This is a genomic window from Streptomyces sp. NRRL F-4489 (genome assembly GCF_001509485.1).
GTDB lineage: Bacteria > Actinomycetota > Actinomycetes > Streptomycetales > Streptomycetaceae > Streptomyces.
In genome coordinates this window covers 1-56559 of the sequence record NZ_LLZI01000001.1, presented here as the reverse complement: position 1 = coordinate 56559, position 56559 = coordinate 1, and the positions used below count along the sequence as shown (strand labels likewise).

The 56559-nt window shown below is 71.3% G+C and carries 51 protein-coding genes and 3 pseudogenes (1 of these 54 only partly in view); 36 read left to right on the top strand and 18 right to left on the bottom strand.

Annotated elements, in window-relative coordinates; all coding sequences use genetic code 11:
* The 4 genes from ADL22_RS00245 to ADL22_RS00230 all read left to right on the top strand — a co-directional run.
* Positions 1-196 carry the 3' portion of an aspartate ammonia-lyase gene (locus ADL22_RS00245; RefSeq protein WP_066972324.1) on the top strand. The gene continues 1253 nt to the left of window position 1, outside the view, so only the last 196 of its 1449 coding nucleotides appear in the window; its start codon lies beyond the left edge, outside the window; it ends in the stop codon at positions 194-196.
* Between the two features lie 140 nt (positions 197-336).
* On the top strand, positions 337-912 hold the full coding sequence (locus ADL22_RS00240) for a DUF3995 domain-containing protein (protein WP_234430486.1): 576 nt from the start codon (positions 337-339) through the stop codon (positions 910-912).
* 302 nt (positions 913-1214) lie between these two features.
* Complete coding sequence (locus ADL22_RS00235) at positions 1215-2339, top strand: DUF5954 family protein (protein WP_066972321.1); 1125 nt, start codon at positions 1215-1217, stop codon at positions 2337-2339.
* A 133-nt stretch (positions 2340-2472) separates the two neighbouring features.
* Positions 2473-4002 carry an RICIN domain-containing protein gene (locus ADL22_RS00230; RefSeq protein WP_066972318.1) on the top strand — a complete coding sequence of 510 codons (1530 nt, stop codon included), beginning with the start codon at positions 2473-2475 and terminating at the stop codon, positions 4000-4002.
* Between the two features lie 62 nt (positions 4003-4064).
* Here the strand turns inward: ADL22_RS00230 and ADL22_RS00225 are convergent, their stop codons facing one another.
* Both ADL22_RS00225 and ADL22_RS00220 read right to left on the bottom strand, forming a co-directional pair.
* Complete coding sequence (locus ADL22_RS00225) at positions 4065-4565, bottom strand: hypothetical protein (protein ID WP_066972807.1); 501 nt, start codon at positions 4563-4565, stop codon at positions 4065-4067.
* A 46-nt stretch (positions 4566-4611) separates the two neighbouring features.
* Complete coding sequence (locus ADL22_RS00220; protein WP_066972315.1) at positions 4612-5706, bottom strand: hypothetical protein; 1095 nt, start codon at positions 5704-5706, stop codon at positions 4612-4614.
* 422 nt (positions 5707-6128) lie between these two features.
* On the opposite strand from ADL22_RS00220, the gene ADL22_RS00215 reads away from it, so the two are divergent.
* The 3 genes from ADL22_RS00215 to ADL22_RS00205 all read left to right on the top strand — a co-directional run bounded on the left by ADL22_RS00215 (position 6129) and on the right by ADL22_RS00205 (position 10488).
* On the top strand, positions 6129-6848 hold the full coding sequence (locus ADL22_RS00215) for a hypothetical protein (protein WP_066972312.1): 720 nt from the start codon (positions 6129-6131) through the stop codon (positions 6846-6848).
* Positions 6849-6924: 76 nt separating this feature from the next.
* The gene (locus ADL22_RS00210) at positions 6925-8763 is read left to right on the top strand and encodes an FG-GAP-like repeat-containing protein (protein WP_066972309.1); all 1839 of its coding nucleotides are present in this window, start codon (positions 6925-6927) and stop codon (positions 8761-8763) included.
* A gap of 555 nt (positions 8764-9318) precedes the next feature.
* A complete protein-coding gene (locus tag ADL22_RS00205) occupies positions 9319-10488 on the top strand; it encodes a hemopexin repeat-containing protein (protein ID WP_066972306.1) in 1170 nt (389 codons plus the stop codon).
* Positions 10489-10617: 129 nt separating this feature from the next.
* On the opposite strand, the gene ADL22_RS00200 is transcribed toward ADL22_RS00205, so the two are convergent.
* Positions 10618-11511, bottom strand: coding sequence for a LysR family transcriptional regulator (locus ADL22_RS00200; protein ID WP_066972303.1), 894 nt, complete (start codon positions 11509-11511; stop codon positions 10618-10620).
* A 111-nt stretch (positions 11512-11622) separates the two neighbouring features.
* Here ADL22_RS00200 and ADL22_RS00195 point away from each other — a divergent pair, with 111 nt between their 5' ends.
* Entirely contained in the window at positions 11623-12711 is a 1089-nt protein-coding gene (locus ADL22_RS00195; protein ID WP_199836179.1) for an alcohol dehydrogenase catalytic domain-containing protein, read from the top strand.
* Positions 12712-12764: 53 nt separating this feature from the next.
* Here the strand turns inward: ADL22_RS00195 and ADL22_RS00190 are convergent, their stop codons facing one another.
* Complete coding sequence (locus tag ADL22_RS00190) at positions 12765-13505, bottom strand: hypothetical protein (protein ID WP_066972300.1); 741 nt, start codon at positions 13503-13505, stop codon at positions 12765-12767.
* A gap of 367 nt (positions 13506-13872) precedes the next feature.
* On the opposite strand from ADL22_RS00190, the gene ADL22_RS00185 reads away from it, so the two are divergent.
* Positions 13873-14685, top strand: a complete 813-nt coding sequence (locus ADL22_RS00185) for a class I SAM-dependent methyltransferase (RefSeq protein WP_066972297.1) — start codon at positions 13873-13875, stop codon at positions 14683-14685.
* Between the two features lie 175 nt (positions 14686-14860).
* On the opposite strand, the gene ADL22_RS00180 is transcribed toward ADL22_RS00185, so the two are convergent.
* Positions 14861-15262, bottom strand: coding sequence for a winged helix-turn-helix transcriptional regulator (locus ADL22_RS00180; RefSeq protein ID WP_066972294.1), 402 nt, complete (start codon positions 15260-15262; stop codon positions 14861-14863).
* A 109-nt stretch (positions 15263-15371) separates the two neighbouring features.
* Here ADL22_RS00180 and ADL22_RS00175 point away from each other — a divergent pair, with 109 nt between their 5' ends.
* Entirely contained in the window at positions 15372-16217 is an 846-nt protein-coding gene (locus tag ADL22_RS00175; protein WP_066972291.1) for an NAD(P)H-binding protein, read from the top strand.
* Between the two features lie 124 nt (positions 16218-16341).
* Here the strand turns inward: ADL22_RS00175 and ADL22_RS00170 are convergent, their stop codons facing one another.
* Complete coding sequence (locus tag ADL22_RS00170; protein ID WP_066972288.1) at positions 16342-16827, bottom strand: DedA family protein; 486 nt, start codon at positions 16825-16827, stop codon at positions 16342-16344.
* Positions 16828-17292: 465 nt separating this feature from the next.
* Positions 17293-17409: pseudogene (locus ADL22_RS33385) on the bottom strand (LuxR C-terminal-related transcriptional regulator); the annotation flags it as partial.
* Here ADL22_RS33385 and ADL22_RS36915 point away from each other — a divergent pair.
* The 6 genes from ADL22_RS36915 (at position 17409) to dctA (ending at position 23812) form a co-directional block, all read left to right on the top strand.
* Complete coding sequence (locus tag ADL22_RS36915) at positions 17409-17732, top strand: MbtH family NRPS accessory protein (RefSeq protein WP_107116180.1); 324 nt, start codon at positions 17409-17411, stop codon at positions 17730-17732. The pseudogene ADL22_RS33385 and the gene ADL22_RS36915 overlap by 1 nt on opposite strands.
* Before the next feature lie 445 nt (positions 17733-18177).
* Entirely contained in the window at positions 18178-19275 is a 1098-nt protein-coding gene (locus ADL22_RS00165) for an NAD(P)/FAD-dependent oxidoreductase (protein WP_066972285.1), read from the top strand.
* Positions 19272-20162, top strand: a complete 891-nt coding sequence (locus ADL22_RS00160) for an RNA polymerase sigma-70 factor (RefSeq protein WP_066972282.1) — start codon at positions 19272-19274, stop codon at positions 20160-20162. The genes ADL22_RS00165 and ADL22_RS00160 overlap by 4 nt, the downstream gene beginning before the upstream one ends.
* Before the next feature lie 81 nt (positions 20163-20243).
* Positions 20244-21131, top strand: coding sequence for a LysR family transcriptional regulator (locus ADL22_RS00155; RefSeq protein WP_066972279.1), 888 nt, complete (start codon positions 20244-20246; stop codon positions 21129-21131).
* 70 nt (positions 21132-21201) lie between these two features.
* Entirely contained in the window at positions 21202-22260 is a 1059-nt protein-coding gene (locus ADL22_RS00150; protein ID WP_066972276.1) for a tartrate dehydrogenase, read from the top strand.
* A gap of 166 nt (positions 22261-22426) precedes the next feature.
* On the top strand, positions 22427-23812 hold the full coding sequence (gene dctA, locus ADL22_RS00145) for a C4-dicarboxylate transporter DctA (protein ID WP_066972273.1): 1386 nt from the start codon (positions 22427-22429) through the stop codon (positions 23810-23812).
* 13 nt (positions 23813-23825) lie between these two features.
* On the opposite strand, the gene ADL22_RS00140 is transcribed toward dctA, so the two are convergent.
* The gene (locus ADL22_RS00140) at positions 23826-24407 is read right to left on the bottom strand and encodes a CGNR zinc finger domain-containing protein (protein ID WP_066972270.1); all 582 of its coding nucleotides are present in this window, start codon (positions 24405-24407) and stop codon (positions 23826-23828) included.
* 101 nt (positions 24408-24508) lie between these two features.
* On the opposite strand from ADL22_RS00140, the gene ADL22_RS00135 reads away from it, so the two are divergent.
* Both ADL22_RS00135 and ADL22_RS00130 read left to right on the top strand, forming a co-directional pair.
* Positions 24509-24925 (top strand): carboxymuconolactone decarboxylase family protein, encoded by a 417-nt coding sequence (locus ADL22_RS00135; RefSeq protein ID WP_066972267.1) that lies wholly within the window; start codon positions 24509-24511, stop codon positions 24923-24925.
* A complete protein-coding gene (locus tag ADL22_RS00130; protein WP_066972264.1) occupies positions 24922-25821 on the top strand; it encodes a phosphotriesterase family protein in 900 nt (299 codons plus the stop codon). The genes ADL22_RS00135 and ADL22_RS00130 overlap by 4 nt, the downstream gene beginning before the upstream one ends.
* A gap of 199 nt (positions 25822-26020) precedes the next feature.
* On the opposite strand, the gene ADL22_RS00125 is transcribed toward ADL22_RS00130, so the two are convergent.
* Together ADL22_RS00125 and ADL22_RS35890 are read right to left on the bottom strand one after the other, a co-directional pair.
* Positions 26021-26764, bottom strand: coding sequence for an SDR family NAD(P)-dependent oxidoreductase (locus ADL22_RS00125; RefSeq protein ID WP_066972261.1), 744 nt, complete (start codon positions 26762-26764; stop codon positions 26021-26023).
* Between the two features lie 508 nt (positions 26765-27272).
* Positions 27273-27521: pseudogene (locus ADL22_RS35890) on the bottom strand (LuxR C-terminal-related transcriptional regulator); the annotation flags it as partial.
* A gap of 181 nt (positions 27522-27702) precedes the next feature.
* Here ADL22_RS35890 and ADL22_RS00120 point away from each other — a divergent pair.
* From ADL22_RS00120 to ADL22_RS00090, 7 genes are all read left to right on the top strand, one after another.
* On the top strand, positions 27703-28437 hold the full coding sequence (locus ADL22_RS00120; RefSeq protein ID WP_066972258.1) for a hypothetical protein: 735 nt from the start codon (positions 27703-27705) through the stop codon (positions 28435-28437).
* Between the two features lie 1156 nt (positions 28438-29593).
* The gene (locus ADL22_RS00115; protein WP_066972255.1) at positions 29594-30208 is read left to right on the top strand and encodes a hypothetical protein; all 615 of its coding nucleotides are present in this window, start codon (positions 29594-29596) and stop codon (positions 30206-30208) included.
* 541 nt (positions 30209-30749) lie between these two features.
* On the top strand, positions 30750-31892 hold the full coding sequence (locus ADL22_RS00110) for a DUF4185 domain-containing protein (protein ID WP_066972252.1): 1143 nt from the start codon (positions 30750-30752) through the stop codon (positions 31890-31892).
* A 203-nt stretch (positions 31893-32095) separates the two neighbouring features.
* Positions 32096-33481 carry an SMI1/KNR4 family protein gene (locus ADL22_RS00105; protein ID WP_066972802.1) on the top strand — a complete coding sequence of 462 codons (1386 nt, stop codon included), beginning with the start codon at positions 32096-32098 and terminating at the stop codon, positions 33479-33481.
* A gap of 426 nt (positions 33482-33907) precedes the next feature.
* Positions 33908-34255 carry a FeoA family protein gene (locus ADL22_RS00100; protein ID WP_199836178.1) on the top strand — a complete coding sequence of 116 codons (348 nt, stop codon included), beginning with the start codon at positions 33908-33910 and terminating at the stop codon, positions 34253-34255.
* Complete coding sequence (gene feoB, locus ADL22_RS00095; protein ID WP_066972249.1) at positions 34252-36201, top strand: ferrous iron transporter B; 1950 nt, start codon at positions 34252-34254, stop codon at positions 36199-36201. Before ADL22_RS00100 ends, feoB begins: the two co-directional genes overlap by 4 nt.
* A 9-nt stretch (positions 36202-36210) precedes the next feature.
* Positions 36211-36873 (top strand): NifU family protein, encoded by a 663-nt coding sequence (locus tag ADL22_RS00090; RefSeq protein WP_066972246.1) that lies wholly within the window; start codon positions 36211-36213, stop codon positions 36871-36873.
* 1212 nt (positions 36874-38085) lie between these two features.
* Here the strand turns inward: ADL22_RS00090 and mtnK are convergent.
* A complete protein-coding gene (gene mtnK, locus ADL22_RS00085; RefSeq protein ID WP_066972243.1) occupies positions 38086-39360 on the bottom strand; it encodes an S-methyl-5-thioribose kinase in 1275 nt (424 codons plus the stop codon).
* A gap of 58 nt (positions 39361-39418) precedes the next feature.
* On the bottom strand, positions 39419-40957 hold the full coding sequence (locus tag ADL22_RS00080) for a flavin monoamine oxidase family protein (protein ID WP_079063726.1): 1539 nt from the start codon (positions 40955-40957) through the stop codon (positions 39419-39421).
* Between the two features lie 111 nt (positions 40958-41068).
* Here ADL22_RS00080 and ADL22_RS00075 point away from each other — a divergent pair, with 111 nt between their 5' ends.
* Together ADL22_RS00075 and ADL22_RS00070 are read left to right on the top strand one after the other, a co-directional pair.
* On the top strand, positions 41069-41737 hold the full coding sequence (locus tag ADL22_RS00075; protein ID WP_066972237.1) for a hypothetical protein: 669 nt from the start codon (positions 41069-41071) through the stop codon (positions 41735-41737).
* A 38-nt stretch (positions 41738-41775) separates the two neighbouring features.
* Complete coding sequence (locus ADL22_RS00070; RefSeq protein ID WP_066972235.1) at positions 41776-42798, top strand: acyl-CoA dehydrogenase family protein; 1023 nt, start codon at positions 41776-41778, stop codon at positions 42796-42798.
* On the opposite strand, the gene ADL22_RS00065 is transcribed toward ADL22_RS00070, so the two are convergent.
* Together ADL22_RS00065 and ADL22_RS00060 are read right to left on the bottom strand one after the other, a co-directional pair.
* Positions 42770-43396 carry an FAD-dependent oxidoreductase gene (locus tag ADL22_RS00065; protein WP_066972232.1) on the bottom strand — a complete coding sequence of 209 codons (627 nt, stop codon included), beginning with the start codon at positions 43394-43396 and terminating at the stop codon, positions 42770-42772. The genes ADL22_RS00070 and ADL22_RS00065 overlap by 29 nt on opposite strands.
* A gap of 22 nt (positions 43397-43418) precedes the next feature.
* Positions 43419-44270, bottom strand: a complete 852-nt coding sequence (locus tag ADL22_RS00060; protein WP_066972229.1) for an NmrA family NAD(P)-binding protein — start codon at positions 44268-44270, stop codon at positions 43419-43421.
* A gap of 80 nt (positions 44271-44350) precedes the next feature.
* Here ADL22_RS00060 and ADL22_RS00055 point away from each other — a divergent pair, with 80 nt between their 5' ends.
* Positions 44351-45307, top strand: a complete 957-nt coding sequence (locus ADL22_RS00055; RefSeq protein ID WP_066972226.1) for an AraC family transcriptional regulator — start codon at positions 44351-44353, stop codon at positions 45305-45307.
* 740 nt (positions 45308-46047) lie between these two features.
* Positions 46048-46140, top strand: coding sequence for a CGNR zinc finger domain-containing protein (locus ADL22_RS36910; protein WP_107116187.1), 93 nt, complete (start codon positions 46048-46050; stop codon positions 46138-46140).
* Positions 46141-46259: 119 nt separating this feature from the next.
* Here the strand turns inward: ADL22_RS36910 and ADL22_RS00050 are convergent, their stop codons facing one another.
* A complete protein-coding gene (locus ADL22_RS00050) occupies positions 46260-47381 on the bottom strand; it encodes a homogentisate 1,2-dioxygenase (protein WP_066972224.1) in 1122 nt (373 codons plus the stop codon).
* A 120-nt stretch (positions 47382-47501) separates the two neighbouring features.
* A complete protein-coding gene (locus tag ADL22_RS00045) occupies positions 47502-48416 on the bottom strand; it encodes an NADP-dependent oxidoreductase (protein ID WP_066972217.1) in 915 nt (304 codons plus the stop codon).
* A 163-nt stretch (positions 48417-48579) separates the two neighbouring features.
* Here ADL22_RS00045 and ADL22_RS00040 point away from each other — a divergent pair, with 163 nt between their 5' ends.
* Positions 48580-49536 (top strand): LysR family transcriptional regulator, encoded by a 957-nt coding sequence (locus ADL22_RS00040; RefSeq protein WP_066972214.1) that lies wholly within the window; start codon positions 48580-48582, stop codon positions 49534-49536.
* A 91-nt stretch (positions 49537-49627) separates the two neighbouring features.
* On the opposite strand, the gene ADL22_RS00035 is transcribed toward ADL22_RS00040, so the two are convergent.
* Entirely contained in the window at positions 49628-50602 is a 975-nt protein-coding gene (locus ADL22_RS00035; RefSeq protein WP_066972211.1) for an Lrp/AsnC family transcriptional regulator, read from the bottom strand.
* A gap of 133 nt (positions 50603-50735) precedes the next feature.
* Here ADL22_RS00035 and ADL22_RS00030 point away from each other — a divergent pair, with 133 nt between their 5' ends.
* Positions 50736-52220 (top strand): MFS transporter, encoded by a 1485-nt coding sequence (locus ADL22_RS00030; RefSeq protein ID WP_066972208.1) that lies wholly within the window; start codon positions 50736-50738, stop codon positions 52218-52220.
* 27 nt (positions 52221-52247) lie between these two features.
* Positions 52248-52736 (top strand): glutathione peroxidase, encoded by a 489-nt coding sequence (locus tag ADL22_RS00025; RefSeq protein WP_066972205.1) that lies wholly within the window; start codon positions 52248-52250, stop codon positions 52734-52736.
* Between the two features lie 543 nt (positions 52737-53279).
* Here the strand turns inward: ADL22_RS00025 and ADL22_RS35110 are convergent.
* The gene (locus tag ADL22_RS35110; protein ID WP_159048558.1) at positions 53280-53450 is read right to left on the bottom strand and encodes a hypothetical protein; all 171 of its coding nucleotides are present in this window, start codon (positions 53448-53450) and stop codon (positions 53280-53282) included.
* 472 nt (positions 53451-53922) lie between these two features.
* Here ADL22_RS35110 and ADL22_RS00015 point away from each other — a divergent pair, with 472 nt between their 5' ends.
* The 4 genes and pseudogenes from ADL22_RS00015 to ADL22_RS36770 all read left to right on the top strand — a co-directional run.
* The gene (locus ADL22_RS00015) at positions 53923-55386 is read left to right on the top strand and encodes an NF041680 family putative transposase (protein WP_066972798.1); all 1464 of its coding nucleotides are present in this window, start codon (positions 53923-53925) and stop codon (positions 55384-55386) included.
* 119 nt (positions 55387-55505) lie between these two features.
* Positions 55506-55931 (top strand): MarR family winged helix-turn-helix transcriptional regulator, encoded by a 426-nt coding sequence (locus ADL22_RS00010; RefSeq protein ID WP_066972199.1) that lies wholly within the window; start codon positions 55506-55508, stop codon positions 55929-55931.
* A 2-nt stretch (positions 55932-55933) separates the two neighbouring features.
* Positions 55934-56440, top strand: a complete 507-nt coding sequence (locus tag ADL22_RS00005; RefSeq protein WP_066972197.1) for a hypothetical protein — start codon at positions 55934-55936, stop codon at positions 56438-56440.
* A gap of 22 nt (positions 56441-56462) precedes the next feature.
* A pseudogene (locus tag ADL22_RS36770) lies at positions 56463-56559 on the top strand (glycoside hydrolase family 15 protein); the annotation flags it as partial.

Below are 56559 nucleotides of genomic sequence, written 5' to 3'. Positions count from 1 at the left end.
GGAATCCGTCGGCGTCATCACCGCCCTGACCACCGTCATTGGCTACGAAGCGGCCAGCGCCCTGGCCAAGCAGGCGGTGACCACCCGGCGCAGCATCCGGGACCTGCTCCGGGAATCCGGCACACTGGACGACGCCCAGCTGGACGAACTCCTCTCCCCGGCCCGCCTCACCGGCCCGGCGGCGGCCCAGCCGTAGCGGCGGGCTCGCCATGGGCTTCCCCCGCGCGGGGGAGGCGGACCGTCCCTGCGGCGGATGCCCAGGCCGCGGGCCCGGACCAGGCTGCAGTCATGTCAACGACATGGACTACGGACGACGGCATCGACACCATGGGCGACATGGGCGGGATCGACAACCCGGCACGCCTGGGCACATGGCCCGCATACACAGCCGCGATGTGGGGCCTCTTGTTCGCCCTTCCCAGTTTCGTGTGGGCAACAGGCAACACCTTCGGCGCGCGGTCCACGGTCGCGCCGTCACTGGTGCGGCTCGCCGAGGACGGCGTGCCGTGGTTTGTGGCCGTCCTGTGGGCGACGGGTTGCCTCAAGCTCGTCGGGTCGGTGATCGGGATCGGTCTGACGCGGCCGCGCGGGCGGCGGACCAGTCGGCTCCTGGTCGGGTGCGGCAGCGGCGCGGCGGTGCTGCTTGCCTGGCACGGTGGCCTCTTCGTCGTCCAGGGGGCCTTGGCCGAGACCGGGGTGGTGTCGGTCGGGCAGGAGACGGCCGGGCTGACGCGTTGGTATCTGTGCCTGTGGGGCCCGTGGTTCCTCATCGGCGGACTGGCGTTCGCCTGGGCCGTCGTACGGTACGTCCGCCGGCATCGTGACCGGCGTGAACTACGGCTTTACGGCGCGGCGGGGGCGTTCGGCGCCTTGGTGCTGTCCCTGGCGGCGACGGCCGCCGGGATCGGCTGACGGGGTCAGCCAGCGGGCGAGGGCGACGATCCGGGTGACGGTGTCCCGGCCGAGCTGCGGGCCGGCGATCCGGACCGTGAGCGGGGCGCCGCGCATCCGGAAGACCGCGTTCACGGCGATGTGCAGGAGACCGGTGCTTCGCCCTCCTCCTCTGGACGGCCGGACGACGCGGCCCCCTGCTGGTCCCCGGGGCTGGGTGACTCGGGCGCAGTGACCAGGGCCAGCCACCGCCGCGCCGCCGCGGAGGCGCCAATTCCCCGATTCCCCGGCGGAGTCCGTCACGGATCCGTCACACTGCGTATGTGAATGGTTACGAGGACCGGGTGCCCGCCTATCTCACCTTCCGGATCGCCCCGCAGGAGGGGCCCATCGCGGCCTTCGCCGACCAGGAGGCGTGGCAGGCGCGGGAGCACTACCCCGACCTGCTGGGCGTGGGCATGCCGGAGTTCTTCTACGCGACCGAGCGCGACACCGGCGGCTGGGAGTTGTGCGAGTACGGCGCCGCCGAACCGCAGCCCGCCAGGGACTCCCTGGGGTCGCACTTCCGCAGGCGCGCCAAAGAAGCCGAGGACGCCGGTGACGCGCAGGCGGCGCGGACGTGGATGGCGGCGGCGCTGCGGATGGATCACGAGGTCATCGACGAACTCCGGGTCCGCGGCGAGCGGTTCCGCATCGTGCGCGCCTCGAAGTTCATCCGCATGGGCCGCAGCGGTCCCGAACCGCCCCGCCCCTCGGACCCCGACCCGGCGGAGGTCGGCGAGGCGTATCGGATGCCGTCCCGCACCAAGGGATTCATCGTTGACCCCTACATCAGCGCGGGGATGTCCGAAAGCCTGCTGAAGCTGGACCTCGTGCAGTTCGTCGGAGTGGCCCCCGGCGCCCCGCCCGAGGTGTGCGAGGACGCGGTGCGGGCCGTCGAGAATTACCCGGGCGGTGTACTGCTGCCGGCGGTGTTCATGGTGTCGGAACGGGTCGACGGGCGCTGGAAGGCGCAGACCCCCGCCGCCTCGGACAGCACCCCGCAGCAGGCCCGGGACGGTCTGGCCGCGTGGCTGCGGGTGATGGCGCCGTTCCGCTTCAAACTCTCCGACGAGAAGCGGGCCGCATACGCGCGCGCCGCCGACGTCTTGGACGCGAAGCGGAGCAACACCCTGTGCGTGGACGGACGGCGGTTCCGCATCACCCGCGTCGAGCGCCTGATCCGCATCGGCCCCGACGGCCCGGAGGGACCGCGCCCCAGTGACTTCGACTCGCAGCCCCCGGTGGAGGTCCACGCCCAGCAGCTCAAGGAAAAGGGCCTCTGGAAGGACGAGAACGAGCCACTCGAACTCAGCGAGGAAGCCCTTGAATTGAAGGCCCTGTGGGACCAGGAAGAGGCCCGCCGTGCGGCGGCCAAGGAGCGCAGGGAGAAAAAGAAGCCCCGCTGACGGTTTGACGGCTCATCAAGGCACGCCATGAAACCACTCGTGAGTGGACTTGCCGCCCCAACGCGCTTCTGACTTTCTGGAGTCACGTGACGACCGCTTGTAGTCGGCGGCCGGCGAGCGATAAAGGATGACGATGAGCACTGCGCCAGAGGCGGCCGAAGGTGACGAGAACTCCACCCCTCAGATCAGCACGGTCCTGGGCACCGGGCAGGCGGGGTTCACAGGCGACAACGGGCCTGCCGTTGCGGCTCAGTCGAAGTCCCCGTACGGGATCGCGGTGGACAGCACCGGGACCGTCTACTTCTCGGACTACGGCAACCACCGGGTCCGAAAAATCACGACCGACGGGAAGGTCAGTACGGTCGCGGGGAACGGGAGTGCGGGACCGAGGGGGGACAACGGCCCTGCCGCCTCAGCGCAGTTGAACTATCCGCGTGAAGTGGCGGTGGACAGTGAAGGCGCCGTCTACATCGCCGACGACCAGAACCACCGGGTCCGGAAGGTTACGCCCGATGGGAAGATCAGCACGGTCGCCGGCACGGGCACCGCGGGCTTCAGCGGTGATGGCGGTCCCGCCACCGCCGCCCGGTTGAACCGCCCCTTCGGTGTGGCGGTGGACAGCACCGGCGCCCTCTACATCGCCGAGTACGGCAACCACCGGGTCCGGAAGGTCACGGCGGACGGGAACATCAGCACGGTTGCGGGGACCACCTCCGCGGGATCCAACGGAGACGGCGGCCCCGCCGTTTCGGCCCAGCTGAACCGCCCGTACGGAGTGGCGGTGGATGGCGCGGGCGTCCTCTACATCACCGAGGACGGAAGCCACCGGGTCCGGAAGGTGACGGCGGACGGCACGATCTGTACGGTCGCCGGCACGGGCACCGCGGGCTTCAGCGGTGACGGCGGTCCGGCGGCCTCGGCCCAGCTGAACCGCGCGCTCGCGGTGGTGGTGGACAGCACCGGCGTCCTCTACATCGCCGAATACAACAATCACCGGGTCCGGAAGGTGACGGCGGACGGCACGATCAGTACGGTCGCCGGCACGGGCACCGCGGGCTCCGGCGGTGACGGCGGTCCGGCGGCCTCGGCCCAGCTGAACGGCCCGCTCGGGCTCGCTGTGGACTGCGTCGACACCCTCTACATCATCGAGTACGGCGGCCACCGCATCCGGAAGATCGCCTCCGCGAAGATGGCCGGCCTGCCCGAGTCCGGCACGGTGGTCTCCTGGGGCAACGTCCGGAGCAAGCTGCGGATGGGGGTCGTGGGGGAGTCCCTCAAGGACGGGGCCGAGATCCAGCAGAGCCTGGCCGCCCGCCGGGATACCCAGCGGTGGCGGCTGTTCGTCGTGGGCCAGGACGGCGACGGCGAGGTCCTCTACCGCATCGAGAACGTCCGCAGCGGCAAGGTCCTGGAAGTCGTCGGAGGGGGGACGGCGGTCGGCGCGGCGGTCGCGCAGCGCGACTACGAGGGCGCCGACGCGCGCCACCAGCAGTGGCGGCTGATCCCGGTGGGCTCCGCGACCGACTCCGAGCGGGTCTACGAGATCGCCAACGGGAACAGCGGTCTGCTCCTGCACGTCGACACCAACGCCCGTACGGTGATCAAACAGCACGCGGCGGACGGCGACCACCGGGGCCGGCAGTGGCAGTTGCTCCCCGTGTAACGCACGGAACGCCCGAGGGGGCCAGGGACGACGGTGCCCCTGACCCCCTCGGAGGCCGGTCGCTACTCGGAACGGTCCGGCTTCTCGGCGGTCGCCTTCGGGGGGTTGGCGGGCTTCTCCGCCTTGGGGGATTCCGGGGGCTCGGGTGCCGTGAAATCGCTCCTCTTCGGCGCCTTCAGGTCCTCGTCCTTCTGCAGGTCGCCGTGCTCCTTGATCGTCGTACTCGATGTCTGCATACCGCCGGCTGCCGCGTTCGCCACCGAGCCGGGATCCTGGGCGTACTGCGCCTGCGCACCGGCCGACGCCTGGGCGGTCTGGACGAAGGAGCCGAGGAAGCCCAGGACGGCCCGCGCCTCGGGCGACTCCTCCCGCACGACCTTCGCGCGGTGGTTGGCCCCGTGGATCCCGCTGGTGAACAGGCTCGTGGTCGTGTCGTCGTAGGTGCCGTCCTCGGCGTCCTCGAAGTCGACGCCGGCACCCGGCCGCGGTTTGGTGCCGTCGGTGTTCACGGAGAACAGCCCAGCGCCCCTGTTCGCGAAGTTGAAGATGTTGTCGAACACCATGGTCGTCACCCTTGTTCGTGTCGTCGCGGCGGAGCCTCCCGCCGGGTCAAGGCTGCTTGTAGAGCGTTTGGTCGATGCCGGTCAGGCTCTCGCTGTCGAACATCGTGTGGTGAACGTCCAGGGCGGAGACGACCTCGGCCAGTCCCTGCATGCGGAAGCCGCCGCCGGCCAGGTCGAGGTCGCTGATGTCACGGGCGACCAACTGGTCGAGGCCGGGGTAGTTTCCGGACTGCGGCGGAGCCAGAACCCTCACCGGTACGTCGTACTTCACCGCGATCAGCCCCGAGAAGGTCACCGGGATCTCGTAGGTGTACTGCTTGTGGGCACGGCGCTGTGTGGCGATCGTCTCCACGCGGGAGTTCGGCGGGACATCGCCGGAGATCTGCGATTTCGAGGCCCAGCTGGTGGTCAGGGAGCCGCCGACGGAGGCCGCGATGCCCTGCGCAAGAGAGGCGTTGAGCGACGCGGACCCGGTGGCGGTGCCCGAGGTCGTGAACGAGGCCGAGCCGGTCAACGAGGCCGACGCGGAGTTCGACATCGCATTCCGCACGCTCGTCTCGCAGGCATTCGCGTTGTCCACCCCCACGCTGTCCTTGCTGTTCTTGTTGGTCACCGTGTTGCCGTTCTTGTTCGCCATCTCGTTCTGGAGCTGCGTTTGAAGCTGGCCCTGAAGGCTCAGACCGAGCTGGCTCTGCAACTGCAGCGCGAGCTGCGCGGTGAGGGTGCCGCCGAAGGTGAGCTTGACGTCTCCCGAGAGCGACCACGTAACACCGTTCGACACGGTGAAATCGACCGAGTCGGTGAACTTCATCGGGGTCTGGCTGCGGTTGACGTAGGTGCGCGAGGAGAACGTGTCGGGCGGGGGCTGGGCGATGTTGCGCCGCTCCTCGATCAGCGGCTCCCCGAGGTTCATATAGGCGAGCCAGCCCAGCTTGGCCGCGGTCCCGGGGAAGGCGCCGAAACTCGACTTGTTCACGGAGAACCCGACCGGCTTGTGCTGCGCCCCGTAGTCATCGACATAGACCAGATTGGGGTGGTCCAGGATGGACTGCCAGGTCTGCTCGATACCGAGCTCCCGCAGGTTCTTCTTCGTCAGTGGCTGGCGCTTGGCCCGTTCCAGGTTGTACGCGTTGGAAGGCATTCCCCGTCCTCGACTGATCCGGCAGAACCGCGCTCGGAAAAATGGAAAAACAGACATCTGCGCACGTTCCAGCAATCGAAGTTAGCACGGCTTCCATTGCTCGGAACGGTGCGTCTGCATATGCACTCAATCGAGTGATAAAAGTTCGGCGGGGGCTCTCAACTAGCTGGCGGTAGCGGTAAGTTCCAGCACAGTCGGTCAATCGGTCGATGGCTTTCCGATAACCCCCGCCCACACGTTTTATGACCCTTGCTGCGCCGTGGGCCGGGGGTATGTGATTCGTCCTCCACGCGTTTTCGGAGTCGTTTCGATCGACAGCTATCGGGGCAGCGGTAATGCCGCGTCATACATCCCACGTCACACCACTCAACTGAGCGCCCGACGCGTCGTTCTCCACATTCACAACAGGTGAGGTTTCCGCGATGTACACCCAAGAACGCACGGCGATGGCGAATTTGGTGGTCGGCGGCCCGGTAGCGGTGAACAGCTATGACAACGCCATCGTGGCGGCGCTGGTCGAGAACCGCCCGGTCATGCTCGTCCACGCCTTCAACGGCGGCTACCTGCGGCCCGTCGACCTGAAGGAGTCGGTCCACGACAAGGGCGTCCAGCTGGCCACCACGCTCGACCCGGACACCAAGGAGGCGCAGGGCCACCTCTGGCACATCACCCCCGCCGGCTTCTTCGGGCAGCGGCCGCTGTACTTCCTCGAGAGCGCCGCGGGCCAGGTGAAGCCCAAGCCGGCGGCCGCGGGCGACGCCGCCGCCGGGCGCGGCGACGACGGTGTGCCGAAGCCGCAGCGCCGGCGCGTCACCGTTCACCAGGACGCCCCCAAGAGCACGGCCGACACCGTCCAGGTCGGCCTGCCCGACAAGGTCGGCGACAAGTGGCGCGGGAAGAACGGCGCGCCCGAGGACACCCAGCTGTGGGTCGTCACGGTGACTCCCTGGGGCGGGATCACCTTCGTGCCGATCACCCACCCCGACGCCATCCTCGGCTTCAAGGACCACGCGGTGACGGCCAGCAGCGAGGTGCGCCTGACCTACAACTGGGGCGGAGACTTCACCGGGACGGTCATCAACACGTTCTATCCGCGGCTGCCCAACGAGTGGAACGTCCCCTACCACCACGTCTTCACGTGATCCGCGGCCACCGCCGCCACCGCCGCGCCGCACCCGTCCCGAGCCCACGCCCGTACCGCCTGGAAGAGGCACCACGATGCCCGTGCCCACGGAAGAACTGAAACTGGAGATCGTCAACGCCGCCACGGGGAAGACCCTCGGCGCCAAGGCGGCGGCGGCCGCGGACGCGGCGCTCGTCGTCCGCGACTTCCCCGACGGCGGCCCGAGCCCGGATCAGTGGCAACTCACCCCCGTGCAGACCGCGCAAGCCGCACAAGCACCGGACGACCAGGCATATGTGATCCGCAACGCGGTCAGCGGCAAGGTCATCGAGAACCCCACCGCCGCGGACCGCGGCATCCGCCAGTGGAACGCCGCCGCCGGCAAGAAGGGCCAGCAGTGGCGCCTCGTCCCCGTGGACGGTGAAGCGGGCCTCTTCGTCATCGAGGGCGTGACCGATGGCGCCGTGCTCGACCTCGCCGAGCCCGGCGCGGACGACACCCGGATCGTCCTGCGCGAGTACGACGAGAGCGCGGAGAGCCAGCGGTGGCGGTTCGTCCCGGCCGACCCGGAGCGCACCAGCGACCCCGTGCTGCGCTGGTCGTCACTCAGCCACTGGAACGGCCGCCAGTCCTGGCGGCTGGCCCCTTCCGCCGCGCTGCGCCCGGCACCCGGCGCGACACCGGCCTTCAGCGACCTGCTGCTCGTCCTCGAAGGCTACGGGAGCGACCAGAGCGCCGGCGCCTGGCAGGGCGGCGACGGAGCCAACGGCTCTCCAGGCGGCTGGTGGGCCGCGACCGGCGCCCGCTTCCTCGCCGACACCACGGGAGCCGGACGCGCGGACATCATCGCCCTCAAACCCGCGAAGCCCGCCATGACATCGTCCAGCAGGGGCGACGGCACATTCGACGACGAGCGCGCCCTCCACCAAGGCGCGCCCTCCCCGAACGCCGCCGACCTGTGGACCCTCGCGGACACCACAGGCAGCGGCAAGCCCGCCATCGTCGTACTCGCCGCCGATGGCGTCCGGATCTCCTCCCAGGACGACAACGGAAAGTTCGCCCCATCGGGCGGCGAACTCGCCCTCAAGGCGTTCGGCCACGGCAACCAGGCCGGCGGCTGGGTGCCCGGCAAGCACCCCCGCTTCCTCGCCGACACCACCGGCGACGGCCGGCTCGACCTCGTCGGCTGCCACGACGACGGTGTCTGGATCTCCCGCCAGGACGAGGAAGGAAAGTTCGCCCCGCTCCCCGACGAACCGGCCCTTAGCGCGTTCGGCCACGGCGAGGCGGCGGGCGGCTGGGTGCCCGGCAAGCACCCCCGCTTCCTCGCCGACACCACTGGTGACGGCCGGCTCGACCTCGTCGGCTGCCACGACGACGGTGTCTGGATCTCCCTCCAGGACGAGGACGGCACCTTCGCCGACCCGCTCTACGTCCTCGACGACTTCGGAACCGCCCAGGGCTGGACCTCCACCGAGGACCACCCCAGGTACCTGCTGAAGACCGGCGAGAGCGGAGCACCGGCCCTCATCGGCTTCGGTCCGCAAGGCGTCGTCGTCTCCCACGGACGCGGCGACGGCACCTTCGAGCCCGCGAAGCTCGTCCTGAACGACTTCGGCCTCGCCCAGGGGTGGACGGGCGCGAAGCACCTCCGCCTCCTCGCCGACGTCACCGGCGACGGCAACCCGGACATCGTCGGCTTCGGCGACGAGGGCGTGTGGGTGGCACACAGCCTCGGCAACGGCCAATTCGAACAGGCCCAACTGGTATGCCGCGGCTTCGGCTACAACGACGACGCCGGCGCCTGGCGCGTCGGCCGCCACCCCCGCTTCCTCGCCGACATCACCGGCGAAGGCCGCCCCGACATCATCGGCTTCGGCGGACCAGGCGTCTACGTGGCCCGCAACCTCTTCCGCCGCTTCAGGACCCGGTAACAGCTGACCCTGGCGGGTCGAAGGGGGCGAGGGGGGAGTGGGGAGGCGCCTGGTGGGCGGGTAGAGCCCGGGTCAGGCGCCTCCGCCGTGCGTCTATGAAGAAGCCGAGTACAACCCACGCAACACGCAACACGCAACACGCAACACCTTGAACGCGGCACTTTTGAAGTCGGTAAGTTTCGCTGCCTGAACGCACGGATCCGAAATTCCTCGCAATAGCGGCTGCGGCCACCCGTCACGTAAGTGGTCACCGCTGGCCGAACCGGACCGCAAGGGCTGCCGCTTGCGGAAGGGGAAACGCAGGGAGATCCTGAGGACGAACTCGGCGTGGCGCTCTGCACAGAGATTGACCATCGCTCTCAACGGGTCCCGCAGCGCGAAACCGCTGTGCGGAAACTCTGGCTGCTTCGTGCCCGCCAGCTGTGACCAAAGACGCGCCGTAGCGTGCGGAGCCGGCTGAAAGGTCGGACGACGCCGGAACCAGAAGCGCTCTCGGGGGAGACGAGAACACTTCAGAGGACGAGCAGACAGCGGAGCGGCGCAATGGGTACAGGAGTGTACTTCTTCCACGCCGGCCAATATGTGCGGTACGACCGCGGCGACGACGCATCCGGAGATCCGAACCCGGTAGCCGGGAACTGGCACGGGCTGGCCGAGGCGGGCTTCTCGCAGCCGGACGCCGCGGTCAACCTGGAGGCCGGCAAACTCTACTTCTTCCAGGGTGCACAGTACGCGCGCTACGACGTCGCGGCCGATGCCGTCGACTCCGGCTACCCGCTCGCCAGCGCGGGCAATTGGCCCGGCCTCAATGAAGCCGGCTTCGCGTCAGGCGTGGACGCGGCCGTGAACTGGGGCAACGGAAAGCTCTTCTTCTTCAAGGGGCCGAACTACCTGCGCTACGACATCGCCACCGACGCCTCCGACTCCGGCTATCCACTCGCTGTCGCGGGCAATTGGCCCGGCCTCAGCGAAGCGGGCTTCGCGTCGGGCGTGGATGCGGCCGTCAACTGGGGTAACGGGAAGGCGTTCTTCTTCAACGGTTCGAACTACTTGCGTTACGACATCGCCGCCGACGGCACCGAATCCGGCTACCCCCTTGCTATCGCGGGCAACTGGCCCGGTCTCAATGAAGCCGGTTTCGGCGCATCGGTACGCGCAGTCGTTGACCTGTTCGACGGACGCGACGTGTGGCTGCCGAATGCCGAGCGCATGCCGGCCACGAAGGCAGGTCCGGAGTACTTGCCGCTTCCCTGGCGCGGTGTTCTGCACACAACCGAGGGGCCCACGATCGATGGCGCCTTGCAGCAGTTCCGCGCCACCAACTTCTGGCCCACTCTCACGATCGAGCCGAATACGTTTCGCGTGGTCCAGCACTATTCTTTGAGCGCCGGCGCTCGGGCACTGTCGGACGCGGCGACCCCTGAGAACGCGGCGCGGTGTGTGCAGATCGAGATCGTGGGTTCCGCCGCAGAGACCCCGAACTGGGCTCCGGAGAAGCTGGCATTCATCCGGGAGGTCGTTCGTGACATCGATTCGCTCGTACCGATTCCCCGGGCATCGGGCCTGACGTTCCTGGACGCGGCCGGGGTGAGTTCGCACCCCGGCAACCGCATGTCCGTAGCGGACTGGAATCGGTTCTCCGGGTGGTGCGGGCACCAGCACGTCCCGGGTGAGCTGAGTCGCTGGGACCCCGGAGCCATCGATATCGCCACCATTCTCGGCTGAGCCGTTCCTGTCCTCCAGGAACCCCATCCCGCACACAGTTCTTGCCAGGGCGGCATCGACGGTTCCGAGCGGAAGTCCGGGTCGTACTGGGGGACGCGCGATCGTGCGCGCTCTTGGCGCGGTTGCGGTTCAGGCGGTTGAAGTGATCGCTTGTGTGACGGCCGTGATCGCCGGGGTGGAGCGGCCGGAGAGGCGTGCCACGAGCACCCGGCGGATCTCGGGGGGTGCGCCGTCGACGCGCAGCAGGCGCACCCCGGGCGGCAGTGCGGGGGAGAGCCGGGACGGCACCGTCGTCACACCGAAGCCGCCGGCGACCAGCTGGAGTTTCGTCAGCCAGTCACGTGCGGAGTGGATGATGCGCGGGCGTCCGGGCAGGCCGGGCCAGACGCCGAGCAGCGGCTCGGAGTTCGATGACGGGGTGGCGATCCACGGGGCGGCGGCCAGCTCGTCGACGTGCACGGTCGTGCGTCCGGCGAACTCTCCGGTCGACGGCACCGCCACGACCAGTTCGGTGTCCGCGACGGTCTCGATGTGCAGGCGCGGCGAGTCGCCGTCGAAGGGCCGGTGGGGCGGGCGGGATGTCAGCACGGCGAGGTCGAGCGAGCCGGCGCGCAGCGCCCGGACCAGGGTGGGCGTGGTGCCCTCGCGGGTGGTGACCGTGATCTGCGGGTCGGCCGCCGCGAGGTGTGCGAGTGCGGCGGGCAGGATCGCCGCGCCCGCGCTCATGACCACCCCGAGCCGTACCAGTTCGGTGCGCGGGACGGTGCCGGTGAGCTCACGCTCGGCCGCGGCGAGCGAGGCCAGGACCGAGTGGGCGTGCCGCAGCAGGGTCAGGCCGGCGGGGGTGAGCCGTACCCCGTCCGGGCGGCGTTCGAAGAGGGTGGTGCCCGTGCTGCGTTCGAGGGCGGCGGCCTGGCGTGAGACGGCCGACTGCGTGTAGCCGAGCCGGACTGCTGCCCCGGTGAAGCTGCCGGACTCGGCGATCTGCCGCAGGACCCGCAGTCCCGCGCTGGAGATGTCCATGCGGTATACGCATACCACGGATACCGGATCGTCGCTTCCCGCATGTCCACCCAGCTCCTAGTGTCGAGCCGACGAGCCCACGAGCCCACGGACGAACACGGAGGCCATCACGTGCGAGCAGCAGTTCTGACGCGGTTCGGCGCCCCGCTTGCGGTGCGGGAGGTGCCCGACCCCGAGGCCGGGGGCGGTGAGGTGCTGGTCGAGGTCCTCGCCGCCTGCGTGGCGCCCTACGCGGCCGAGGTCTTCGGCGGCACGCGGAACTACTCCCTCGTTCCTCCTGTCGTGCCCGGTGTCGGCGGTGTGGGACGGATCGTCCACGTCGGCCCGGACGCCACCCGGCTGCGCGTCGGCGACCTGGTGTGGTGCGACTCGACGGTGCGCTCGCGGGACGACGCCCTGACGCCCGACATCGCGCTCCAGGGCTGGAGTTCGCGCGGCGAGGGCGGCGCGCGGCTCGCCCGCTACCTGCACGACGGTTCGTTCGCCGAGCTCATGCGGGTCCCGACGGAGAACGTCTTCCCGCTGCCCGCCGCGGCAGGGGACGACCCGGCCCGCTGGGCCGCGCTCACCGTGCACGCCATCTCCTACGGCGGGCTGCTCGCAGGCAAGTTGGAAGCCGGCGAGACGCTGCTCGTCAGCGGGGCCACCGGCAACCTCGGCAGCAGCGCGGTCGCGGTCGCGCTCGCGATGGGCGCGGGCCGCGTCATCGCCCCGGGCCGCAACCAGGCCGCGCTCGGCCTCCTCGCCGACCGGTTCGGTCCGCGGCTGCGCCCGGTCCCGCTAACCGGAGACGAGGCCACCGACCGCGCGGCGATGTCCGCGGCGGCCGGCGGCCCGATCGACATGGTCATCGACCTGCTGCCGCCGAGCGCACCCAGCTCGGCGTCGCGCGCGGCGGCCATGACCGTGCGCGAGTACGGCCGCGTCGTCCTCATGGGCGGCGTCGGCATGCTCGGCGGCGACGACCTCGCACTCCCTTACCCATGGATCATGCGCAACTCGGTCACCGTGCGCGGCCAGTGGATGTACCCGCGCACAGCCAATGCCGGCATCATCCGGCTCCTCGCCTCGGGCACGTTGGATCTCGCCCCCGAACGGGTCCGGTCGTTCGGCATCGATGCCGTCAACGACGCCATCGCGTACGCCGCCGCGCACGCCGGCCCGTTCGACCGCACCAGCCTTATCCCATCGGCGGGCTGACACGGCCCACTGCGACATCAGCTACCGTCTGCCGCCGGTCTGGCGGCCCGGCCTCACCTCAGATGCCGGGTGAAGAACTGGACCGCGGAATCACCAGCGAACCGCGGGACGCCGGTGTGCCCGCCCATGGTGGCGTGCAGGGTCTTCTCCTTGGAGCCGAAGGCGTCGAACAGGTCGAGCGCCGCCTGCCGGTCGTTCCCTTCGTCGTCCCACTGCAGCAGGACGTGCAGGGGAATCGTGACGTGCCGGGCCTCCGCGAACATGGCGCGAGGCACGAGACTCCCGGCGAAGAATCCAGCGGCCGCGATGCGTGGCTCAACCACCGCCAGCCGGATGCCGATGGAGATCAGTCCCCCCGAGTACCCGACCGGGCCGCCGATCTCGGGCAGCGAAAGGAGCGCGTCCAGGGCGGCCTGCCATTCCGGGACCGCCTTGTCGACCAGCGGGAGGACGAGGGCGCCGACGATCTCGTCGCTGACCGGCTCGCCGGCCTTCATCGCCCGGCGCAGGTCGGCGCGGGCCTGGTCGACGGCGGGCCAACGGGGCCGGTCGCCGCTTCCGGGGAGTTCGATGGTGGCCGTGGCGAAGCCCTCCGCCGCGGAGCGCCGGGCCCGGGCCACCAGTCGGGGGTACATCGTGCGCAGCCCGAGGGGAGGGTGGCCGAGCAGGATCAGCGGCGCCGGTGCGGACGCGGACGCCGACGCGGGTGTCCACAGGATGCCGGGGATCTCGCCGAGGGTGAACTCGCGCTCGAGGACGCCGTCGTCGAGGCGCTGCTCTGAAATGACATACATGGTCGTGCCTTTCGGGAGTGCACTGGAACGGCGCTCCCGGACGACCTGCCTATCGCCCGACCGTGACCCCGGAGGGGAGCACCCACGTCGATACTGCGTTCACGGGTACCACCTCCTCGATCTCTCGCACGGTCCCCGGAAATGTAGCGGTGGCCGCCCTCGTTCGCCAACGGGTTTTCGCGGAGTCTCCGTGAGAGCGCGTACGACGCACCGTCGAGCCTCCCGGACTCGTGGGCTGGTGCTGCCGGTTCGCGAGCCCTGGTCCCTTGCACCGGCTCCCCGCATCAGGCCCCTCGGAACCGACGTGGAATCGACCGTCTACGCTGGCGCGGTGACTGATGAGCGGGAGCGGGTGCGGCCGTCGGGAGTGTGGGCCACGGCGGTGGGGGTGGCCAGGGTGCGGGCGCTGGAGACCGAGCGGGCGGACGCGCTGTTCCGGGACCCGCTGGCACGGGCCTTCGCCACCGCCGGCGGCCTGTGGCCCTCGTCCCCGCCGCCCGAGGGCGAGGCCGGGCGACGCCGCCGGCTGGCCGTGTCGTTCTCCATCGTCATCAGGACGAAGTTCCTGGACGACCTGTTGCAGCGGGCTTCCGCGTCCGGTGTCCGGCAGGTCGTCCTGCTCGGCGCGGGCATGGACAGCCGGGCCTTCCGGATGGACTGGCCCGAGGGCACCCGGCTGTTCGAGGTCGACACCGCCGCGCCACTGGATTTCAAGGCTTCGGTACTGCGCCAGGAGCGGGCCGTCGCACGCTGCGAGCGGATCACCGTCGCGGTGGATCTGCGGGAGGACTGGCCGGCCGCGCTGGCCGCCGCGGGGCACGACCCGGGGGCGCCGACCGTGTGGATCGCCGAAGGACTGCTGATCTATCTGCCCGGGGACGCGGTGGAGCTGCTGCTGGCCCGGATCAGCGCGCGGTCGGCGGCAGGCAGCCGGATGGGGCTGACGCTGGGCTCGCGCGGTGTGATCGAGCGCTTCGGCGCGGACGCCGTGCCGGGATCGGCGGCGTCCCTGTGGGTTTCGGAGATGCCCGACGACCCGGTGGGCTGGCTGGCCGGGCACGGCTGGGAGGCCGGCTGCCACACCCTGCGCGAACGCGCTGCCGCCTACGGCCGCCCGATCAGCACCCCGCCGCAGCGCGAGGAGCGGCCCGGCGGACTGATCTCCGCGGTCCGCCGGTAGAGCACGAGCGCCTCCCGGTTCGCTTGATGGTCGGCGCCCCTGGCCACGCCCGCAGTGGCGCGGCTTCGGCCCGCTGGCCGGAGTGGCGGCGTCGGCACCATGCTCGAGCCCGAGCGACCCGTTGCCACCGGCAGGGCCGCGAAACAGGCGTAAGGGTCAGGATCCGCCGCTGGAGTCAGCCGCGGGGCGAACCGGCTTCGTCGTAGTGGCGTCGCGCCCGCTCGACGTGCTCGAGGTTGGTGGTGGCCCACTCGGCGAGGTGGGCGAAGAGGGGGGCGAGGCTGCGGCCGAGGTCGCTGATCTCGTATTCGACACGAGGCGGCACCTCGGGGTGGTACGTGCGCACGACGAGGCCGTCGCGCTCCAGCTGGCGCAGGCGCTGGGTGAGGACCTTGGGGGTGATGCCCTTGATGCGTCGCTCCAGTTCGACGAAGCGCTGGCGGCCGAAGGTGTGGAGCGACCAGAGGATCGGTGTGGTCCACCGGCTGAACACGATGTCCACGACCGGCGAGACCGGGCAGGCCAGCTCGGGGTCGGCCGTGGTGTCAGCCGTTGACCGGCCCGCCTCCGCAGCCATGAGCTACATCCCTCTGAGGTAGTCACTTTCCTGTAGGTACCTACTATACCGGCGCTGCTAGCGTCGCTGTCATCGCGGTGAACCACAGCGGATGACACAGGAGTTGAGCATGTTCGTGGTGACGGGTGCGACCGGGAACGTCGGGCGGTCGCTGGTGCAGGCCATGGCGGAGACCGGGGAGCGGGTGACGGCGGTGTCGAGAGGGATGGCCCCGGTGGACCTGCCGCCGGGGACCGCGCATGTAAGGGCCGACCTGATCGAGCCGGGGACCCTGCGGCCGGCTCTCGACGGTGCCGAGGTCCTGTTCCTGCACGACGGCGGCGCCGGCGGCCACGGGTTCGACCCGCGAGCCGTGCTGGACGTGGCCGGGGCCGCCGGGGTCCGCCGGGTGGTGCTGCTCTCCTCGCAGGGCGTGGCGACCAGACCGGAGTCCCCCTCGCACGGGGGCGTCGGGCGGGCGATGGAGGACGCGGTACGCGGATCGGGCCTGGCCTGGACGATCCTGCGGCCCGGCGGTTTCGCGTCCAACGCCTTCGCCTGGGCGGAGTCCGTACGCGGCGAGCGGACCGTCGCCGCGCCGTTCGGTGACGTCGGGCTCCCGGTGATCGATCCGGCGGACATCGCGGAGGTCGCGGCCGCCGCCCTGCGCAAGGACGAACACGCCGGTCAGGTCTACGAGTTGACCGGGCCGGCGGTCATCACGCCCCGGCAGCAGGCCGCGGCGATCGGCGCGGCCCTCGGCGAGCCGGTGCGGTTCGCGGAGCTGAGCCGGGCCGAGGCACACGCACGGATGGCCGCGTTCATGCCGGAGCCCGTCGTGGAGACCACGCTGGCCATCCTCGGCGAGCCCAACGCCGCCGAGCTGCGGCTCAGCCCGGACGTCGAGCGGGTGCTCGGCCGCGCACCCCGCCCCTTCGCGGAGTGGGCCCGCCGCAACGCCGAAGCCTTCCGGTAGGAAGCGACGGTGCCGCCTCTCCTGGCGGCCGGTCTCGGGGCGCCATCGCCGGAGACCCCACCCCGTATCACGCCCCAACCCGCCGTACGACATGCGGGAACCACGGGGGAGCCGGGCCGTCGTTTTAGGATTCCTCGGCCGCGGTGTCGCCAGGGGCAGCCGGAGCGGCGTTCCTCCGCCGGTACACCACCACGCCGGTCGCCGTGAGGAGCAGGACGGCGACCGCGACCACGCCCAGCATGGGCCGCTCGGCGAACAGCCTCGCCAGCAATTCGAGTGCGCCGATCCCGGCGGTCGCATAGACCAGCGCCCAGCCCGCTCCTCCCACGAACAGTGCGGGGAGGTAGCGCGGCAGGGGCATGCGCATGCTCCCGGCGAGGAAGTTGGCGGCGGTCTGGAAACCGACGGTCAGGAAGGAGACGGCCACCACCGGCGCGCCCCACCGCTGGATCGCTCGTTCGGCGCGCTGGAACGTGGCCGAGGAGACCCGTCGAGCGAACCTGCCGCGCCTGGCGCCGGCACCGGCGAGCCATCCGACGGCGAACGTCCCGCCGGCGCGCAGCAGAATGATGACGTAGAGACCGGCGGCCGTGAGCGCGACCTTATCCACGGCGCCTCACCCTCGGCGCCGGGCCGCGGCCCGCTTCCCCCGCCGCCCGGTTCCGCGGTTCCCGCCGTAGCGGACCCGCGACGGGTACGAGCCTGGTCGTCATATCTCACCTGCGCCGCTTCTGCCGGTTCCGTCCGTCCCGATGTCCCTGCCGAGGCGGCAGCGGCACCCGAGCCGACGCGGAGCACCGTTGCACCTGGGGCCTTCCGGCCGCGATCTCTCGCCAGGCTCGCCCAGCACAGCCAGGTTAACCGAACGCGCGTGCCCGGATGCGCGGCGCCGGGTACCGGAGCGGGAAGACCTGCCGCTGCGGCGTCAGGCGTCATCGCCGGCCGGAGAGCCCGCCGCCGGGTCGCCGCTCCGGCCGGGGCCACAGCAGGTGAATCCCGTAGGGAGCCGACGATCATGGAACGGTCCCGCATATCCGCCCCGCCCGCCGCGCAGGGATCCGGTCAGGCCGAAGCGTTACAGCAGCCATTCGGAATCGCGGGCGATCTTGATGGCATCCACTCGGTTCCTGGCGTTCAGCTTGGTCACCACGGTGGTGAGGTAGTTCCGGACAGTGCCGAGCGAGAAGTGGAGTGTCTGGCTACCCGGCCGGCTGGACCCTCGTGTTCGGGGAGGACAGCCGCCAGGGGTGCCTCGACTACGTGGAGGAGAACCGGACCGATATGCGGCCCGCCAGCCTCATACGGGCGAGGGAAGAAGCGGAGCAGACCGCTGCGGCGCAGCGCCGCCGGCCGGCAGATACCGGTACCCGCGTCCGGGGGCTAATCACCCGCGTACACCGCGTCAATCGGCCGGCCGCGCAGGGCCGCGTCGAGCCGGTCGGTGGTGTGCGCGGTCAGCAGGTCGTGGGGGAGTGTGACGTCGCGGAAGCCCAGGTTTCCGCACGACGGCAATGACGCGCTGGCAGCCGGCGGAGGCGTTGGTCTCCTCAACGTCTGGAGCGCGGCGCGGGAGCAGCATCAGCGGATCATCCGACGGTGACGGATCTGGTGAGTACGGCCTGACGATCGCTCCCCGACCCGTGAGTCGGAGGCCGACTGGAGCACGGCTGCGCTCGGGGTCGACGATCCTTGCCCGCCCGCGGGCCGGACGCGGTGGTCCGGTCCGCGGCCGAGCGCGACTCCTCGTCGCGGCCCGGCTGGTCGACCGCGTCCGTGTCGGCTCGCCCGCGCGGCGACGGCAGGCAAGCCACTGTTGCCTTGATCCCCGAGCTGTTCTGCCGCCCTGCCGCTTCGGCGTTCCGTGATGCAGATCACTCGACTCGGCCGTCACAGGAGCGAGTTGGGCTGCGTCCCGTATCCGAATCGCGTATCCGAGCTGATTGCACAACAGGAGGCGGGCATGAGAGTCGTGGTGGTGGGTGCTGGCTACGCCGGGACGATTGCGGCGAATCGGCTGGCCAGGAAGGTGACGGCAGCGGAGATCACGGTGATCAATCCCCGTGCGGACTTCGTCGAGCGGGTGCGGTTGCACGAGCAGATCGCCGGGACCGGCGCCGCGGCGGCGCCGCTGGCGTCGATGCTGCGCGAAGGGATCGCAACGCGGTTGGGCACTGTCGACAAGATCAGCGATGGAGAGGTCGCTCTCGGCGACGGGTCGCGGCTCGACTTCGACCATCTGTTCCTCGCGGTCGGCAGCACGGTCACACCGTTGCCGGGCACCGTTCCGGTAGGGGTATGGGAGGGTGCGGAGCGGGCACGGGCCGCGCTGGCCGGGCTGCCCGGCGGGAGGACGGTCACCGTAATCGGCGGCGGGCTGACGGGTATCGAGACGGCGGCCGAAGTCGCCTACGGCCGCCCCGATCTGCGCGTGCGGCTCGTGGGGGGAACGATCGCCGCGAGTCTGTCGGCGGGGGCGCGGAAGCGTGTGCGTACCGGCCTGGAGCGGTTGAAGGTGGAGATCGTGGAGGGCTCCGTCGCGCGGGTTGGCTCGGGTGCCGGGGAAGGGGGAAGCGATGCGGTGCGTCTGGGCTCGGGCCGGCAGTTCGCCTCCGACCTCACACTCTGGGCGGTCATCGGGGGCGTGCCCGACCTGGCCGCCCGCAGCGGGCTCGAGGTGGATGCCGAGGGGCGTGCCGTGGTCGACGAGTATCTGCGCAGTGTGAACGACCCGCGGATCTTCGTCGTGGGTGACTGCGCGGCGGTTCCGGGCGCACGCGCGGCCTGTGCGACGGCCCTGCCTCAAGGCGCGCACGCAGCGGATACGCTGGCGCGGATGATCGAAGGCCGTAAGCCCAAGCCCTATTCCATGGGGTACACCGGACAGGGCGTGAGCCTGGGCCGTCGCGACGGGCTGCTCCAGGCAGCCCGCAGGGACGACAGCGTGCGGCGGCTCTACTTCGCCGGGCGCACCGCCGCGGTCGGCAAGGAACGCATCTGCCGCTACGCGCGGTTCGGCGCCCGCACCGCCACCTACGCCTGGTTGCGGGCACCGAAGTGAGCGAACAGCCGCACCGCGAGGACGACTTCACCGAGCACCGGGCCCTGCTGTTCTCGATCGCCTACGAGATCCTCGGATCGGTGGCCGACGCCGAAGACGTGCTGCAGGACACGTACCTGCGGTGGCGGTCGGTGAGCCACACGGCGGTGGAGAACCCGCGGGCCTATCTCGCGAAGATCGTCACCCGGCAGGCGCTCGGCGTCCTGCGGTCGGCTGTCCGCCGCAGGGAGCGGTACGTGGGGCCGTGGCTGCCCGAGCCGTTGCTGACCGACGCCGTCGGCGGCGCACCCGACGGCGTCGGCCATGTGCTCACCGGCGAGGCCGTCACCACCGCGATGCTGTTGCTGCTGGACGCCCTCACCCCGGCCCAGCGCGCGGTTTTCGTCTTGCGGGAAGTGTTCGCCTTCGACTACCCGGAGATCGCCGCCGCGGTGGGAAAGTCCGAGGCCGCGGTACGGCAGCTGAACCAACGCGCCCGCACCAGTGTGCGCGCGAAACGGCACACCGCGGTCGCCACGCCCGCGCAGGCACAACCGATCGCCGAACGGTTCCTGGCGGCGGCCGTCACCGGGGATGTCCAAGGTCTGATGGACGTGCTCGCACCCGACGTGGTGTTCCTGGGCGACGGCGGCGGGATCGTGACCACGGCGCTGCGCCCCGTGGCCGGTCCCGACAAGGTGGCCAGGCTCCTTCTCGGCCTTCTGGCCAAGGGCGCGCGCATGGGCGAACTCGACATCCGCCTGGGCGCCTACAACGGGATGCCTTCGGTCGCGGTCCTCATCGACGGCGTACTGGATCAGGTGACCTCGATCGAGGTACGCGGCGGTGCCGTGACGGCCGTCTACTGCGTCCGCAATCCGGAGAAGCTCACCGCCGTGAAGATCTGAGCCGCGCGTGGCTGTCCGCGTGAGATGCTGCGCCCGCCCGGTGGCACCGGGAAGTCGCTGGATGCGGAGCGGAGGAGCAGCGTGGACGTTCGGCAGTTGGAGTACTTCCTGGCTGTCGTCGACCGTGGCGGGTTCAATCGGGCCGCCGCGGCGCTCTACGTGTCGCAGCCGTCGCTGTCACAGGCCGTCCGGGCTCTGGAGCGCGACCTGGGCACGGAGTTGTTCCATCGGATCGGGCGTCGGGTGGTGCTGACGGAGGCGGGCCGGGCGTTGATCGACCCGGCCCGTCAGGCTGTGCGGAGCCTGGAGACGGCCCGCGCGAGTGTGGCGTCGGTGCGCGAACTGCGTTCGGGACGGCTGGACGTCGCGGCGATGCCGTCCCAGGCGGTCGAACCGCTCACCACGCTGATGCGCTCCTACACCGAGCGGTACCCGGGCGTGGCGGTGGCCGTCAGGGCGGCCTTCACCGCGCGCGGCGTCATCGACGCGGTGCGGACGGGGGCGGTGGAGCTTGGGCTGCTGGCGTCGGCCGGCGCCGTGCCGGACGAGGAGGTCCGCTCGCATGTGCTGGGCGAGCAGCGATTCGTTCTGGTGGTCCCGCCCGGAGGGCCCTTCGCCGGGCGGGAGGCCGTGAGCTGCGAGGAACTGGCAGGCCGGCGGCTGATCGTGGGGCAGCCGGGGACGGGGATGCGAGCGTACGTCGACTCCCTGCGGGAGCGCGGCATCGACGTCACCGTGGCGGCCGAGACCGAGCACCGTGTGGCGCTGCTGCCTCTGGTGCTGGCCGGGGTGGGGCTCGCGGTCGTGACCGAGTCCTGGCGGGGTATCGCCCGGCAGACGGGTGCCCACGTGCTGGACATCGAGCCCGCGACCGCGCTGCGGGTCCGGCTCGTCAGCCGGCGTGGAGTCCTCTCCCCGGCCGCCGCGGCGTTCTGGGCGACGGCGACGTCTCCGGCGGCCAATGGATAGGCGGGGCTTATAAGGCGCATCCGGTTTGCGTCTTGGACGCCGTCCGGGGCCCGTTGCTGGAATCGACGGCATGACGACCCATCGCATTGCCCTGATCCCCGGCGACGGCATCGGCGCGGAGGTGCTGCCCTGCGCGCGGCAGGTCCTCGACGTCCTGGGCCGCCGCCACGGCTTCGGCCTGACGTACACGTCGTACGACGACTGGTCCTGCGAGCGGTATCTGCGCGAGGGGGCGATGATGCCGGCCGACGGCATCGAGCAGCTCCGTGACAAGGACGCCATCCTGCTGGGCGCCGTTGGATACCCCGGCGTGCCCGACCACGTCTCGCTGTGGGGCCTGCTGATCCCCATCCGGCGCGGCTTCCGCCAGTACGTGAACCTGCGGCCCATCCGCGTCTTCGACGGCATCGACAGCCCGGTGCGCGGCGCGCGGGCCGGCGAGGTGGACTTCGTCGTGGTGCGGGAGAACGTGGAAGGCGAGTACAGCCAGGTCGGCGGACGGATCAACAGCGGCTTCCCGGACGAGATGGCCGTCCAGGAAGCGGTGTTCACCCGGGCAGGCGTCAGCCGCGTGCTGGACTACGCCTTCGCGCTCGCGGAGCGGCGCGGCGGCCGGCTGACCTCCGCGACGAAGTCCAACGGCATCGTGCACACCATGCCGTTCTGGGACCAGCTCGTCACCGAGCGGGCCGCCTCCTTCCCGCAGGTCACGTGGGACAAGGAGCACATCGACGCGCTCGCGGCCAAGTTCGTCCTCGAACCGGGCCACTTCGACGTCGTGGTCGCCTCCAACCTCTTCGGCGACATCCTCAGCGACCTCGCGGCCGCGGTCGCCGGTTCCATCGGCATCGCCCCGGCGGCCAACCTCAATCCCGAGCGGGAGTTCCCCTCGATGTTCGAGCCGGTACACGGTTCCGCGCCCGATATCGCCGGGCAGGGCATCGCCAACCCGCTGGGCGCGATCTGGTCGGCCGCCCTGATGCTCGACCACCTCGGCCACCCCGCCGCGGGCCAGGACATCACCGACGCCATCGCCACGGTCCTGGCCACGACCGACGTGCGCACCCGCGACCTGGGCGGCACCGCGACCACCGCCGAGTTCACCGACACGCTGCTCGGACTCCTCTGAACTCTCGCCCTGGGCCCGGTGGCGGGCGCGTGGACGATGCCGCCCGCCGCACCGCCGGCGCTCGCCCGCCTCCCCTTTTCGTCCCGGGCCGCGTTCCCCGCCGGCCCTCCTCCGCGGGCCCGTTCCACGTCCCGGCTGCGCCCGTTCCCCGACGAGGAGAAACGCCATGGCAGCACCCGCAACCCCAGCCCCCGCGCCGGCCGAAGCCGCCGGACGGCCCTGGTACCGGCAGCTCTACTTCTGGGTCCTGACCGCCATCGTCACCGGCATCCTCACCGGCTGGCTGTGGCCCTCGGCCGGCACCGCTATGGAGCCGGTCGGCACCACCTTCATCGCAGCGATCAAGATGCTCATCACCCCGATCGTCTTCCTGACCATCGCGGGAGGCATCGGCAGCGCCGACAGCCTCGGCCGCGTGGGCCGCGTGGGGCTGAAATCCCTGCTCTACTTCCAGGCGGGCACCCTCGCCGCGCTCCTGGTCGGCCTGATCGCCGTCAACGTCTTCCAGCCCGGCGCCGGTGTGCACGCCCACCCCGCGGACCTCCCTCTGACGGGAGATGCCGGGCAGTATGTGAAGGAAGGGGAGAAGCGGGGCTGGTGGCACTTCCTGACCGACCTCGTGCCCACCAGCGCCGTCGGCGCCTTCGCCGATGGCAGCATCCTCCAGGTCATCTTCTTCTCCGTGCTCTTCGGCATCGCGCTGAAGGCCGTGGGACCCCTGGGCGAGCCGCTCGTCGACGGTGTCCACCGGCTCACCGCCGTCGTCTTCACCATCCTGCGGTACGTCATGCTGGCCGCCCCCGTGGGCGCGTTCGGCGCCATGGCCTTCACCATCGGCACGTACGGCGTCTCCACCCTCACCGGTCTCGGCAGACTCATCGGGCTCGCCTACGGCACGTCCGCGTTCTTCGTCATCGTCGTTCTCGGAGCCGTCACCGCCGCCCTCAAGGTCAACATCTTCCGGCTCCTGCGCTACCTGCGGGAGGAATTCCTCCTCGTCCTGGGCACCTCTTCCTCCGAGAGCGCCCTGCCCCGCCTGATGACGAAACTCGAAGGACTCGGCATCCGCCGCGACATCGTCGGCCTGACCATCCCCACCGGCTACTCGTTCAACCTCGACGGCAGCTCCCTCTACCTGTCGCTGGCCGCCCTCTACATCGCCCAGGCCACCGACACACCCCTGAGCATCGGTCAGCAACTCGGCCTGCTCGCCGTCATGATCCTCACGTCGAAGGGATCCGGCGGCGTCACCGGCGCCGGCTTCATCGCTCTGGCCGCCACGCTCTCCACCGTGGGCACCGTCCCCGCCGCCGGCATCATGCTCATCTTCGGCATCGACAAGTTCATGTCCGAGTGCCGCGCCCTGACCAACCTCGCCGGCAACAGCGTCGCCACCCTCGTCATCGCCCGCTGGGAGAACGCCCTCGACACCGCACACCTCAACAAGGTCCTGCGCACCCGCACACCACAGTCGGAACCGGAGCCGGAGCAGGACCACGATGCCGGTCCACCGGCTCAGCTGCCGACGACATCCCGGCGGACCGCGGTCTGACGCCCCGGGCCCCTCAGTCTCCCGTGGGTTCCGCGGCGCGTCGTGCGCGCAGGGCCCGTACCCGTCCGCGGCTGGCGCAGGCCGGGGACGGGCACCAGCGGCGCCGGCCGGGAGGGTCGATGAAGACGCCGTGGCAGTCAGCTTCCTGGCACTTCTTCAGGGTGAGCCGGTCGGAGCCGGTCAGCTGGTCGACGGCCTGGCGGGCGATGCGGGCGAGCGCGTCGGCGGCCGTGGCGGGCGGTTCGCGCCGCAGCCGGTCGTCCGCCACCAGCCGCACCGGGTCGCCGTGCCCGGCCAGGAACGCGGCCAGGTCCGCCACCGCGCCCGCCGCCGGCGGCCGCTGGTCGACCGTGGCGAGCGCCAGCGCGCGCAGCGTCTCCCGCACCGCGCGCGCCTGGACCAGGTCGTCCGCGTCCGGTGCCCGTACGGGCGTGAGCTCGCAGTGGTCCAGCCATGCGGCGAACCGCGCGGGCGTGGCCAGCCGCTCCACCGGCCGGTCGCTGAAGCTGCGGCCCTTGGTGGCCAGCAGGTTCAGCCAGACGGCACCGCAGTCGAAGCGGAAGGCGAGCTTGTCGTCGGCAGCACGGGAAGCCATACCCGAGAGCGTAACGCCACGGCCGTTACATCTGCTACCGTCCTCGTAACGGCTCAGGCGTTACAAGCCCTGGGCGTGGCTAGACAGATGGGGGTACGGGCATGACGCTCGTGGATCAGCTGGCACCGGCGCGGTTCGACCGGGAGGCGGGCTACCGCCTGCTGGACGTGCTGCAGGACGAGACCACGCAGCAGGCGGCGCTGCCGGGGCTGGAGCGGACCGCGCCGGGGTTCGCGGACTGGATCGTCACCGCGCTGTTCGGCGGCACCTACCAGCGCGAGGGGCTGTCGCCGCGCGACCGCCAGCTCCTCAACCTCGCCGCGCTCGCCGCACTGGGCGGTGCGGAGCCGCAGTTGGAGGGCCATGTACGCACCGCGCTGCGGCTCGGCATGACGCGCCAGGAGGTCGCCGAGGTGTTCGTGCACCTCGCGCCCTATCTGGGGGTGCCGCGGGCGCTGGCGGGGCTGCGCGTCGCCGCCGCCGCGTTCACCGCCGTGGACGAGGAGGACGCCCGATGAGCCCCGCCGTGCGGACGGTCCTCGGGGACATCGCGCCCGGCGAACTCGGGGTGTGCGACGCGCACGACCACCTGTTCATCCGCTCGCCGGTCCTGGCCGGGCAGGAACTGGACGACACCGACGCGGCGCTCGGCGAGCTGACGGCGTTCGCGGCGCTCGGCGGGCGTGCGGTGGCCCAGTGGACCCCCTGGGGGATGGGACCGCGCCTGGCCGACCTGCCCGGGCTGTCCCGGCGCTCCGGCGTCCACGTCGTCGCCGCGACCGGCATGCACCAGGCCCGGCACTACGACGAGGCCGTGCTGCGGGAGGTGTGGGACGGGCTCGCGGAGCTGTTCGTCCGCGAGCTGACCGCCGGGCCCGTACGCGCCGGAATGGTCAAGGTGGCGGGCGCCTACCACCGGCTCGACGGCCACGCCCGCCACGTGATGGCGGCCGCCGCCGAGGCGCACCACGCCACCGGCGCGCCCATCGGCGTACACCTGGAGGCCGGCAGCGCCGCACCCGACGTGCTCGACCTGCTGTGCGGCACCCACGGTGTGCCGCCGCACCGGGTCATCCTGGGCCATCTGCACCGCTTCCCCGACACCGCCGTGCACCTGCGGGCCGCCGAGGCCGGCGCGTACCTGGCCTTCGACGGCCCCTCACGCGCCCACCACTCCACCGACTGGCGGCTCCTCGGTGCGCTGGGCGCGCTCGCCGACGCCGGCCACGCCGACCGCCTGCTGCTGGGCGGCGACACCGTACTGGCCTCCGCCCGCTCCACCGCCGACGGCCCCGGCATGCCGTTCCTGCTCGCCGGCCTGCGACCGCGCATCGAGCGGGAGCTCGGACCGGACGTCGCCACGGCCGTCTTCGTCACCAACCCGGCCCGCGCGTTCGCCGCCGACTGGCGGTAGCTCCTGGCCGTGCCCGAACGATCAGCGGGAGTGCGCCCGCAGGCGCGCGTACGCCCCCGGTGGCGCGGCGGACGGGTCAGTGGCGGGCGGGACGCGTCAGGTGCCGACTCCTTCGCCGGTCAGGAGGCCAGGATCGTGTTCAGCCTCCACCTCATACAGGCCCCTTCGGGATCGGTGCCGGCCAGGTGAAGCGCCTTCTTCAGCGCAGGTACGACGCGCCGTTGACGTCCAGGACGGCACCGGAGGACCACACCGCCTCCGGTGAGGCCAGGTACGTCACCGCGGCGGCGATCTCCTCGGGCGTGGCGACCCGGCCGAACGGGCTCTGCCGCCGGACCGCGTCATCGATCCGGTCGGTGACCCGTTCGGTGTCCACGAAGCCGGGGGCGACCGAGGCGACGGCGATCCCGTACGGTGCCAGCGCGACCGCGAGCGATTGGCCCAGGGCGTGCACGGCGGCCTTCGTCGCCCCGTAGGCGGGATGGTCGGGCTCGCCCTTGAAGGCGCCGCGGGAACCGACGTTGACGATCCGCCCCGCGGTCCCGTTGTCGATCATGTTGCGGGCCACGCAGTAACTGACGTGGGCGGTGCCGAGCAGATTCACGTCCACGATGCGCCGCCAGGCGCCGTGCCAGTCACCGAACGAGGTGTCGGCCGGCGGGTGGGCGGTGTTGGTGCCCGCGTTGTTGACCAGGACGTCGAGCGGGCCGAGCGCGTCGATGGCTGATGCGGCCACGGCGGCCGCGCCTTCCGGGGTGCCCAGGTCGCCCTGGACCAGGCAATGGCCAGTGCCGGGGAGGGAGTTGAGGGCCTCCTCCGCGGCTTCGCGGCGGGTCCCGTAGTGCAGGGCGACGCGGTCGCCGCCGGCGGCGAAGGCGGTGGCGACCGCGCGGCCGATGCCGCGCGAGGCCCCGGTCACCAGGACGGCGCGGTTCCGCTTCATGAGCAACCTCCAACAGTCGGCGGCCGACCGCCGCGCGGGCCCTGACGATCTTGCCGGTTCAGTTTTGCACCCGGGACACCGGCGCCGACGCCCGGGGGTTCGGGCCAGTGTTATGGCCGCACGTGAGACTCCTCGCCGCTGCTTCGGCAGTGACCGAGAGACACCGGGCCGCGGCCCGGCAGCCGGCCAGCTGGACAGGGCGGCGACGAGCCGTGCGCGGCGGGTCCCCTCCGGCACGACAGGCGGCTCGCCCGAGGTCCAGACGGCGCGCACGGACAGGTGGCTGATGCGCCGGCCGCTGTCGGTGCGCCGGAGCTTCCCCTCGTAGCTGCCACCCACCGTGAAGAGGGGGTCGGCGCCCTCGACCCGTGCTTGGACGTGCGAAGGCGTGCTCGACGCGGGCACGGACCTGGTGGTGGGAGGAGGGGTTGTGCTCCTCCTTCCAGGCGGGTAGTTGGCCTGCCGCGGGCCGGCACGCGACTCGTAGGCCGGCGGCCTGGGCCTGGCTGACCGTGCGCGGGGAGAGGAAGAGTTTCTCGCCGATCTCACGGTTGGTTCAGCCCGCGGGCGGCGAGCCTGATGATCTGCCGCTGTTGCGGGAGAGTTCGGCGAGCGCGTCGGGGGCCGTGTCTGTGACGTGGAGGCCGGCGGCGCGCGATTCGGCCCGCGCACGCTCGATCCACGGGCGTGCGCCCAGGCGGCGGGCGGTCTCCAGAGCCTGGGTGAGCGGCCCGCGCACCTCTGCGATGCGACGGCGGGTGCAGGGAGAGCCAGGACCATCCCCGCCCCGGGGGTGGTCCCACCCAGACCGTCATGGAACAGACCGCCTGACCCGCGGGATGTTAGTGGGGTGTTAGTGGTGCGACAACGGGCCCGGGCAGAGTGGATTTCGTACCGAGCAAACACCGAGAACACCGACTGCCCCTGGGGGACCACACATGCGCTCCAGCATCCAAGACCGCACCGTTCGCCGCCGCTCGCTGCGCGTTGCCGCCGCGGCCCTGACCGCGGCCGCCGCCCTGTCCCTGACGGCCTGTTCCGGCTCGGACACCGCCGGTGCGAAGTCCGCCGGCCCCGCGGACACGGGCAGGACGGCCGCGGAGTCCACCATCGGCGCGGGCTCGCCGGCCGAGGCGCAGGGCGGCAACTCCCCGGAGGACCCTGGCGCCAAGCCCAACGCGGCAGGCAACGCCAAGGCGGGCGTTGCGGGCAAGCAGTCGGGCAGCGCGCACACCGGCGCGGCCAAGGCGGCGTCCCCGGTCCGTACCCAGACCCTCGCGGACGGCAGCAAGGCCGAGATCTACCGGATCGGTGCCCAGCGCTACCGCGCCAAGATCGTAAGTCGTGGTTCGGTCCTGGCCACGCTGGAGACGACGGGGCAGGACGCCGACGCCGGGCTCGACGCCAACGACATGTTCGTCGTGCTCACGATGGGCGGCGAGGTGCATTCCTGGATGGGCGGCGGACGCCAGGGGCCGGGCACCTTCAAGCTCGCAGGCGGCTGGACGGCCAAGGTCACCAAGGTCGGCGAACTGCGGTACCGCGCGCAGATCATCGGCAACGAGGGCTCGGTGGACGCCACGCTGGAGACGAACGGGCACGACGCCGGGGTCGACGCCAACGGTGTGTACATCGTGCTCAGCAACGGCGGCATCATCAGCGCCCACGAGTAAGTGCTGTTTCCGAACCTCCCCGTGGAGGCAGCGAAGGTTGTCGGTGAGCTTCGGACACACACGCTGGTAGAGAGAAGAATCGCAGGCCCCGGTCCGAAGGTCCCTGATCTGCGGGAGGTGCTGGAACCGGCAGCGTGTGAGTCGCTGCCGGAGCACATGCAGATGGACCTCGGCTGGGCAGGGCCTCCTGGAACCGGCCGACGCTGGTGCAATCGGGGATCAGGCAACGGTCAGAGCCGGCCTTCTCGGCCTGTCAGGCGCCACGGTGCGCGCGTAGTCGCCCAGGTCCGGCAGATCGGGCCGCGGCTCGGCCGACGTCGGACGGCTCTCGCTGCCCAACGGGGACCTCATCGGCGTGCGGACAGCTGTGCAGGTCGTCCAAGACCTGGCCGACAGCGGCCTGGTCGAAGTCCACGGAACAACCCAGCTTCGCCACGCGCCACTGAACGTGCGCGTCGCAGGGCACCAGCCGCGCCCGGCCCGCACACCGCAGGATGAGCCGGCCGCCCCTCCGGACCGGCCCCTCGTGCCCGCCGCCCGGGACAGGTTCGCCGGCGCGCCCGGATCCCGGAGCGACCGAGACGATCCCGGCGAGCGAAGTACGCGGCCCCCGGATGGCTGACGCTGCCTGCCCAGGGAGACTGCGCCGGCGCCTGTGGGGCGTCGTGCACGGCAGGGCCCCATGATCTGCTCCCGCGCCGCGCAGTACGAGACGGTGAAGGGCCGGGCCCCTACGCCGCAGGAACTCGCCGTCTGCCTGGGGTGGCAGGACGGTACATCCGTCGCCAGGCACTCGGACATGTAGTCCAGGCGGGCAGGCTGGTGAAGACCGGGCAAGGTCTGCTGCGCGTCGGCCCTGCTATGAGCAGCACCTCGCCGACACCGCCACGCCTCGGACGCTGCTCGCTGACGCCGCCGGGGCCGGGGTCATGCCCAGGTGCGCAGGATGCGTTCCAGTTCGTTGAAGCGGGCGGTCCGGCCAGGTGCTTGGCTCGCGTCGGGTGCGCTGCCGAGCGCGAGCACGGGTTCAGTGACCTGGTAGGTCACCCGGTGCCGATGAGCGCGTCGGACAGCCGACCGCGCAGACGTACCCGCAGCTCGGTGTGACGGCCACGGGAATCGGCTCTCTGATACGTTCCAGGACCAAGGGGCCGACATGGACGAGACTTCGAAAGCGCGTGACGAACTGGACCGGCTGGGCCGGTCCCTGCGCAGGCAACTGGTCGCGCTGATCACCGATTTGACCGTTCGTGTCCACCTCCGTCGGCTGTCCCTCGACGAGCCGAAGGTTGCCGACCGGCGCGAGCCGCTCCGCTACCACTATGCGACGGTGTACCAAGGCAATCGTCCGAAAACCGCCACCGCTGCCGATACGGCCTCCCGTGCGGCCTTCCTCCTCCGCGCGGCCGGTTGGGACGTCACGGCGTCACAGGAGGATGACGACGGGAGACTCTGGACGGTGATCGACGCGCACCGGGACGGCAACGGCATCCGCATCCTGACGAGCGACGACACGCCCGCCGTGGCGTTCCGCGCACAGACGCCGGCGCTGGCACTGTGCCCGCCGCAACCAGTCCAGCAGCCGGAGCCGGTGCGAACGCCGGAGACCGTCACACCTGGTCACGTCCTCTGCTACGAGGGCGAGGCATCGGCCAGCGTCCCGGATGAGGTGGTCGCGGGTGGGTGCTTGGCCGCCCCCACCGAAGGAGCCGATGCAGGGAATGCGCCACCACGAAAGTCTGACCCATCTGCCGGGGCGAGGGTCAGCTGAGTGCCAGCCGCGCGTGTGACACCGACTGGCGCCAACCTCACGCCCGTCGCTACTGCCAGCACAAGCACCAGCACCAGCAGCCCGCGCCAACTGCCGTGTTCAGCGGACTGGTTGCCGCCAGTGCCCGCGACGATGCGCGAATCGTCGCGAGTTCGCATCGAACGCAATGGGCGGCGCTTGAAAAAGGCGGCCTGATGGGCCTGGCCGCCTTCGCGTAGCGCGTCCGGGCCCACCCGCTCGCGGCATGCGGCGGCCAGCGCCATGACGTCGGTCCCGGCCGGCTAAGGGAGCGATGGAGGCCGGCGAGCTTTCTGAGCCGGAGGTGGAAGTCCAGCCCGCGGGCGCAGGGAGCGATCGGCGGCGCGACAGACATCAGCGCCCGGTCGCATCAGGCAGCTCACGCCAGGTCATCGCCATTTCATCGGCCGCCCTTACGGTCGGGCCTCCCGACGAGGTGCGTGCTCGGGTGCCCTCGCCCTGGCCGGCGGCACCGAGGGCGTCTCCTCGTAGAACTGGGTCGGCTCGGAAAGGCATCGACACAATGACACGTCCAGTGGACGAGCAGGACGAGCACTCGACGGCCGGCGGGCACTCCCGCCGCAAGCTCCTGAAGATGGGTATCGGCGCCGCCGTGGGGGCGGGAGTCATCGGTTCGACCGCCGGGATCGCGAGGGCGGGCGGGCCGAACGACCCGTCCAGTCCGACGATCGCGTACAAGGTGAAGAACCTGAGCGGCCCGGCCGAGACCGGCCCGTTCGCCTCGCCGTGGACCGACCTCGGCATCCCCGTGCGGTGTCCGAACGGCACCATGCTGTTCGTCGGCGGTGACACCTTCAACGGCGACCACGTACCGCGGCCCGGCGAACCCGCCGACGACTGGCGCGCCCCGGTCGGTCTGCGCTCCAGCAGCGCGGACCTGGCCAACCTGCGCATCGACGGCAGCGTCGGCGGGGGCCACGCCAACAGCCTGGTCGACGAACCGCACACACCCGTCGGTGACAAGGCCACCACGGCGATCCCCTCGGACGTGTTCGTCGTCGACGGCGTGATGTACATGCACCTCATGCGCGGTGTCATCTACGACACCCACCACACCGACTTCTGGCGATCCACCGACAACGGCGAGACCTGGCAATACCTGTGCCAGTGGCCGGGCGACCTGCACGGCGGCCAGTTCCAGCAGAAGACCTACGCGGTGGCCGACGACGGCTACTGCTACGTGTTGTCCTCGGTCTTCAACCGCGAGGTCGAGTCGGGCATGCTGCTGCACCGGGTGCGCAAGGAGAGCCTCGGCGATCCGGACGCCTACGAGCCGTGGGGCTACGCCGACGGCGGCTGGCGGTGGGGCGCGCCCCCGACCACCGTCTTCGGCACCCGCAAATGGGGCGAGATCTGCTTCCGGGCCATGGACGGCAAGTACGTGCTCACCTGGCTGAACATGAACCCGTTGTCGATCCGGGCGATGGTCTTCCCCCTCCCGACGTCGGACCTGACCAGGACGCTGGAGCAGACCATGATCGTGCCTGGCGCACCGGGGCAGGAGGTGGGCAACCTCGTCGCCAGTCCGTACGGCGGCTTCGTCGTCCCCGGTTCGACGTTCGGCAACTTCCACATCGTCGTCAGCCAGTGGTACGACCCGTGGAACTACCGGTTCATGCAGTACAAGGTCCACATGCTGTCGTGAGCCGGAAGGCGGTGCATCCCGGGCGGGCGCGGTCCGAGGACCGCGCCGGCACGGTCGCACCCTGACCCGGGTGCGGCCGAAGGCCGGTGGGGCAGAGCCGGCCGCATGCGCCGCGGACTCCCTGACAGCCGGCCGCCGCCGGTGAACGCTTCGGTGTCAGTGGTCCCGCGTACGGTCTGCGTATGGATGATCAGAGGCCCCCCTTGCCCTCCCTGCACGACTTCGCAACCTGGGAACCCGTGCTACGGCTCCTGCGGGCCGGCGCCCCAGAGGGGCAGGCCGCCGGCCCCTCTGTCCGCGTGGCGGGACGCATCGGCCGGCACGGCTGGAGCCTGCCCCTGCGGCGACGGCTGCCGCCGCCCGGTCGGGCCGCCCAGGACGAGGACATGCGAGACGAGTTCGACGCGGTGACGCGGGTGCAGCGCGCGCTCACGGACGCCGGCGTCGACGACATCTCGTTCACGGCGGAGATCTCGCCGGCCGGGAAGGTCGAACTCCGCCTGCTCGGGCCCAGCCCCGCTGTGGAACCCGGCATCGGCACCCCGCACCCGGGGGCACTCCTCCTGGTCGAGGGCGCTCTGCCCGAGCCCTGGCGCCGTCTTCCCGATCCGGTGCCCTGGGCGGTGCCGGCCCCTTCGGCGGATCAGGAACTGCTGGAGCGGACGCTCCGTGAGCGGTTGCCCGACGCCATCGGCGCGACGGAGGCGGAGATCACCGCTGCGGAAGCGCGCCTCGGCGTCCCCCTGCCCGACGAGCTCAAGGCGCTCTACCGGGTGACACGGGCGCGGTGGGAGGACTGCGGCGACGACTACGAAGCGGCGGAACGCCAGTCCATGGCGGTCGGCTGCGAGCTCTTCGCGTTGGACGGCCTGTACGTCGCCGACGCGTCGGCACGTCATTGTCGTTGGGAGTTCGCGGCGAAGGAAGCGGTCGTCACACCGCCCGACGCGGCGGTGCAGGGTCTGGTCGGCTCACCCGGCTGGATCGCTTTCGGGACCAACGGCGGTGGCGACCTGCTGGCGGTCGATCTGACCCCCGGCCCGCGTGGACATATAGGGCAAATCGTGATGATCAGTCACGAGGAGAATACCGGCGCCACCTTGGTCGCCGACTCGCTCACCGACCTGGTGCTGAACCAGCCCAGTAAGCGAGGGGGCGGATCGGTCGGAGACCAGCCACCTGCCGTGGCCCGCGTCAACATCCGGAGCCTGCCAAGCGTCGACGCCGCCGCCCACCCCGGCTTGGAGGTGCTGTCCATCGGCGTGTGGGACGGTGCGCCGCTCAGCCTCGCCCCGGTCGCCGAACTGCCCCGTCTGCGGACCCTTGCCGCCTACCCCGGCACGCTCGCCGACCCTCTGGAGATCGCCGAGCTCACCGGCCTTGAGTTCCTGGAGCTCGGCCCGGAGGAGTGGCGTGCTCTCCTCCGTGCCGGAGCCGTCCCACGCAGCCTCTCGGCCGCCGCCATCACGGTGCACGGTAACCAGGACCCCCTGCCCATCGTGGCGATCGCCAACGAACTCCTGGCCCTCTGGGACCGGCCCCAGATCATCCAGACCGCCCTCGAAGGCAACCTCAGCCCCATGCCCTAGCCGAGGTAGACAACGCGGCGTGCCGCGGCCGAACACCGTAAGAGGCCGAGGCGCCCGGCGGCGACCTGGACGGCGTACGCACCGGCAGTCTGCTGCGGCCCCGCCATGGGAAGCCGGCACCCGTGCCCCGCCCGAACGGGAGCTGGTGGGCCGAGGCGTGGTCCTGCCGCCGCAGCCCTGTGGTGGCTGCGGCCCGGCTCCCGGGCCCACCACGGGCCGCTCATGCTCTCGTGCGCGGCCGGCTCCGTGAGGGCCGGGCGGTGCTGCTCGGGACTCGTCGCGCAGGGGGTGCGGAGAGGGAGCGTCCGGCCGGCCCGACAGGCATTCCTGTGGTCAGGGGAGTGGGGGCGAGGGCCCTGCCCGCGCGGGCCGAAAGACCCTCAACCGACGACTTCCAGTAAGGCTAGCCTTACTTTGATCTGTTGGTTGCCGGCCACCTGGGTCCGGCGCGAGTTCATGGAGGCGCGGGTGCGCGGCGGTGACGTGGAATCCGTAGCGACGGGCGGGCTGTCGACTGCCGTACGGGAGGACGTTGGGTTCGCCCTGGACGAGCTGGAGCCCGGGAGTCGGGCCACCGTCGTCGAGGTCGTGGTGGACGGTGAGCCGGAGATCACCCGTCGGCTGCACGACCTCGGCTTCACGCCCGGAACGGTGGTGGAGGTGGTACGCCGGGCGCCGCTGCGCGATCCGGTCGTGTACCGGGTCAAGGACTACGAGGTGTGCCTGCGCCGGGCGCAGGCCGCCCGCATCCGGACCACCGGGGCAGTCCGATGAGCGCGGGCTGCCATGGCGTCGGCACGGAGCACCGGCGGGCGACCGGCACGCCGCGGATCGCCCTGGTCGGCAGTCCCAACTCGGGCAAGAGCAGCCTCTTCAACGGCTTGACCGGTCTGAACGCCAAGACCGGCAACTACCCCGGAGTGACCGTCACCCGGTCCGTGGGCACCTGCCGGGCCGAGGGGCACACCGTGCTGATCGAGGACCTGCCGGGCTCCTACAGCCTGGCGCCGATCAGCCCGGACGAGCAGGTCGCCGTGGACGTGCTCGACGGCCGTCTGGAGGGCGAGGACCGGCCGCACGCGCTGCTGGCCGTGGTGGACGCCACCACGCTGCGCCGGTCGCTCGCGCTCGTCGCGGAGGTGCTGGCGCGCGGGCTGCCGTCCTGCGTCGTCGTCACCTTCACCGACGAACTGGCCCGGCGCCAGGGCCGCCTCGACATCGACGCGTTCGCCCAGGCCCTCGGCGTGCCGGTGCTCGCGGTGATCGCCCACCGCGGGCAGGGCATCGACGAGCTGCGCAAGCAACTCGCCGCGTGGCGGGACTGGCCGACCCCGGCACTGGCGCCGCCCACCGAGCCGGGCGAGCGGGACGCCTGGGCGGAGTCGGTCCTCTCCTTCGCCGCCTACCGGGCGCCCGAGCGGCACCGCGCCACCCAGCGCGTTGACGCCGTCCTGCTGCACCCCGTGTGGGGCACGGTGGTCTTCTTCGCGGTGATGGCGCTGTTCTTCCAGACCGTCTTCACCCTGGCCGCTCCGTTGCAGGACTGGGTGGAGGCGGGGTTCGGATGGCTGTCGGGCCTGGTCGACCGGCACGTCGACAGTCCCTGGCTGTGCGGGCTGCTCGGCGATGCCCTCCTCGGCGGCGTCGGCAGCGTGCTGGTCTTCGTCCCGCAGATCCTGTTGCTCTTCCTGCTCGTCGCCCTGCTCGAAGGCGTCGGCTACATGTCGCGGGCCGCGTTCCTGATGGACCGGGTGATGGCCCGCGCCGGCCTGGAGGGGCGGGCCTTCGTGGCGCTGCTGTCGTCCTTCGCCTGCGCGATCCCCGGCATCATGGCCACCCGTACGCTCCCCTCCAGCCGCGACCGCATCGCGACGATGATGGCGGCGCCGCTGATGACCTGCTCCGCCCGGCTACCGGTCTACGTGCTGCTCATCGGCCTGCTGGTCGACCCGTCCGCCACGGTGGGTCCCTTCGGCGCCCAGGGCCTGGTGATGTTCGGCCTCTATCTGCTCGGGGCCGTCTCGGCGATGCTGGCCGCCTGGGTGTTCAAGAAGCTCGGCGATCGCCAGGGCCGGGTCCTTCCGTTCTCCATGGAGATGCCGCCCTACCGGCTGCCCGCGCCGCGCGCGGTGCTGTTGGCGATGTGGTCGGCCGCACGCGCCTTCATGCGCAAGTGCACCACCGTCATCCTGGGCACCAGCATCGCCCTGTGGCTGCTGCTGAACCTGCCGTTGCACTCGGCCGCCCAGATGCGGGCGGCCGGCGTCGATACCGCGGATCCGGTGGCCGTGACCGCGTACACGGTCGACCACAGCTACGCCGCCGGCCTGGGCCGCCTGGTCGGTCCCGTCTTCGAGCCGCTGGGCTTCGACTGGCGGGTCAACGTCGGTGTGCTGTCCGCCCAGTCGGCACGGGAGACCTTCGTCGCCACCCTCGGACAGGTGGCCGCCGCCGGGGACCCCGAGGACCCGGCCCGGGCGCTGCGCGCCATGACCCACTCCGAGGGGCCGCACACCGGCCAGAAGGTCTTCACGCCGCCCGTGCTCGCCGCCCTGCTGGTCTACTTCGCGTACGCGCTCCAGTGCATGGCCACCGTGGCGGTCATCCGCCGGGAGACCGGCACATGGAGGTGGCCGGTGATCGCCTTCGCCTACCTGACGGGGCTGGCCTGGCTGATGGCGTACGCGGCGAAGACCGTCACCGGGCTGCTGGTCGGGTGAGCGACGCCGATGATCCCCCTCCACCCCCAGCGTGTCCCCGACCACCCCGACCGCCTGCGCTGGATCGTGCCCCCTGGCCTCCTCACCGTCACCGGCCCGCTCGCCGGGGTGCCCGCGCCGCTGGCCGCCCTCCTGGACGACGGCACCCTCGCCGAGGTCACCGCGGAGCCCACGGCCGTCGTCACCCGCCTCGGCGAGGGCCGCAGCTGGTCCGGCGACGGAGCCCGGGTCCGCACCGCGCTCCACAACGCCCTTGCCGATCCGACCGGTTGGGCGCCGGCAGACCGCCCCGACCGCCCCGGAGACGACGACCTGCTGGCGGCCGCGGCCCGGGACCTGCTCGCCGGACCGGTGGGCGCCTTCGCCCGCTCCCACGGCGGCAGCATCGAACTGCTCGGCGTGCGCGACGGCGTCGTCACCGTCCGGCTCGGCGGCGCCTGCCACGGCTGCGCGGCCGCCTGGCTCACGCTGCACTGGCGTCTGGAGCGTGAGTTGCGCCGTCGCCATCCCGGCCTGCGCGAGCTGCGGAACGCGGCGCCGCGAACGGCCGTCGGGCACGCCTTCCGCGCGCGACGCGCCGGCCGCATTCCGCACGACCGCACGAAAAGTGAGCAGACCGGTCCGGGACCGTCCGAGGAACCCCTCCCGCCCGGAACCCACCGCGACACCTGACCAAGACGCCCGGGCCACCGCGGAAGGCACGCGGTACGCGGCGGGAGCGCCGAAGACCGCCAAGGCCCGCCTCGAATAAGGCTCATGTCATGATCGATTCGCCCGGCGAGCGGCCCACCAGGCTCCTCGTACGCGGGCCTTCCGGGGCGGAACGAGGAGCCGACGACCCCGCGCCGCCGTTACGGATCGCCATGGAGGGCGCTCCCGGCAACGACGACAGCCTTCGAGGACCAGGCGGAGGCGCCGCGGGCACAGCACCGCTTGGGGCGCGGCATCCGAGGTCAGGCCCAACAGGGCAGCGGGGTGCAAGCAGGCATGCGGTCCCCTGCGGCGTTCGGTGCAGGAGCGGCCGCCTGGGACTCCCCTCGTCGCCCGAGCCCACGGGGAGGCGCCGGGCGAACAGCCGACGGCCGGCGTCGCTGGGAAGCCGGGCCGCGAGACGCCCCTCCGGGTCGTACCGAAGATGGTGGGTCATGAGGTGTCCGCCTCCTGGGGCCGCGAGCCAGGACTCGCAGATGGTGGGTGAGTCGGTCGGGCCGGATCAGCGGCGGAGTGCTCTGGCGCGGCGGGCTGACCCAGTGCGCCGCCGGGCTGCCGTACCGGCGGACGGGCATCAGGAGCTGGACGCCGTCGCCGAGGACGCGCACGCCGGGGAGGCCGGCGGCCACGTGGCCGGTGCCCGGCGGCACCAGGACGTACAACCGGTCGCGCAGGTGGTCGGCGAGCACCGGGTAGCCACGGCGCGAGCCCACCCGCATGGCGACCAGCGCGTCCAGGCCGTGCGATATCGGGGAAATGGCCACCGCGTCCCAGGACCGGCCGCACGCCACCCAGCGGGTGCGGCCATCGCCCCGTCGGCGAGCGCGTGTACGACGTCCGCCACACCGCCGCACGACGTGGCTCAGCAACGGCATGCCGCCCGCCCAGGTCGCCGATGGGCCGGCAACAGCGTTCCCGTCCTGCTCTCCACCTACGCCCGCTGCATCACCGGCCGGATCGCCGAACTCCAGCAGTGCATCGAAGGCCCCCAGACACTTCCCGGTATGCCGATGCGTTCATGCCGGGTGCCGCCTCTCCCTGGAACCCCTCAAGTGTCCGGTCCTGCCCGCTGGGCGTGCCCGCGAACGCTCGGAGTCGAGGGGTGGCGCTCGCCGTGTCCGGCCATCCGCGGATTCCGGTGAGCCGGTGCGGGGCCGGACACGGCGCTGGTCGTCAACCGTTGCGGGCGGCCGTCGTGAGGTCGGCGGCGGTGCGGTAAGCGGCCGGGGCCGTCACCAGGGAACGCGCCAGTGCCAGGGCTCGACGCTCCGCTTCCGCGCGGACGGTGGTGTCCGTCAGGGTGGTGAAGTCGGCGGGCCGGGCGAAACCGACGATCCGCCGGATGATCTCCGCGCCGCAGAAGCCCAGTGATTCCGTGAACAACTCGTCGAGGTGGCGCTGCCGTTCCGCCTCCAGCGCTCCCGCCGCTTCCCCGGCGAAGAGGGCGGCGGGATAGGCGTCCCCGTCCGCGTGGTCGCGCCACAGCCGGATGAAGTGTTCCCGGAAGTCGTCCCAGAGCTGTTCCACGGCGGACAGCAGCCAGTTCTGCTGCTCCGACCGGTCGGGTCCGTGTGTGCCGGCCGCGAAGTACGCGATGAGGAGGTGGGCCAGGAGGGTTCCGATGTCGAAGCCCATGGGCCCGTAGCAGGCGAACTCCTGGTCGATCACGCCGATGGACGGTTCGGTCCCGGTCCCGGTCCCGGACCCGGGCCCGGACACCATGATCGAACCGGTGTGCAGGTCTCCGTGCAGGAGTGCCTCGCGGGAGGTGAGGTAGCGGGACTTCAGCCGGGACACGGCGAGTTTCAGCTCGATGTCCTGCTGGAGTTCCTTCACGTCCGCGTCGAGCTCCGGACTGGTCCACCGGTTGCGGGGATGCGGCAGGAGGATCTCGGTGAAGACCATGTCCTCCATGATCTGGCACATGGCCGTGTTGGCCTCGAAGTGCGACGCCAACTCCCGCTTGCGCCTGGCCGGCAGGGCGAGGTCCGAGGTGAAGAAGAGCGTATGGGCAAGGTAGCGGGCGGCCTGACCGGCGAAGTACGGGTAACAGGCACCGGCCGTCAGGCCGGTCCGCATGACCGTGTGCCCTTCCAAGTACTCCACGGTGAGGAGGTGTCCGGCGGCGTCGACGTGCAGGGGCTCCGGGACGTACGGGGCGGCGTGGCGCCGGTGCTCGACCAGCGCGCGATGTTCGAACATGACCCGTTGCGGCGTCAGCGGCCAGCTCGGTCCGGCCGCCCGCACGTACGGGGGAGCCTGCTTGACGCAGACGGCCCCGGCCGGGCCGCGGACGGCGAACACCAGGTTGACGTTGCCGTCGCCGATCTCCCGGGCGCACCACTCTTCCCGGACGCCGCCCAGTCTGCGGGCGAGTGCGGGCTGGGCGGCCAGGTGGTCGAGGAGCTTCGCGATGTCGGGTTCGACGAGGGGAAGGGGAGCGGTCATCTGTACTCCTGTGGCGAGGACTCGATCGGAGCCTTGGGCAGCGGTGAGCGCGCGGGGGTCATGAGGACCAGGGCGGCGGGGACAGGCCGAGGTGCGCCTGCAGAACCTGCTCGGCGCAGCCGAGCGCGCCGGGTACCGAACCGGGGTCCTCGGTCCAGCAGTCGCTGACCACGTGCAGGGAACCTCCGGGTGAGGGGGCCCGCATGCGCGCCGCGACCCGCTCGGTGTCCCGCCCGGTCCGCCACACGTGCCAGGCTCCCGAGTGGGGGTGGCGCCCCCAGTCCTGCCAACAGGCCGCCACCGGCGGCGGAGCCTGTACTCCGTGCATGCGGCACAGCAGCCGGTGTGCGTGGGCGACGGCCGCGGCGGTGGCGGGCGGGCCGCCGTCGAACATGGCTCCGCTCGCCGGCTCGCCCAGTGCGGGGCCTGTTCCGAAGCGGTCCCAGAGCGATGCGGACGGACCGGTGGGGTACGCGGCCAGCAGCAGCCTCGACGCCCCTCCTGGTTCGTACCACACCTGCCGGAGCCCCAGATCGGTGGTGCTGCGCCCGGCTCGCAGGCCGCACGCGCGCCACCACGGCTCGTCGTACGCGAGGAACAGTTTCGCGGCGCGCACCGGCTCGACGGCTTCCAGGTCCTCGGCCCAGGAGGGTCCGAACACCCCGGGCCCGGTCTCGATGCGCCGCAGGGCGCCTTGCGGCAGCGCCAGCACCACCGTCCGGGCCCGGACTCGCTCACGTCGGCCGGTGTCCCGGCCGGCCTGGTCCTCGACGGCGAAGGTCAGCTCGTAGGTTCCGCCGGTCCCGCCCGCACGGTCGATCCGGCACAGCCGGCGGCCCCGGCGCGTACGGCCCCCGGCTTCCTCGAACCGGGTGTGCAGAGCCCTGGGGAGAGCCTCCATGCCGCAGGAGAGCGTGACGTACCGGGCCCGCGGCGGTGTCCGGAACAGCACGTCGATCCAGGCCGCCGCGCCACCCGGGTGCAGGTCGTACCCGTCGGTGTCGGCGACGAGCCGTAACGCCTCGGGGCTCAGCGCCGACGCGAGGACCCGCGGCCAGGAGACCTCCACCAAGGGTTCGCCCTGGACCAGCGCCGCCCCGTGTGCGGACCGATAGCGGGCTCGCACCGACGCCGCGTCAGCGTCCCGGCCCTCCCGAACCGCCCGGTGGTACTCCTCCCGCAGCCGTCCGAATCCCGGCACCACCGACTCGACGGCCAGAAGCGTCAGTTCGTCCGCATTCGATCCCCGTTCCCGTTTTCCCAATCGGTACGGAATGCGAGTCGGATGGGCGAAATCCCGCTGTCTCAGTAATACGCCGCGCGTCCGCACCACATTTTCCGGCCGTCCGAAAGAGAAGGGGACCAGCGCGCCGGCCAGCCCCAGGTGTTTCAGCAGCGCCATCACCGGAGCGGCTTCCGTGTTCAAGCGCATGGCACCCAGTTCCGCCCACCCCCCACCGCGCACTGGGACGGACCAGATCCGGCCGCCCACCCGGTGCCCGCTCGCGTACAGCGTCACCTCCCGCGAGCCCACGGCCAGCCGGAAGGCGGTGTAACACCCACCCACACCCGCGCCGATCACGACCACCCCGCCCATGCGCACCCCGCCGGTTCGAGCCAATCAGATGTCTCACTCTTTACCGCTCCACCCCCGACATGGAACATCGGGTGAACGAATCAAGCGACCGTCGCGACAACGGGAGACTGTGTGATCTTCAGGCCCGACGTACTCGCCCAAGCGCCTTCCGCCTATGACGCGCTGTCCGAATACTTCCGGGACATCCGCGCCTTCTACGAGGTCATCAACGTTCGCTTCGCGATACCGGAGTACGGCGTTCGCCTCACGCCCGTGGCCGGAAACGAACTGCACTCCAACGCCAACAGCTACCTGCTCTCCGACAACAGCTCCTACCCCTTCTACCTCTGGCTGCCCACCTGGCTCGGCCGTTTCTACATCGACCCCGAGCGCATCCCGGCGGACTGTCCGGCCGACGACTGTCCCACCGACAAGGCCGGCCTCATCGCCTTCGTCTGGCCGTGGCTGGGATTCAACGACGCCTACGTCAAGGACGCCGACGGGCCCGAATGCTGGTTCGGCGTCGCGGACGCCCGCCCGGAAGACCCGCACGAGACCGTCCGCACCACCGTCAACAGCCTGTTCAACTACTTCCGCGTCGAACGCACCCTGGACGACGAGAAGGACGGCTGGGCCACCGGCACGTTCGCCGGCCGCGACATCGGCTGCAACCTCACCGGCCGCTGGCACCTGCGCCGCGCCCCAATGACGGAGCTGACCAGCTACTACGAGGTCGAACGCAACATCATCAGGCCCCTTGGGGAGAAGTTCACCGCGCTGGCCGGCGCGGCAGCCGCTTGATGGTCGGCTCCCCCGCACCTCGGCCTTCCGACGCCGAGGTGCTGTCCGAGACGTCTCGTGTCGCCGACGAGCTGCTGAGCCCCAGCGCCGACCGGACCGCACGGGACGGGGTCCCCCGCAGCCACCTGGACGCCCTCGGCGCGTCCGGTGCCCTCGGCCTGGCGACCCGGAACCCGGCTCTGCTCCGGCGCGCCACTGAGATCGTCTCGGCGGCCGACGGCGCCACCTGGTTCGTCTACGCCCAACATCACCAGCCCGTCAGAGCAGTCGCCGCCAGCGACAACCGGATCCTCCGCGACCGCTGGCTCACCCCCCTGCTCACCGGCCGGACGCTCAGCGGCCACGCGATCTCCCACCTCGCCCGCCCCGGCCCGCCCGCCATCACCGCCACACCCGGCCGGTACGGCGGCTGGACGCTGAACGGCCGCATCCCCTGGCTCACCGGCTGGGGGCTGGCCGACGTCGTCCTGGTCGGCGCGGTCGCCCCCGACGACCGCGTCCTGTTCGCCCTGCTCCCGTCCGAGGACCTGGACGCGCCCCAGGCGGTGCACCGGCACACCCTGTGGAGCATGGCGGCCACCCACGCGGTGGCCGTGGACCTTCACAGCGTGGCCGTCACACGGGACCAGGTCGTGAGCACGGCCCGGCACGAGGACTGGCTGAACACCTACCTCCACCACAACGCCAACACCCACCCCGCCGTGTTCGGCCATCTGCGGGCGACCACCCGGTACCTCGGCCGGTACGAGGCGTTCAAGGGCTGGGCCGACCACGCGACGCTCCTTGCCGACCGGCTTCGCGGTCACGCGTACGGTCTGATCGACACGCGACCGGCTCACGAAGCGATCGAGGAACGGCTCGCGACCCGCGCGGCCGTCGTCGACCTGGCACTGCGCAGCGCCGCCGCGTGCCTCGCGGCATCCGGCGCCCGGGCCATGGGGTCGGACACCACGGCGGCCCGGCTGATGGGTGAGGCCGCATTCCACCTGGTCCACGGCCAGACACCCCGGGCCCAGCACGCCTACGCACACCTCACGGATGTCCGAACAGGCATGCCCTGACGTGCCAGGACGGGGGGCTGGCTCGGTACGGGGAAACGGGCTCTGGCTCAGTTTCTGTGACCGAAGACGACCACCACTGGGCCGGCGAGGAGTAGGCACCGTAGGTGCTCGATCCGCCGGACTGCCCGGCGGTGATGCCGCTGAGCCAGCTCTCGTCGTCGGCCCCGAGCTTGAGCTGGTCCAGGCGCCGGCGCACCGTGAGGGTGTCGATCTCGCGGAGCAGATCGGCGCGCGCGAGCGGGTTGTTGGGGTCCGGGAAGTACCTCTGCGATCCGTCGAAGAGCCGCTCCAGCAAGGCTCCCTGCCGGGTCTGGAGGTCGGCGAGGGAGAACGGCGCGGGGCCCTTCGGGGACGGCATGATCGCCTTGGCCGGGGCCAGGCCCGTCGCGGTGGCGATGTTGTAGCGCTTCAGCTCGGTGGTGATCAGCGGCTGCGACTCGTCGATGAACTGCCCGCCCATCTCCACCGGCTGGTTGGCGAAGGTATCGGTCCAGGTGCGGCCGCCGATCCGGCCGCGGGCCTCCAGCAGAAGGGGGTTGAGCCCCTTCACCCGCAGCTCGCGGGCGGCGATCGCCCCCGCGAAACCGAGGCCCACCACGCGCTGTCACGCCGTCACGTCGTTACTCGGCTTCGCGCCAGGCGCCGGCGGCCCCGGCCTCGGTGACGAACTGGCTGAAGGGGCGGGGCGGGCGGCCCAGGGCGGTCTGGACGCCGTCGGAGAGGTGGCTGTCCATATTGCGGCGGATCGGGCCGATGGAGTCGGCGTAGTCCTGGGCGTCGGCCTTGGGCCAGCCCTCGGCGACGAGTTCGGCGATGAAGTCCTCCTCGGAGAGGGAGACATAGCGGACGGTACGGCCGGTGGCCTGCGAAATCAGCTCCACGACCTCGGTGAGGGTCAGCGCGCTGGGGCCGGACAGCTCGTAGGTCCGGCCCGAGTGGGTGTCCTCGGTCAGGGCGGCGACGGCGACGGCGGCGATGTCCTCGGCGTCGACGAAGCCGGCCGCGCCGTCCCCGGCGGGCAGGCGCAGTTCACCGGCCAGGACAGCGTCGCGGAAGAAGCCCTCGCTGAAGTTCTGGGCGAACCAGGCGGGGCGCACGACGGTGAAGTCCAGGCCGCTGGTGCGGACGGCGTCCTCACCGTCGATATGGGTCTTGCCGGCGATGCCGTCCTCACTGGCGTAACCAGGGACGTCCGCGCCGCGGCCGGAGAGCAGGACGACCCGCTCGACGCCCAGCTCCTTGGCGCGTCGCACGAACGGGCGGGTCAGCAGGGCACCGTCGTGCGGTACCAGGAAGACCTTCTGAACGCCCGCCAGGGCGGCGTCCCAGGTGCTCTCGTCCTCCCAGTCGAACCGCGGCTCGCCGGAACGCGACCCCACACGGACCGCCACGCCCTTGGCCCGCAGTTGAGCCGCGGCCCGCCCGCCGACCTTGCCCGTACCACCGGTGATCAGAATCGGATGCTCAGTCATATGGCAACTAAAGCTCCCCGAAGGCACGGTAACCATGGCTCAGACGCCCGGATCGATGTCCGGCCGTCTACCGTGGAGGGGTGGACACGTTAGCGAATCTGCTGGACGGGGTACGCGCCCGCGGTGCCGTCTTCACCCGGACGGTTATGAGCCCGCAGCTGTCCCTACGCTTTGCCAGCGGCGCCCAGCTCACCCTGGCCGCCGCACTCGACGGCCACGTCTGGATCACGCCCGCCCACGGCGAGCCGTTCCACCTCGACGCCGGCGATATCGCCGTGCTGCGCGGCCCCGCCCCCTACACCGTCGCGGAGAACCCGGCCGTACCGCCCCGGCACACCATCACCAGCGCGGACTACTGCGCCAGCACCACCCGCGCCACCGCCGGCGGCGAGCCCGGGACCGACCCGCGCACCTGCGGTGTCGGCGACGCCGGTTCGGTCTCCCTGATCAGCGGCGCCTACGAGGGCCGCACCGGCATCAGTGACCGGCTGCTGGACGCCCTGCCGGCTGTCCTCGTCGTGCCCGAGGAAGACAGCGACCCCACGCTGCTCGCCCTCGTCGCCACGGAACTCCGCCGCGACCGGCCGGGCCAGCAGACCGTCCCGGACCGCCTGCTGGACCTGCTGCTCGTCTCCACGCTGCGCGCCTGGTTCGACCGCCCGCACCACCAGGCCCCCGCGTGGTACCGCACGGGGGACGATCCCGTCGTGGCGGCGGCGCTCCGCCTGATGCACGAGCACCCCGCCCATCCGTGGACGGTGGCGACCCTCGCGGCCAAGGCCGGCGCCTCCCGCTCAGGACTGGCGCGCCGCTTCACCCAGCACGTCGGTCAACCTCCCATGTCCTACCTGGCCTCCTGGCGCACCGCCCTGGCCGCCGACCTGCTCCGCGACACCGACGCCACCGTGGGCGCCATCGCCCGGCAGGTCGGCTACTCCAACACCTTCGCCCTCAGCGTCGCCTTCAAGCGCTGCCGCGGACTGACCTCCACTGAACACCGCGCGGCCGCACAGCGCACCCGCGAGCTGACCCCCTGACCGAAAAGCGCACCGCATTGCGCGAACGCCGCCGGTACCGGGACCGACGGTCCGCACAGCCATACAGCCATACAGCCATGACTGACGTCGCGTCAGCCCCTCGGGGATTCGGTTTGTCGCGCATCCAGGGTGCGCCCGCCGGGGTTCGTGCGCATGCTCCGTGCGCACGTCGAACGGTTCGGGGTGGCGCCTGACGGACGGCTGTTCCGTAACGAGGCCGGCAACTCTGTCCGCGGGTAAGGAAGTACGCCAGTACCTCTGACCCGCACCGAACCCGTCTCCGGTCTGGCCAAGCGGCCCTGGGACCGCGCCAGTCGGGGAGGGGCGCCTGCGGGGGTGAGTCGGAGTTGGTCCGCGACTGGTCCGGAACGGCTGGTCAGGAGCGGGAGAGCAGGGGGAGGGACTGGGAGTTAAGGCGTAAACAGGTCCCTGGTCTGCGCGGTACGAGCGGAAGGCGCCTGGCGGACCGGTAAAAGCCCAGGTCAGGCGCCTGCCTCGTGTTTGGTTAGAAGAAGCCCAGCTTCTTCGGTGAGTAGGAGACCAGCAGGTTCTTGGTCTGCTGGTGGTGCAGTGATCGTGGTGGTGCTGAGCTGCTGAAACGGTGGACGGAGCTGTTGCCGGCGTCCCGCTGGTCCGTGCACGGTCCGGATCTTGGCCTCCATCACCGAGAGCTGGTAGCGGGCTGTCGGTTCCGCTCTCGAAGGTGACTGGATTCGAGGGGATGAGGCGGCGATCCCCCGCTGGCCCGCAACGGCTCGTGCCGGTTCTGCTCGGCCGGCTGTTCCTCCCGGGCCAAGTCCGCCGCCTACCGGGCCCGCCCCACCGCCTCGTGAGGCGGCGCCCCGCGGGCTCCTGGGTCCCGGACGGCCGCGGGCCCCCGGGGCCGGCGGGTGGGTCGGCGCTCCCGAGGGGCGGGCGTGGGTTGGGTACGCCGGGGAGGGTGGCGGCTGGGTCAGCCGCGGTAGCTTTCGTGGCGGGCGAAGTCGGGGGTTTCGCCGGCTTCGAAGGCGTCGGTGTAGTGCAGGGGGCGGATGGTGTCGATGTTCCACACGTAGATCGGGAGCCGGTCGCGCTGCGCGGCCATGCGGGCCTGGTTGGGGCCGTGGTTCATGCCGGCCGGGGTGATGCTCGCCAGCCCCGGCGTGGGGCCGGCCCCGCCTGCGTCGGGGGAGCCGAGGGGGACGATGACCTCGTCGTAGTCGACGTTGCGGTGGAAGGGCTGGGCGCGTTCGGCGTCCGGTGCTGTCTGGGTCGGGCGCGGCGCCATGGTGACGATCCAGTTGTCCCCGGCCTGGAAGGTGGCGTGCGTCATGGGCGGGACGTCCAGCCGCTCGGAAGTGAGGGGGCGGATGTCGGCCAGGCGGAGCCGGAACGGCGCCAGGCTGCCCGTCCAGCCCTGGACGTCGGCGGGGTCGAAGGCGTAGAAGATCGACGACAGTTCACCGCCGCGCTTGACGAGGACCTCCCACTCGCCGTCCGCGTTCTGCGCGGAGGGGACGGGAAGGCCGGCGTCGAGGCGGGGGACGTCCAGGACGCCCCGGTCGAAGGGCAGGAAGTGGCCCAGGGGACCCCGCTCGGGCAGCGTGAGGGGATCCCGGGTCTCCATCACATAGGTCACGTGCAGTTCGTTGGAAGCGGGGACGATGCGGTAGTTGGTGCCCTTCGGGATGACCAGGTATTCCAGCGGTCCGTACGCGAGCGTGCCGTAGTCGGTTACGAGGGTGCCGTGGCCTGCCTGAGTGAGCAGCAGGGTGTCGCCGTCGGCGTTGCGGACGTAGTACGGCATCGGTGCGGTGCGCTTGGACACCGCGAGGGTGATGTCCTGGTTGAACATCAGTACCGTGGGCAGGGCGCGCTCGTCGTGCTCGTCGGCGGCGGGGACGTCGGTGAGCTGGATACCGCGCGGCCGGATCGGGCCCTCGACCCGAAGCCAGTCGGTGGTGGGGTGTGCGTGGTAGAGCTGGGAGACCTCGCCCTCGAATCCCTGGCGGGCGTGGTGTTCCTCGTAGGTGCCCTCGGGCACCGTGGTGTGGGCCTGGCGCGCGATGCGGCCCTGGGTGTGCTTGGCGTACATGTCGGCTCCATGGGTGAGGGGCACCGGCGCGGGCAACCCCGTGCCGTGCTGTGCAGGAGGGTGGAAGGGGGCGGCGGGGCGGTGTCCGGCCCGCCGGCGGATCGTGGCGCGCAGCGGGGTTCAGTCCAGGGTGAGGACGAGCTTGCCGCGCCGGCCGCCGGCCTCCAGTGCCTGGTGCGCCTCGGCGATTGCCGCGAGGGGGTAGCGGTGGGCGACCGGCAGCCGCAGCTCGCCGCGGGCGGACAGTTCGGCGACCTGGGCGACGGTCGCGGCGGAGCGGGTGCCGAACATCATGGTGATGCCGTACCGCTGCGCGAGCGGCGGGCTGACCAGTGTCACGATGCGCTTGGTGTCGCGGGTGACGGCGAGTGAGGCGGTGATCGCTTCCTCGGTCCCGGTCAGGTCCAGCGCGGCGTCCACGCCCTCGGGGGCCAGGGCCCGCACCCGCCGCTCCAGGCCCTCGCCGTAGCTGACGGGGGTGGCGCCGAGGGAGCGGACGTAGTCGTGGTTGTCCTCGCGCGCGGTGCCGATCACCGTGGCGCCCCAGGCACGGGCGAGCTGCACCGCCACGCCGCCCACCCCGCCGGCCGCGCCGTGGACGAGCACCGTCTCCCCGGCCGTCACCCCGAGCGTGCGCAGCGCGTGGTACGCCGCCTGGCCGACCGCGCCGGTCACGGCGGCCGTCTCCCAGGCAAGCCCTTGCGGCTTGCGGGTGACGTTCTCGGCCGGGACCACGACGTACTGCGCGTACGCGGCCATGTCGACAAAGCCGATCACCTCGTCCCCGGCCGCGAACCCGTCCGCCTCCTCGCCGACCTGGTCCACCACGCCGGCGAACTCGTTGCCGAGCTGCTGGGGAAAGGAGATGTCGTACACGGCGTCGAACTCCCCGCGGCGGATCTTGGCGTCGATCGGGTTCAGCCCCGCCGCCTTGATCCGCACCCGCACCTGGCCCGCCGCGGCCTGCGGATCGGGAATCTCCGCCACCCGCAGCACATCGGGCGTGCCGTAGGAGTCCATCACCACTGCCTTCATCAGGCTCGCCACCTAACCTTCGATAGAGCGATTGAATGCCGGATGAGACCTTCGTTCATGTCGCATCTGGCGCCTTTCGCCTATCAGTCAACGGCCCCCTGCCGCGGCGGGTCCAACACTCTTTCCCGGACGCGTGACAGCCGTCCGCTGTTACGGTGAACGGGTGGACCTCGATCTGCGCCAGGTGCGCTACGCCGTCGCCCTCGCCGACGAACTCCACTTCGGCCGGGCGGCCGCCAGGCTCACCATCGCCCAGCAGACCCTCTCCTCCCAGATCACCACGCTGGAAAAGCGCCTGGGGGTCCCGCTGTTCACCCGCGACCGCCGGCACGTCGCCCTCACCCCGGCCGGCGAGATCTTCATCCAGCGGGGCCGGCGGCTGCTCGCCGACGCCCAGCGCCTCATCGACGACGTCACCCGCAGCCAGACACCTCTGCGCATCGACGTCCTCACCGACGGCCTGACCCCTTCCGTCCTCGTCCAGCACCTGCGCGCCCAGTCACCCTGCCTGCCGTTCGAGGTCTTCCAGAGCCAGGGCCTGGCCGCCGCCCTGCCCCGCCTGCTCACCGGCGACCTCGACCTGGCCTTCGGCCGCGTCCACGGTCTCGGCCGCCCCCTGCCCGCCGCCCTGGCCACCATGCCCGTACGCCTGGAACCCCTCGGCGTCATCCTCCCGGACGGCCACCCCCTCACCGCCCACGACCAGGTCCCACTCGCCGCGCTCGCCGCCCACCCGCTCCTCGTCCACACCGCCGACGAGGCCGCCGAATGGCGCGACTGGATCGACGAGGCCCTCACCGCCTTCGGCCTCCGCGTCGCACTGCGCGTCCGCGGCCACGGCCGCGCCGCCCTCCACGCCACCGTCGCCGCCCGCGGCTACCCCGCCTTCGGCCCCACCACCGGCCACCTCCCCGACGGTCTGACCGCCCGCCCCCTGACCGACCCCGTGCCGCTCTACCCCTGGCACGCCGTCTGGAACCCCACCACCACCTCACCCGCCCTCAACCGCACCCTCCACCTCATCCACACCTACGCCCAGGACCACCACTGGCACCGCCGGCCCGCCAACGACTGGTGGCTCCCCGAACCCGACCGCCAGGCACTGCACAGCACCAACTGACCGACAGGGGCGCGCGATCGCCTGGCCGCCCGATACCGCGCCACGGCTCCACACCGCAGTGATGTGGGGGCGCCTATCCACTACGCCGTGCTCATCGGGCGGCGGTGAGGTAGGTGAGGCGTTTGACCTCTCGCAGGATGGGGGTGGTCTCGATGGACTGGACGCCGGGGAGGGTTCCGATGCGGTGGTCCAGGTACTGGTACAGCTCGGCGGTGTCGTGGAACAGGCCGGTCGCGATGAGGTTGGATTTGCCGGTGGTGACGGCCGCGAAGGGGATTTCCGGGTGGGCGGCGAGGGCGGTTCCGACGGTGCCGAGCTGTCCGGGGGCCACCCGCAGCCAGAAACGTACCTGCATGTCGTAGCCGAGGTGTTCCGGCAGGTAGTCGACGGCCAGGCGCAGTGCCGCGGTGGAGCGCAGGTGGTCCAGACGCCGGGTGATGCTGGCGGGTGAGCGGCCTGTGGCGTGGGCGAGTTCGGAGACGGTGGCGCGGCCGTCCTTGGCCAGTTCGGCCATGAGCTGTTCGTCCACGGTGTCCAGCCCGGGCTCCGACGCGGAGGGCGCCGGCGGCGGGGGCGTGTGGGTCCGGTCTTCGTTTCCCTGTGTGTCGGGGACCGGGATGTGCCAGGCGTCGGAGGCGCCGTCGAAGGCGTGCAGCAGGCAGTACGCGCTGACGGAGACGACCTGGGGGGTCTGGGGGAGCTTGTGCAGCAGCAGGGCGTCGCGTTCGCCGGTGGTGCGGGTGGCGAACGCGCAGTGCAGCTCGGTGCCGCCGGAGGCGATGCTGACCCAGGCGGTGTCGGGGCGCCGGGCCAGCGCGTCGGCGATCTTGGTGGAGGCGTCGGGGGTGCAGCTGATGCGCAGCAGCCACCGGGTTGCTCCGGCGGGGTGGCGTCCGGGCACGCCGATGACGCGCAGGCCCATGGCGTGCAGGCGCCGGTAGCGGCGGGCGACGGTGTGTTCGGAGACGCCGACGGCAGTGGCGAGACGGGCGAACGGGGCCCGTCCGTCCCGCTGGAGTTCCTGCACCAGGCGCTGATCGATCGCGTCGAGGATGCCGGAAACCATTGCCTACCCGCTCTCTCATGATGGATCTTTTCGGATTCCAGCGTACGGCTTCGGAATCAACGGCCGGGGCGGCGACGGTGGACGGGCCGAACACGGCACCGCACCACTTCCCCCGGTTTGCAAGGAAGCCCTCATGTCCTCCTCTCCGCCCTCCACGGCAGATCCCGGTCGCTGGAAGGCTCTGATCTTCATCTGCCTGGCCCAGCTGATGGTCGTCCTCGACGTCACCGTCATGAACATCGCCCTGCCCTCGGTCCAGCACGATCTCCACTTCACCGACGGCGCCCGCCAATGGGTGATCACCGCCTACTCGCTCGCCTTCGGCGGGCTGCTGCTGCTCGGCGGCCGCCTCGCGGACCTGTGGGGACACAAGCGGGCCCTTTTGACCGGCATCATCGGCTTCGCCGCCGCGTCCGCCCTCGGCGGCGCCGCCCTGAACACCGGGATGCTGATCGGCGCCCGCGCTCTGCAGGGCATCTTCGGCGCCATGCTGGTGCCCGCCGTGCTGTCGCTGATGTCGGTGATGTTCACCGACACCACCGAACGCGCCAAGGCGTTCGGCGTCTTCGGCGCCCTGTCCGGCGGCGGCGCGGCCATCGGCCTGATGCTGGGCGGGGTCCTCACCCAGGCGTTGAACTGGCGCTGGACCCTGCTGATCAACCTCTTCTTCGGTGCCGTCGCCGCCGCCGGGGCCCTGCGCACCGTGCCGGCCCCGGACCCGGACCGGGCCCGCCCGCGGCTCGACGTGCCCGGAGTCCTGCTCGCCTCCAGCGGCCTGATCGGCTTCGTCTACGGGCTCTCCCACGCCTCCTTTGGCGGCTGGACGTCCGCCGGCACGCTGGCTCCCGTAGGCGCGGGGGTGGTCCTGCTGGCCGTGTTCGCGGTCCTGCAACGGCGGGTGGCGTCGCCGCTGCTGCCCCTGCGCGTCCTGGCCGACCGAAACCGCGGCGGCGCCTATCTCGCGGTGGGCCTGGCCGTGATCGGCAACTTCGGCATGTACCTGTTCCTGACCTACTACCTGCAGACCGTCCTGGGACTCAGCCCGGTACAGACCGGTGCGGGGTTCCTGCCGATCGCCGCCGCCTCGGTGATCGCTTCCACCCAGATCGGCCCCCGCCTCGCCCCGCGCCTGCCCGCCCGGGCCGTGATGGGCCCCGGCTTCCTCATCGCCGCCGCCGGCCTGCTCCTCCTCACCCGGATCACCCCCGACAGCTCCTACTGGACCGTCGTCCTGCCCGGCATGCTCGTCACCGGCCTGGGCCTGGGCACCGCCCTCATGCCCGCCTTCAGCCTGGGCACCCTCGGCGCCCGGCCCGAGGACGTCGGCATCGCCTCGGCCATGGTCAACACCTCCCAGCAGATCGGCGGCGCCATCGGCACCGCCCTGCTCAACACCCTCGCCGCCACCTCCACCACCACCTACCTCACCGCCCACCCCGGCCAGGCCACCAAGGCCCTCGTCCACGGCTACAGCACCGCCCTGTGGTGGGCCGCAGGCATCCTCACCCTCGCCGCCCTGGCCGCCACCCTCCTCATCAACCACAACCCCCTCGCCCGGCCGCACCCGGACACCCGGAAACCACGCCGGCCCGACCACGCACCGGCCGCACACAACTGACCCGGCCCCTCACACATAAGGAGAGACATGACCGTCTTCGACGTCCAGATCGACGCCCTCACCGGCGGCCCTGCCAACCTCGCCCAGTACAAAGGCACAGCCGTACTGATCGTCAACGTCGCCTCCCGGTGCGGACTGACCCCGCAGTACGCGGCCCTGGAAAGGCTCCAGCAGCGCTACGCGCCGCGCGGCTTCACCGTCCTGGGCGTGCCCTGCAACCAGTTCATGGGCCAGGAACCCGGCACCCCCGAGGAGATCGCCGCCTTCTGCTCCGCCACCTACGGCACCACCTTCCCCATGACACAGAAGACCGACGTCAACGGCCAAGCCCGCCACCCCCTCTACGACGAGCTGGTCACCACCCCCGACGCCGACGGCTACACCGGCGACGTGCGCTGGAACTTCGAAAAGTTCCTCATCGCCCCCGACGGCACCGTCGCCGCGCGCTTCACGCCGCAGACGGACCCGGAGGCCAGCGAGGTCACGGCAGCGATCGAAGCCGTCCTGCCCGGCTGAACACCCACCTGAGGTGCTGCCCCCGGCCCCAGCCCCTGCACCGTCGTCAACGTGCCGGGGGACGGAGACGGGCCGCTGCGGCGACGTTGTCGATCCGTCCGGCGTGGGGGCGGAGGGCGGGGGCTGTTCCTTGGAGTTCCCGGCGTTTCCTCGCGACCCAGAAGCGTCGGCGGGACGGTGGCGCGCTCGACGTAGCGGCGCCAGCCCTCCTTGGTGGCCAGCGCGGAATCCGGCGGTGCCTGCTCGCCGGTGTCCGGCCGCGGTCTCGCGGTCGCGAGCGTGATCGTATCCAGCTTTCAGCTTCGGCGCGGGTGCCGAAGCCCTCGAACGGCACCACCTCCGCGGACGGCGACGCCGCCTCGAAGTCCGGCTCGGGGGCGGGCGAATACTCGGTCTCGGGTGAAGCCGCGGGCGCCGGGAGGGCGCCCCTTGCCGTTTGCCATCTCCTTAAGTCGTCCAAGTAAGACAGGCCCTAAGGCGTGTCCGGTGGGTCGGCACCGGTCCGTCGGACACGCCTTCAATCCGTCTGGCTGACCTCCGATGTCAGGGGCAGGAGTCGATGCGGACGGCGCCGACGGTGGCGGGCGGATTGAAGAAGACGGGGCTCGGGCCCTGCCTGACGACGTTGCCTGTGCAGTTGGGGAACTGATAGGCGGTCAGCGAGCCGTGGCCCGTGCCGTTCCCTACAACGATCTGAGTGATGTCCGTGAACACCGAGATCCTGACACACTGCCCAACGGCGACCTGACGCGAGCTGACGCTGCCATCGCTATGCACGACCTGCAAAGTGCACGGGCTCAGAGGGGCCGCCGAGGCGGCAGTTGCGAGGGCTAGCGCCATTCCGAGTGATCCGATAACGCTGCTGGCACGGGCGAGCCGGGGCAGTGATGACATGGGTAGCCTCCAGGTACGGTTGCTGCCGGATACGTGCAATCCATGTGAATCCTCCGATCGTGGGACAGTTGACGCAATCACTCGCAAGAGTTGGGGGCGAACTCGCGAACCCGACTCGCGGGGCCCTTCCCAGCGACCCACCGGACACGCCCTAGCTTGGCGTTTAAGGTCCCGGTGCGAAATGCGACTCGAACTTGGTCGCTCAGCTGGGTGTTCGCCGGACTTGCGGGCGGCCCCGGCCTGATCCTGTGCTCCGGCCAAGGACGCACGAGTTCCGACCGGGGCCATGGAGATGAGTGTGCTGCAACAGATCGACAAGCGGGAGGCGTTCGCGACGCTGTCACGCTTCCGGGCGGGCTTCTACGACTGCCTGGACGGACGCGGAGATGCCCTGTTCGAGCTGACCGACGCCCTCTTATGCGCGGACGGCCCGGTGAAGACGCAGGTTGAGCTGGCGCTCGCGCCAGAACACCGCCGCGGACACGGATCCCTCTACGGCGGGCTCAACCATGGCCGCATTGACGTCGCCCGGCTGCGCCGGGCCCTTGCCGGGCTGCCGCTGCCCAAGGCAGCGGACGGACGTCTGGTCCTGGCGGTGGACGTGTCGCCATGGCTGGGGCCGGACACCGCTACCTGCCCGGACCGCTCCTTCTGCCACACCTACGGCCGTGGCGACGCCAAGCACCAGATGATCCCGGGCCGGCCGTACTCGGTGGTGGCCGCCCTGGAGACAGGCCGCACCTCCTGGACCGCCGTCCTGGACGCCATCCGACTCAATCCCGGAGCAGATGTCGCCGCCGTTACCGCCGCACAGGTCCGCGACGTCGTCGAACGGCTCGTCGCAGCTGGCCAGTGGACCGTCGCCGACCCGGACATCCTGGTGGTACGTGACGCCGGATACGACGCCCCGCGCATCGCCTACCTGCTGGGCAACCTGCCGGTCGAGGTGCTGGGCCGGATGCGCTCCGACCGCGTTCTGCGCCGCCCGACACCGCCACGTGCTTACCATCCCAAGGGCGGCCGACCGCCCAAGCACGGCAGCGAGTTCATCTTCGGCGACACCGCCACCTGGGGTGTTGAGCAAGCCGTCACCGTGACCGACACCCCTCGCTATGGCAAGGCGACCACGCGGGCCTGGGACCGGCTGCATCCGCGGCTGACGAAGCGAGCGGCATGGCTCGACCATGACGGACCGCTGCCCATCATCGAGGGCACCGTCATCCGGCTGAACGTGGAGCACCTGCCGTCCGGCGGGGACGACAAGCCGGTCTGGCTGTGGTGGTCCCGCGTCGACGCGTCTCCGGCGGATGTTGACCGCTGCGGGCAGGCGTTCCTGCGTCGCTTCGACCTGGGGCACACGTTTCGCCTGTTCAAGCAGACCCTCGGCTGGACAAAGCCACGATTGCGCAGCCCGCGGGCGGCCGACCGCTGGACGTGGCTGATCATCGCCGCCCACACCCAGCTTCGCCTCGCCCGGCCCCTGGCAGTCGGCCTCCGCCGGCCGTGGGAGAAGAAGACCGAACAGCACAAGCTCACCGTGGCCCGAGTCCGCCGAGGGTTCCGGAACCTCCACGCGAAGAGCCCCTCACCAGCGAGCGCACCAAAACCGTCCAAGCCTGGCCCGGGACGCCCGGCCGGTTCCAAGAACCGTCGCTCAGCGACGCGTCACGACGTCGGCCGCGTCCTGGCTACGGGCGAGGCCCACGCGCGCCCCTCGCACCACCGGAAAGGAACCACACCACGACGCACGGGATGAGCAACGCGGCGACCCGGAGGGCCCCGCGCCGGGCACGCGGCGTTTGCACGCACTTGGATCCGCGGTAGTATCATTTCGTGCCGCAACGAAATGAAGTAGCCCAGTTGGCGTGGTCGACGATGGAGCTCATCACCACCGGCCACCGACAGATCTCCCGCCATGTCGACCTCACCCGGATCCAGGTGCTGGGAGTCGTTGCGGCCGAGGGACCGCTGCGGCCCCGTGAGATTGCCGCGAGCCTGCATATGACCGCTTCGGCGGTAAGCCGTCACCTGGCAGCCCTGGAAACGGCAGGCCAAGTCGTCGCGAGGGATGATCCCGAAGACGCCCGCACCTTCCTGGTTGAGGCCGCCCCGGGTGCGGCCGATGCACTGGACGCCGTTCTCGACGCCGGCACCCGCGTGTTCGCCGAGGTGGTCGCCGACTGGCCCGTGCAGGACATCCGGGCGGCCCGCGCCCTGATCGACCGTCTGAACCAGGCATGGGCCCAGCACAAAGGCCACGCCAGACTGCCAATCCGCCTTACAACTGACGGGAACCCGTAGCCATGTGCCCCACCACCGCACCGCACCCAGCCGACACCGCCGTGGCCATCCCCCGACCCATCGCCCGGATACGCTTACTGCTACTTGCTCTCGCCGCTATAGACGCAATCGCGCTCCTGCTGTTCCTCATCCGCTACTTCACCCAGCATGAGGCGTTCGCCCGCTGGGTCGCCGACGCGCCCTTCTACGCCTCCCTCCTGAAGACCAACGGCATCGTCGAGGCCGAGCGCTACGCGCTGTACTCCACGGCGGCCGTGCACGTGGTCATTACCGGCCTGTTCCTGTGGCTGGCCCACGTCATCACCGCCCCCAGGCCGTCCCGCCGGATCCGCGTTACCGTCGTGCTGATCCTGTCCGCCGCCTTCAACGCCGTCGCATCGCTGGCACCCGCAGCGGGCCCGGCCCAGCAGGTAGTCATGGCTGTATCCCTCTCCCTCAAGCTCGCAGCGCTCTGGCTGCTCTGGGGCAACCGCCAGTCCGGAACCTTCTTCGCGCTCTCCCGCCAATAGGCCTCGCAGCCTACAAAGACGGCTGCCCGGCTACGAGGACTCCCGCCCGGTCCGGGTCGGCAACGGCGCCGCCGGCCAGCTCCAGCTGGATGTCTACGGCGAGGTCACCGAGGCCCTGC

Coding starts and splice junctions, on each gene's coding strand:
- ADL22_RS00115 (WP_066972255.1), top strand. CDS start 29,594: ATGGACGAGACTTCGAAAGCGCGTGACGAACTGGACCGGCTGGGCCGG.
- ADL22_RS00030 (WP_066972208.1), top strand. CDS start 50,736: ATGTCCTCCTCTCCGCCCTCCACGGCAGATCCCGGTCGCTGGAAGGCT.
- ADL22_RS00165 (WP_066972285.1), top strand. CDS start 18,178: ATGAGAGTCGTGGTGGTGGGTGCTGGCTACGCCGGGACGATTGCGGCG.
- ADL22_RS00110 (WP_066972252.1), top strand. CDS start 30,750: ATGACACGTCCAGTGGACGAGCAGGACGAGCACTCGACGGCCGGCGGG.
- ADL22_RS00200 (WP_066972303.1), bottom strand. CDS start 11,511: ATGGACATCTCCAGCGCGGGACTGCGGGTCCTGCGGCAGATCGCCGAG.
- ADL22_RS00190 (WP_066972300.1), bottom strand. CDS start 13,505: ATGTATGTCATTTCAGAGCAGCGCCTCGACGACGGCGTCCTCGAGCGC.
- ADL22_RS00045 (WP_066972217.1), bottom strand. CDS start 48,416: ATGAAGGCAGTGGTGATGGACTCCTACGGCACGCCCGATGTGCTGCGG.
- ADL22_RS00215 (WP_066972312.1), top strand. CDS start 6,129: ATGTACACCCAAGAACGCACGGCGATGGCGAATTTGGTGGTCGGCGGC.
- ADL22_RS00130 (WP_066972264.1), top strand. CDS start 24,922: ATGAGCCCCGCCGTGCGGACGGTCCTCGGGGACATCGCGCCCGGCGAA.
- ADL22_RS00125 (WP_066972261.1), bottom strand. CDS start 26,764: ATGAAGCGGAACCGCGCCGTCCTGGTGACCGGGGCCTCGCGCGGCATC.
- ADL22_RS00060 (WP_066972229.1), bottom strand. CDS start 44,270: ATGACTGAGCATCCGATTCTGATCACCGGTGGTACGGGCAAGGTCGGC.
- ADL22_RS00005 (WP_066972197.1), top strand. CDS start 55,934: ATGTGCCCCACCACCGCACCGCACCCAGCCGACACCGCCGTGGCCATC.
- ADL22_RS00035 (WP_066972211.1), bottom strand. CDS start 50,602: ATGGTTTCCGGCATCCTCGACGCGATCGATCAGCGCCTGGTGCAGGAA.
- mtnK (WP_066972243.1), bottom strand. CDS start 39,360: ATGACCGCTCCCCTTCCCCTCGTCGAACCCGACATCGCGAAGCTCCTC.
- ADL22_RS00220 (WP_066972315.1), bottom strand. CDS start 5,706: ATGCCTTCCAACGCGTACAACCTGGAACGGGCCAAGCGCCAGCCACTG.
- ADL22_RS00015 (WP_066972798.1), top strand. CDS start 53,923: ATGAGTGTGCTGCAACAGATCGACAAGCGGGAGGCGTTCGCGACGCTG.
- ADL22_RS00150 (WP_066972276.1), top strand. CDS start 21,202: ATGACGACCCATCGCATTGCCCTGATCCCCGGCGACGGCATCGGCGCG.
- ADL22_RS00120 (WP_066972258.1), top strand. CDS start 27,703: ATGCGCTCCAGCATCCAAGACCGCACCGTTCGCCGCCGCTCGCTGCGC.
- ADL22_RS00135 (WP_066972267.1), top strand. CDS start 24,509: ATGACGCTCGTGGATCAGCTGGCACCGGCGCGGTTCGACCGGGAGGCG.
- ADL22_RS00025 (WP_066972205.1), top strand. CDS start 52,248: ATGACCGTCTTCGACGTCCAGATCGACGCCCTCACCGGCGGCCCTGCC.
- ADL22_RS00090 (WP_066972246.1), top strand. CDS start 36,211: ATGATCCCCCTCCACCCCCAGCGTGTCCCCGACCACCCCGACCGCCTG.
- ADL22_RS00180 (WP_066972294.1), bottom strand. CDS start 15,262: ATGGCTGCGGAGGCGGGCCGGTCAACGGCTGACACCACGGCCGACCCC.
- ADL22_RS00175 (WP_066972291.1), top strand. CDS start 15,372: ATGTTCGTGGTGACGGGTGCGACCGGGAACGTCGGGCGGTCGCTGGTG.
- ADL22_RS00225 (WP_066972807.1), bottom strand. CDS start 4,565: ATGGTGTTCGACAACATCTTCAACTTCGCGAACAGGGGCGCTGGGCTG.
- ADL22_RS00240 (WP_234430486.1), top strand. CDS start 337: ATGGGCGGGATCGACAACCCGGCACGCCTGGGCACATGGCCCGCATAC.
- ADL22_RS00140 (WP_066972270.1), bottom strand. CDS start 24,407: ATGGCTTCCCGTGCTGCCGACGACAAGCTCGCCTTCCGCTTCGACTGC.
- dctA (WP_066972273.1), top strand. CDS start 22,427: ATGGCAGCACCCGCAACCCCAGCCCCCGCGCCGGCCGAAGCCGCCGGA.
- ADL22_RS00210 (WP_066972309.1), top strand. CDS start 6,925: ATGCCCGTGCCCACGGAAGAACTGAAACTGGAGATCGTCAACGCCGCC.
- ADL22_RS00080 (WP_079063726.1), bottom strand. CDS start 40,957: ATGGGCGGGGTGGTCGTGATCGGCGCGGGTGTGGGTGGGTGTTACACC.
- feoB (WP_066972249.1), top strand. CDS start 34,252: ATGAGCGCGGGCTGCCATGGCGTCGGCACGGAGCACCGGCGGGCGACC.
- ADL22_RS00010 (WP_066972199.1), top strand. CDS start 55,506: ATGGAGCTCATCACCACCGGCCACCGACAGATCTCCCGCCATGTCGAC.
- ADL22_RS00050 (WP_066972224.1), bottom strand. CDS start 47,381: ATGTACGCCAAGCACACCCAGGGCCGCATCGCGCGCCAGGCCCACACC.
- ADL22_RS00230 (WP_066972318.1), top strand. CDS start 2,473: ATGAGCACTGCGCCAGAGGCGGCCGAAGGTGACGAGAACTCCACCCCT.